43 protein-coding genes (1 of these 43 only partly in view) are annotated in these 57,671 nt (G+C 42.3%); 25 read left to right on the top strand and 18 right to left on the bottom strand.

Features of this window, described 5'->3' with window-relative positions:
• Positions 1–70 precede the first annotated feature (70 nt).
• Positions 71–11,863 carry an Ig-like domain-containing protein gene (locus tag GSF04_RS01400; RefSeq protein WP_211857240.1) on the top strand — a complete coding sequence of 3,931 codons (11,793 nt, stop codon included), beginning with the start codon at positions 71–73 and terminating at the stop codon, positions 11,861–11,863.
• Positions 11,864–12,164: 301 nt separating this feature from the next.
• On the opposite strand, the gene GSF04_RS01395 is transcribed toward GSF04_RS01400, so the two are convergent.
• The 9 genes from GSF04_RS01395 to GSF04_RS01355 form a co-directional block, all read right to left on the bottom strand.
• The gene (locus tag GSF04_RS01395; RefSeq protein WP_211857238.1) at positions 12,165–12,920 is read right to left on the bottom strand and encodes a hypothetical protein; all 756 of its coding nucleotides are present in this window, start codon (positions 12,918–12,920) and stop codon (positions 12,165–12,167) included.
• A gap of 198 nt (positions 12,921–13,118) precedes the next feature.
• Positions 13,119–14,198 (bottom strand): alkaline phosphatase D family protein, encoded by a 1,080-nt coding sequence (locus tag GSF04_RS01390; RefSeq protein ID WP_211857236.1) that lies wholly within the window; start codon positions 14,196–14,198, stop codon positions 13,119–13,121.
• A complete protein-coding gene (locus GSF04_RS01385) occupies positions 14,195–15,322 on the bottom strand; it encodes an alkaline phosphatase family protein (RefSeq protein WP_211857234.1) in 1,128 nt (375 codons plus the stop codon). The genes GSF04_RS01390 and GSF04_RS01385 overlap by 4 nt, the downstream gene beginning before the upstream one ends.
• Before the next feature lie 76 nt (positions 15,323–15,398).
• A complete protein-coding gene (locus GSF04_RS01380) occupies positions 15,399–17,735 on the bottom strand; it encodes a TonB-dependent receptor (RefSeq protein WP_211857232.1) in 2,337 nt (778 codons plus the stop codon).
• 197 nt (positions 17,736–17,932) lie between these two features.
• A complete protein-coding gene (rdrB, locus tag GSF04_RS01375) occupies positions 17,933–20,443 on the bottom strand; it encodes an antiviral RADAR system adenosine deaminase RdrB (protein WP_211857230.1) in 2,511 nt (836 codons plus the stop codon).
• Positions 20,440–23,346: an antiviral RADAR system adenosine triphosphatase RdrA gene (gene rdrA, locus GSF04_RS01370; RefSeq protein ID WP_211857228.1), complete on the bottom strand. Its 2,907-nt coding sequence runs from the start codon at positions 23,344–23,346 to the stop codon at positions 20,440–20,442. Before rdrA ends, rdrB begins: the two co-directional genes overlap by 4 nt.
• A 3-nt stretch (positions 23,347–23,349) precedes the next feature.
• Positions 23,350–24,141, bottom strand: coding sequence for a hypothetical protein (locus GSF04_RS01365; protein ID WP_211857226.1), 792 nt, complete (start codon positions 24,139–24,141; stop codon positions 23,350–23,352).
• A gap of 555 nt (positions 24,142–24,696) precedes the next feature.
• On the bottom strand, positions 24,697–26,847 hold the full coding sequence (locus GSF04_RS01360; protein WP_211857225.1) for a DUF6351 family protein: 2,151 nt from the start codon (positions 26,845–26,847) through the stop codon (positions 24,697–24,699).
• 115 nt (positions 26,848–26,962) lie between these two features.
• On the bottom strand, positions 26,963–27,712 hold the full coding sequence (locus GSF04_RS01355; protein ID WP_130127350.1) for a transporter substrate-binding domain-containing protein: 750 nt from the start codon (positions 27,710–27,712) through the stop codon (positions 26,963–26,965).
• 524 nt (positions 27,713–28,236) lie between these two features.
• Here GSF04_RS01355 and GSF04_RS01350 point away from each other — a divergent pair.
• The 4 genes from GSF04_RS01350 to GSF04_RS01335 all read left to right on the top strand — a co-directional run bounded on the left by GSF04_RS01350 (position 28,237) and on the right by GSF04_RS01335 (position 31,141).
• Positions 28,237–28,488: a hypothetical protein gene (locus GSF04_RS01350; protein WP_249122378.1), complete on the top strand. Its 252-nt coding sequence runs from the start codon at positions 28,237–28,239 to the stop codon at positions 28,486–28,488.
• Positions 28,485–28,805, top strand: a complete 321-nt coding sequence (locus tag GSF04_RS01345; protein ID WP_010377819.1) for a hypothetical protein — start codon at positions 28,485–28,487, stop codon at positions 28,803–28,805. The genes GSF04_RS01350 and GSF04_RS01345 overlap by 4 nt, the downstream gene beginning before the upstream one ends.
• The gene (locus tag GSF04_RS01340; protein WP_211857221.1) at positions 28,802–30,415 is read left to right on the top strand and encodes a PepSY-associated TM helix domain-containing protein; all 1,614 of its coding nucleotides are present in this window, start codon (positions 28,802–28,804) and stop codon (positions 30,413–30,415) included. The genes GSF04_RS01345 and GSF04_RS01340 overlap by 4 nt, the downstream gene beginning before the upstream one ends.
• Positions 30,416–30,520: 105 nt before the next feature.
• Positions 30,521–31,141: a LysE family translocator gene (locus GSF04_RS01335; RefSeq protein ID WP_039494952.1), complete on the top strand. Its 621-nt coding sequence runs from the start codon at positions 30,521–30,523 to the stop codon at positions 31,139–31,141.
• Here the strand turns inward: GSF04_RS01335 and GSF04_RS01330 are convergent.
• Complete coding sequence (locus GSF04_RS01330) at positions 31,106–32,029, bottom strand: LysR family transcriptional regulator (protein ID WP_211857219.1); 924 nt, start codon at positions 32,027–32,029, stop codon at positions 31,106–31,108. The genes GSF04_RS01335 and GSF04_RS01330 overlap by 36 nt on opposite strands.
• Before the next feature lie 107 nt (positions 32,030–32,136).
• On the opposite strand from GSF04_RS01330, the gene GSF04_RS01325 reads away from it, so the two are divergent.
• Entirely contained in the window at positions 32,137–32,943 is an 807-nt protein-coding gene (locus GSF04_RS01325; protein WP_211857217.1) for an aminotransferase class IV, read from the top strand.
• Here the strand turns inward: GSF04_RS01325 and GSF04_RS01320 are convergent, their stop codons facing one another.
• Positions 32,944–33,552: a hypothetical protein gene (locus tag GSF04_RS01320; protein WP_039494960.1), complete on the bottom strand. Its 609-nt coding sequence runs from the start codon at positions 33,550–33,552 to the stop codon at positions 32,944–32,946.
• Positions 33,553–33,882: 330 nt separating this feature from the next.
• Here GSF04_RS01320 and GSF04_RS01315 point away from each other — a divergent pair, with 330 nt between their 5' ends.
• Positions 33,883–34,581, top strand: coding sequence for a hypothetical protein (locus GSF04_RS01315; protein WP_211857215.1), 699 nt, complete (start codon positions 33,883–33,885; stop codon positions 34,579–34,581).
• 202 nt (positions 34,582–34,783) lie between these two features.
• On the opposite strand, the gene GSF04_RS01310 is transcribed toward GSF04_RS01315, so the two are convergent.
• On the bottom strand, positions 34,784–35,755 hold the full coding sequence (locus GSF04_RS01310; protein WP_130165411.1) for an integron integrase: 972 nt from the start codon (positions 35,753–35,755) through the stop codon (positions 34,784–34,786).
• Between the two features lie 238 nt (positions 35,756–35,993).
• On the opposite strand from GSF04_RS01310, the gene GSF04_RS01305 reads away from it, so the two are divergent.
• From GSF04_RS01305 to GSF04_RS01280, 6 genes are all read left to right on the top strand, one after another.
• Positions 35,994–36,974: a hypothetical protein gene (locus tag GSF04_RS01305; RefSeq protein WP_211857214.1), complete on the top strand. Its 981-nt coding sequence runs from the start codon at positions 35,994–35,996 to the stop codon at positions 36,972–36,974.
• Positions 36,975–37,157: 183 nt separating this feature from the next.
• Positions 37,158–38,696 carry a transposase gene (locus GSF04_RS01300; RefSeq protein WP_211857213.1) on the top strand — a complete coding sequence of 513 codons (1,539 nt, stop codon included), beginning with the start codon at positions 37,158–37,160 and terminating at the stop codon, positions 38,694–38,696.
• A 199-nt stretch (positions 38,697–38,895) separates the two neighbouring features.
• Complete coding sequence (locus GSF04_RS01295) at positions 38,896–39,378, top strand: hypothetical protein (RefSeq protein ID WP_211857212.1); 483 nt, start codon at positions 38,896–38,898, stop codon at positions 39,376–39,378.
• Positions 39,379–39,914: 536 nt separating this feature from the next.
• Complete coding sequence (locus GSF04_RS01290) at positions 39,915–40,304, top strand: hypothetical protein (RefSeq protein WP_211857211.1); 390 nt, start codon at positions 39,915–39,917, stop codon at positions 40,302–40,304.
• 132 nt (positions 40,305–40,436) lie between these two features.
• On the top strand, positions 40,437–40,643 hold the full coding sequence (locus GSF04_RS23205; protein ID WP_249122356.1) for a hypothetical protein: 207 nt from the start codon (positions 40,437–40,439) through the stop codon (positions 40,641–40,643).
• 496 nt (positions 40,644–41,139) lie between these two features.
• Positions 41,140–41,562: a hypothetical protein gene (locus GSF04_RS01280; RefSeq protein ID WP_211857210.1), complete on the top strand. Its 423-nt coding sequence runs from the start codon at positions 41,140–41,142 to the stop codon at positions 41,560–41,562.
• Between the two features lie 361 nt (positions 41,563–41,923).
• Here the strand turns inward: GSF04_RS01280 and GSF04_RS01275 are convergent, their stop codons facing one another.
• Positions 41,924–42,895: a transposase gene (locus GSF04_RS01275; protein ID WP_211857209.1), complete on the bottom strand. Its 972-nt coding sequence runs from the start codon at positions 42,893–42,895 to the stop codon at positions 41,924–41,926.
• Between the two features lie 124 nt (positions 42,896–43,019).
• On the opposite strand from GSF04_RS01275, the gene GSF04_RS01270 reads away from it, so the two are divergent.
• From GSF04_RS01270 to GSF04_RS01230, 9 genes are all read left to right on the top strand, one after another.
• On the top strand, positions 43,020–43,586 hold the full coding sequence (locus tag GSF04_RS01270; RefSeq protein WP_211857207.1) for a hypothetical protein: 567 nt from the start codon (positions 43,020–43,022) through the stop codon (positions 43,584–43,586).
• A gap of 138 nt (positions 43,587–43,724) precedes the next feature.
• Complete coding sequence (locus tag GSF04_RS01265) at positions 43,725–44,048, top strand: hypothetical protein (protein WP_211857205.1); 324 nt, start codon at positions 43,725–43,727, stop codon at positions 44,046–44,048.
• Positions 44,045–44,302 carry a hypothetical protein gene (locus GSF04_RS01260; RefSeq protein WP_211857203.1) on the top strand — a complete coding sequence of 86 codons (258 nt, stop codon included), beginning with the start codon at positions 44,045–44,047 and terminating at the stop codon, positions 44,300–44,302. The genes GSF04_RS01265 and GSF04_RS01260 overlap by 4 nt, the downstream gene beginning before the upstream one ends.
• Before the next feature lie 257 nt (positions 44,303–44,559).
• The gene (locus GSF04_RS01255) at positions 44,560–45,594 is read left to right on the top strand and encodes an ATP-binding protein (RefSeq protein WP_069019517.1); all 1,035 of its coding nucleotides are present in this window, start codon (positions 44,560–44,562) and stop codon (positions 45,592–45,594) included.
• Positions 45,594–46,295, top strand: a complete 702-nt coding sequence (locus GSF04_RS01250) for a response regulator transcription factor (protein ID WP_211857202.1) — start codon at positions 45,594–45,596, stop codon at positions 46,293–46,295. Before GSF04_RS01255 ends, GSF04_RS01250 begins: the two co-directional genes overlap by 1 nt.
• A gap of 20 nt (positions 46,296–46,315) precedes the next feature.
• Positions 46,316–46,972, top strand: a complete 657-nt coding sequence (locus tag GSF04_RS01245; RefSeq protein WP_039494977.1) for a TrkA family potassium uptake protein — start codon at positions 46,316–46,318, stop codon at positions 46,970–46,972.
• The gene (locus tag GSF04_RS01240; RefSeq protein WP_211857201.1) at positions 46,972–48,342 is read left to right on the top strand and encodes a TrkH family potassium uptake protein; all 1,371 of its coding nucleotides are present in this window, start codon (positions 46,972–46,974) and stop codon (positions 48,340–48,342) included. Before GSF04_RS01245 ends, GSF04_RS01240 begins: the two co-directional genes overlap by 1 nt.
• A 19-nt stretch (positions 48,343–48,361) precedes the next feature.
• Positions 48,362–49,393 carry a S66 peptidase family protein gene (locus tag GSF04_RS01235; protein ID WP_249122355.1) on the top strand — a complete coding sequence of 344 codons (1,032 nt, stop codon included), beginning with the start codon at positions 48,362–48,364 and terminating at the stop codon, positions 49,391–49,393.
• Entirely contained in the window at positions 49,390–49,827 is a 438-nt protein-coding gene (locus tag GSF04_RS01230) for a GNAT family N-acetyltransferase (RefSeq protein ID WP_211857200.1), read from the top strand. Before GSF04_RS01235 ends, GSF04_RS01230 begins: the two co-directional genes overlap by 4 nt.
• A 16-nt stretch (positions 49,828–49,843) precedes the next feature.
• Here the strand turns inward: GSF04_RS01230 and GSF04_RS01225 are convergent, their stop codons facing one another.
• Complete coding sequence (locus GSF04_RS01225) at positions 49,844–50,788, bottom strand: bile acid:sodium symporter family protein (RefSeq protein ID WP_211857199.1); 945 nt, start codon at positions 50,786–50,788, stop codon at positions 49,844–49,846.
• Positions 50,789–51,045: 257 nt separating this feature from the next.
• On the opposite strand from GSF04_RS01225, the gene GSF04_RS01220 reads away from it, so the two are divergent.
• Positions 51,046–51,408, top strand: coding sequence for a DUF6176 family protein (locus GSF04_RS01220; RefSeq protein WP_211857198.1), 363 nt, complete (start codon positions 51,046–51,048; stop codon positions 51,406–51,408).
• Positions 51,409–51,419: 11 nt separating this feature from the next.
• Here the strand turns inward: GSF04_RS01220 and GSF04_RS01215 are convergent, their stop codons facing one another.
• On the bottom strand, positions 51,420–52,265 hold the full coding sequence (locus tag GSF04_RS01215; protein WP_211857196.1) for an EamA family transporter: 846 nt from the start codon (positions 52,263–52,265) through the stop codon (positions 51,420–51,422).
• Between the two features lie 659 nt (positions 52,266–52,924).
• On the opposite strand from GSF04_RS01215, the gene GSF04_RS01210 reads away from it, so the two are divergent.
• Positions 52,925–53,293 (top strand): hypothetical protein, encoded by a 369-nt coding sequence (locus tag GSF04_RS01210; RefSeq protein ID WP_211857194.1) that lies wholly within the window; start codon positions 52,925–52,927, stop codon positions 53,291–53,293.
• A gap of 48 nt (positions 53,294–53,341) precedes the next feature.
• Positions 53,342–53,713, top strand: a complete 372-nt coding sequence (locus GSF04_RS01205; protein ID WP_010605294.1) for a hypothetical protein — start codon at positions 53,342–53,344, stop codon at positions 53,711–53,713.
• A 51-nt stretch (positions 53,714–53,764) separates the two neighbouring features.
• On the opposite strand, the gene GSF04_RS01200 is transcribed toward GSF04_RS01205, so the two are convergent.
• The 3 genes from GSF04_RS01200 to GSF04_RS01190 form a co-directional block, all read right to left on the bottom strand.
• A complete protein-coding gene (locus GSF04_RS01200) occupies positions 53,765–54,736 on the bottom strand; it encodes a carbohydrate kinase (protein WP_211857192.1) in 972 nt (323 codons plus the stop codon).
• 15 nt (positions 54,737–54,751) lie between these two features.
• Positions 54,752–57,142, bottom strand: a complete 2,391-nt coding sequence (locus GSF04_RS01195) for a TonB-dependent receptor (RefSeq protein ID WP_211857462.1) — start codon at positions 57,140–57,142, stop codon at positions 54,752–54,754.
• A 183-nt stretch (positions 57,143–57,325) separates the two neighbouring features.
• On the bottom strand, positions 57,326–57,671 hold the final stretch of the coding sequence (locus GSF04_RS01190) for an MFS transporter (protein WP_211857190.1). It continues 881 nt past the right edge of the window; the window shows 346 of its 1,227 coding nt (coding positions 882–1,227); the start codon falls outside the window, past its right edge; it ends in the stop codon at positions 57,326–57,328.

Here is a 57,671-nt window from a genome sequence, read left to right as displayed (position 1 = left end):
TTGCTTTTCTTTCTGCGTGTTAGTTTATTTTTCAGTACTGCATTAATGCAGGGAGTTTTAGGGAACCAGTATGAATCGTTCGAGTTTTAATTTTTCGCAGATCACAACCGCGACTAGCCAAGTTTTACATTCTGATGATAAAAAAACTTGGAGAGAGAACAATCAACGCATCCTTCATTTAAATGGTTGTAAGGTACTTACATTTGCTTTAATGGGGTTTTCCGCGGGTTATAGTGTGACTAGCTCAGCGCAAACGTCTAGTTATCAACATCCTGAAAAAGCTTCCAGTGCGCAGATAGGTGAGCCTTTAGAGCCTTCGGTTGAGTTTGATCTCGATGATTTTTTGGCGGGCTCAAAAGCTAGAAACCGTCATAGCCCTGTATTAAAACAAGTGATGAAAGAGCTTGAGCTGTTTTCAAATAATCATAAGTCTTTTATCGGGGATAACGATACTAAAGGAAAAATCAATACCGCGGCTGACGGTGTATGTTATAGCGGTTTTTGCTATGGTGGTCCAAATGATAGACAAGCCTGCTCAACTGATGAAGACTGTGCTTCAACACCTCTGACGCCTGAGGTAAACGTAACAGGCAATAGCCAGACTATAGACGACGGAGATACGACACCCTCAACAGCAGATCATACCGATTTCGGCACACATACCTCAGATGATGCTAACTTAGCCCGAACCTTCACTATTAGTAATTCAGGAGCTGGGAATCTGACGCTGAGCGGCTCACCTTTGGTCTCGATTTCTGGTTCTTCTGATTTTAGTGTGACTACTCAACCCTCCAGCAGTATTTCACCAAGTGGTAGTACAACGTTTGTAGTAACATTAGATCCGTCGAGTGTCGGTGAACAGATAGCAACAGTCTCTTTTAATAATAACGATTCAGACGAAAACCCCTATAGCTTTCAAGTCAAGGCGACAGTCGAGGCAACAAACGCTGCTCCAGTTGTTGATTTAGATTCAACGAGTGGTAGTGACGATAGCAGTGCATCATTTTCTGAAGGTGGTGGTGCGGTTAGCATAGCTCCAAATGCGAGTGTAACTGAGCCTGATGGCGACACAATCACCACCATAACAGTAAGTCTTACCAACGATCAAGACGGTGCATCTGAAGGCCTGAATGTTAGTGCATCCGCTCAAGATGCATTGACGGGAATTTCGAGTTCTTCTGATATTTCGCTACAAGATACAATTTCTATCACTGGCGCAACGGCAACCGCAGCAGAAGTACAAACCTTCTTACAGGCAGTCACTTACAACAATACCTCCAGTAGTCCCAATGAAACCGCAAGAACTGTCACTGTTGTTATAAATGATGGTACAGTTAATAGTGCTTCTCGCACAGCGACTATTTCCGTGAGTAATGTCACTGCAGCAAGCAGTACCGCAGCCAGTTTTAATACAACAAACGGCGCAAACTTATCTCCAGCAATTACCTTTACGAGTGACGATGAAACACTGACTATTGCTGATACTAGCCATATTGCTGGTTCAACTGCTGATGGGGACGCGGGAACTGATACCTTATCTGTAGTAACTGGCTCTAATCTAGCTAACTTTACGTTACTAGCTAATTTCGAAACATTAACTCCTGATAATGACGGTGCTTTAACGCTTACCGAAACACAGCATGACGCATTTACTACCATTAATGGCCCAGGTACAAACCAATTTACAATATCTAGTGCGGATGGAGATCAAACCCTAACCGGTGATAGCGATATCGAAACCTATGTGTTAGGCGCTGCAATGAACTTTACCATGGGAGCGGCGGCACAAAACGTGACGGGTAGCAGCGGGGATGACACGGTTAATGTGACCGGGTTTACGCCGTCAGGTACGCTCGTAGCTGGCGCAGGCACAGATACTCTACAAGCAGATAATGGTGCAAATATCAGTGGTGCTACACTCAGTGGTTTCGAATCACTGACCTTAAGCGATAATGCATCGGTCACTATGACGGAAGCGCAGCATGACAGCTTCTCAACAATCACAGCAGCGGCAACAGAAACCATCACTATCAGTGATGTGAGTGATGGTTTAACGGGTAACAGTGCAATTGAAACTTACATACTTTCAGCGGCTAACACCTTTACGCTTGGCGCTGCTGGGCAAAGCGTAACAGGCAGTAGTGGTGATGACACCGTAAATGTCGGTACATTCACAGCTACTGGTACGCTAGCTGGAGGCAGTGGTACCGATACGCTTTCAATCAGTAATGGCGGAAGTATCGCAGGCGCGTCAGTAAGCGGTTTTGAAAACCTTTCTGTAGCAACTGGTGGCTCTGCAACAGTTTCAGTATCTCAGTTATCATCGTTTACTGGTACGGTTTCAGGCGATGGCACTAATTCTCTAACTGTCTCTGGTGATGGCGATATTACAACGGTTTCTGCGCTTGAAAATTATACTTTATCTGATGATTCAACCAATTCAAGAACCGTGACCGTGAGCAGTGCAGGTCATTCTGTTACCGGTACCTCAACTTCAGATGCAATCACCTTCGATTTAGGTTCGCTTACCTATACTGGAACAATTACGGGCGAAAATACCACTGCCGATACTTTGTCTTTAAGTTCTGGTGCTGATATTACGGCAGCAAGTATAAACGCGGTCAGTAATTTAACGATAGCCTCCGGCGCGTCTGTTTCCATGACAGTAGCTCAACATGAAAGTTTTACTGGTAATATTTCAGCAGCTGGATCAGAAACTATCAATATTTCTGGTGATGGGGATATCACCACTTTCTCTTCAGTTGAAGTTTATAGTGTTGGTGACGATTCTAGCAATACTAGGACTATTACCATCAGTAACGGTACCACTGATGTTTCAGCAACGTCGAACGATGATGCAATTACCTTCAATATCGGTGGTAGCACCTATACTGGCGATTTAACTGGCGACACGAACGTAGCAGATCTTGTTTTAGCGTCAGATGGTGCGGATGTAACTGGAGGTAGATTCTTCAATATAGGAAACCTCAGTCTATCTAGTGGTGCAACTGTTGCGATTGATACGGCCAATCTGAGTGATTTTGCAACAGCGATTTCAGGGGCGGCGGGTAGTGAGACATTAAAACTCATGGATGGTGGGGAATTTGACTTCTCGACCACCTCGGTTTCAGCTATTGAAGGCATTTCAATTGGCACCAATAGCGCAGCAACGATCACCCTTACTGATAACTTTAATGCCGACGGTCAAACGGTGTCGGTTACAAATGCCAGCGGCAGTGCAATCACGTCTGACCTAGTCATAGACGCTTCTGCCTTTTCTAGTGATGTGCTAGAAATAACAGCAACAGATTTGGATGGGTCTGATACTATCACAGGTGGTAGTGGCGCAGACACTATACGTCCTGGCGGCGGTACAGATACCATGACAGGTAACGATGGTAATGATAATTTTGTCGGTGCTCAAAGTGACTTAAATGGTGACACAATAGCCGATCTTAGCATCGGAGATAAGATAACAATTACAGGCGTAACAGGATTATCAACCAGCAATATTCGCTTTAATGGTACTAGTACGCTGGAGGTGGACACCAACGCTACTACTTTTGTTAACCCAGAAATAAGTATTTCGCTCTCGAATGCCGCAGGGAACGATCTTGCGTTTACGGTCGCTGACTCTGGCAGTGATACAGTGATCACCTTTGAAGCTGCGAATGATGAGCCTATCTTTAGTAATTTAAATGGTGGTAATACCTTTACTGAAAATGGCACTTCGATTGCGATAGACAGCGATGTAACCATTGCAGATACTGAGCTTGACGCACTGAGTGGCGGAAATGGTAACTATGATGGTGCGTCGCTAACAATCTCACGTTCAGGTGGTGCTAATAGTGAAGATGTATTTAGTAACACTGGGCTACTAGGTACGCTGACTCAGGGGGGCACGTTAAGTTACGATAGCACTGAGATAGGTACAGTCACCACTAACTCTGCAGGCACACTCGTACTCACTTTCAACAGCAGTGCTACTTCCGCGCTAGTGGATAATGTGCTGCAATCAATTGGTTACGGTAACAGCTCTGAGGATCCAAGCTCATCTGTAACACTTAACTATACCTTTAATGATGGTACGGCAGACAGTACTGGTACAAATCAGGCCGCAGTTACTATTACTCCTGTAAATGATGCCCCTACCGATATTGCATTGACAGCAACAAGCATAGACCAATCGAATACCGGAACTGCTGCGGACGTGGCGACAGCCAGCACCACAGATGTGGAAAGTGGCGACAGTCATACCTATAGCTTGGTTACGGCTGGCAGTAGCGATGGTGGTACATGTAGCGCAAATTCGGGTAACGGCAGTTTCCAATTTTCAGGAGATACGTTACAAACGCAAGCATCAACATCTCCAGGTGACTATGTTATTTGTATTCAAACGAGTGATGGAACCGCAAGTTACCAAGAGTCATTCACGATAACAGTCAACGATGACGTGGCCCCAAATGCGCCATCGACACCAGACTTGGATGCAGCTTCAGACTCCGGGGCTTCAAGCTCAGACAACATTACCAATGACACCACACCAACCTTCAGTGGTACTGCTGAGAGCGGGGCGACGGTTAAATTATATAGTGATCAGGTAGGCGGAGGTACCACGGTCATTGGTACTGGCACAGCAACTGGTGGTAATTGGCAAATTACAACGGATCCGTTGACTGCTGGGTTATCACATTCGATTTTTGCGACCGCCACGGATGCGAGCACGAACGTAAGTAGTAGCTCTAGTTCTTTAAGCGTAACGATCGATAATACAGCCCCTACCGCACCAAGCACGCCAGATCTGACCGCTGGTAGTGATACCGGCTCCTCAAATGCAGATAACATTACTAATGATACAACGCCCACATTCACAGGAAGTGCATCTACGGGCGACACAGTGACACTAATTTCTGATCTTGATGGCGTTGTTGGTTCAGCCACAGCTGCGGGAGGTGCATGGACTATTACTCCTAGTTCGGCGATGACCAGTGGTACGCACGCAATCACAGCGCGCTCAACGGATACCGCCGGTAATATTACCAATAGCAATAGCTTATCAATGGTCATTGATACGAGTGTTTCAGTGCCTAGTATTACGACTCCAATTGAGGGAGATGGTCAAATTAATGCCGCTGAAGACAATGATGTCTTGATTGCTGGCTCTGGTGCCGATGCTAACGTGACTGTTAGCGTGAGTATTACTGACGGTTCAGCAACGCTGAATCAAAATGTAACTTCCGATGGTAGCGGAAACTGGACTATCAGTGGCAGTGAGTTCAATGTTAGTGGATTTAGTAATGGCGAATTAACTGTATCGGCGACGCAAACAGATTCAGCAGGAAATATCTCTGGTGCAGCAAGTACGACTGTTACACTCGATAATACAGCACCTTCTGCACCGACAATTACGACACCAATTGAAGGTGATGGCCGAGTCAATGCGGCGGAAGATAATGATGTGTTGATTGTAGGAACGGGCGCTGAGGCGGGTAATAGTGTAACTGTTACTATTCATGACGGTGCAAATAGTTTTAGTCGAACGGTCACTGCGAACAGCTCAGGGGATTGGACTATAAGTGGCTCGGAATTTGATGTCAGTACGTTTAACAATGGCACATTGACGGTCTCAGCTACTCAAAGTGACGCAGCAGGTAATACCTCAAGTGCAGCAAGCACCACGATCACATTGGATAACTCAGCACCGTCAGCGCCTGCGATCACAACGCCTATAGAAGGCGATGGTTTAATAAATGCATCAGAAGATGATGATGTTTTGATAGTAGGAACGGGAGCGGAAGCTGGAAATAGTGTAGTTGTCACTATCAATGACGGTGCAAATAGTTTGGATCGTACTGTCACTGCTGATAGTTCCGGCGAATGGACAATAAGTGGCTCAGAATTTGATGTTAGCACGTTTAACAATGGCACATTGACGGTAACAGCATCGCAAAGTGATGCTGCTGGCAATACCTCAAGCGCAGCGAGCACGACAGTCACGCTAGATAACTCAGCACCAAGTGGGATTTCAGCTGCGATTGACCAAGATTTGATCAATGCAGGTAATGAAACTGCATTTAGCTTCACATTAACGGGTTTGGAATCAGCGGGTAGTTTTACCTATGAAATCTCAGACGGTAGCAGTTCTGTAACGAGCTCAAGTGCAATATCTATAACGGGTACCACCCACCAAGAGACCGGAATTAATGTCACTTCATTAAACGAAGGAACGTTGACGTTATCTGTTACTGTAACTGATAACGCTGGGAATGAATCGAGTGCAGTAACTGACACCGTCACTAAAAAGTATAATGTTGCCCCTGTGCTCACAGGCACACCGGCAACGAGCGTCAATGAAGACAGTGAATACGATTTTACGCCGACCTTGACTGATTCTGACACAGCCGATACCCATACCTTTAGTATTACGAATAAACCAAGTTGGGCAACATTTGATACGCAAACGGGTAAACTTTCAGGTACTCCGGATGACTCTCATGTTGGCACGACTTCTAATATTGAAATTTCGGTGAGCGACGGAACGGATAGCGATACACTCACAGCATTTAATATTGAAGTAGTTAATACCAATGATGCGCCAACGGGGCAAAGCACTAGCTTCACTATAGATGAAGGCGCAACATTAACGCGGGACTTCAACAATGGCTTACTGTCGCTTGCGAGTGACGATGATCTTGATTCCAACGACAGTCTAACGATAGTGAAAGACACAGATCCGCAATACGGTACGTTAACCCTCAACACCGACGGTAGCTTTAGCTATGTTCATGGGGGGAGTGAGAATCATACCGATAGCTTTACCTATCATGTTGAAGACAGCGCTAATGCCAGCTCGCCGGTGTACACCGTAACAATCAATATGAATGCAATTGAAGATGCACCAACGGCTGTGAACGATACGCTGACTACGCTTGAAGATGCTTCTAACTCGGTGAATGTGCTGACCAATGATAGTGACCCTGAAAACAATATGGTTGCTTCATCGGTTACGATTAAAACTCAGCCGACTAAGGGGCAGTTAAGCGTTAATAATGGAGTAGTAACCTTTACACCTACTGCCAATGCCAATGGTTCGGATTCATTTACCTATACGGTTAAAGATTCGACTCAGGCTGAATCAAACGAGGCAACGGTTAGTATTACTATAACGCCGGTAAATGACCTACCAGTCGCGGCTAACTTTACACCGAATATCGATGAAGACACGCCAACTTCAGCATTAGCGATTAGAGCAAGTGCAACGGATGTCGAAGATACCAACCCAACTGGTACTATTGCGCTTGAGTCGCAGCCAAGTAAAGGCCAAGCGGCAATAGACTTGAATAATGGCACCATTACTTATACGCCAAATGCTAATGAGACGGGGAGTGATAGCTTTACTTACTCGATTCTTGACAGTGAAGGTGGTAAGTCAAATATTGCCACGATTTCCGTTAATATTGGTGCTGTAAACGACCGACCTGTGGCAGGAAATGACACGGTAACAACAAACGAAGATACTGCAACAACATTGGCAATTCTTGCAAATGACTCTGATGTTGAAGATCAAGGTTTTGATGGTTCGGATGTGGCGCTTGAAGATAAAGGCGATGGTGCAGGAAACTACGACCTTGCTACTGTTACGGTTGGTTCGGATGGGGTGCTCGCGATCACACCGAAACAAGACCAAAATGGTACATTGACTTTCACTTACACCATCGAAGATAGTGAAGGGCTGCGCTCTGATCCTGCAACAGTTACAGTCAATATCACAGCCGTTAATGATGCGCCAGTTGCTGTTAACAACACCGCTCAATTACTTGAGGATGGCAACATTGAAATCAACGTATTGGGTAATGACACGGACGTAGATAGTCAGCTCAATGCCGCAAGTGTTGCAATTGTTAGTCAGCCTCAAGGCGGTTCACTGCAAATACTAACGACAGGTAATATTGTTTATACGCCGAATGCTAATTTCTTCGGAAATGACAGCTTTACTTATACGGTACAAGATGCCGAAGGTTTAGTGTCGAATGCAGCAACAGTCAATATTACAGTGACATCAGTAAATGATGCGCCGTTTATTTCTGGAGTTCCAGCGACGTCTGTCAATGAAGATGTTGCATACAGCTTTACACCGACGGCATTAGATACAGATGGTGATAGTTTAACATTCAGTGTGGCGAACCTGCCAGGTTGGGCGAATTTCAACGATTTAACAGGCGCGATTACTGGCACGCCAAGTGAAGGGCAAGACGGTACTTATAGCGGCATTGTGATTACGGTGTCGGATGGTCAAGCTGACGCATCCTTGCCTGCGTTTAGCATAGTGGTGAATGCTGTGAATGACGCACCAGTTATCTCAGGTACGCCATCAACAACTGTGAAACAAGACGAAGCATACAGCTTTACGCCAACAGCATCCGATGTGGACTCTCAAGCATTGACGTTCTCTGTAACCAATTTACCAGCTTGGGCAAGCTTCGATACGGCCTCAGGTAATTTGGCGGGGACACCGACTAGAGATGATGTGGGCACTTACAGTAATATCATCGTGAGTGTTAGTGATGGAGCATTACAAGCAAGCTTACCGGCATTTGAAATCAATGTTGAGCCGGTTAATGCTGCGCCGGTAGCAAACAACATGCAAAGAACGGTGCTTGAAGATGGTACTACGAGCTTCTCGGCAGAGGTTAGTGATGCCGACGGTGATGCATTAACAATGGAATTAGTGTCGCAGCCACAAAATGGTGTAGTTCAAATTCAAGGTACTGTGTTTAGCTATACACCATTACCGAACTTTAATGGTTCTGATGTATTTACTTACACAGTGTCAGACGGTGAGTTTAAGTCAAATACGGCTTCAGTCGCGATGACAGTAACTTCCGTAAATGATGCACCTATTGCCGTTGATGACAGCTTCACCTTCGATGCTGTGGCTTCCAATCAGTATGTGCTTCCTGTCTTAAATAATGATACTGACCCAGATGGCGGAACGCTCAGAATTATCGGCGCTAAAGCCTCAATTGGTTCTGCGTTCATAGCCAATAACACCTTGACTTACCAAGCTGTGCAAAACTCACAAGTACCAATAGTCGTTACTTATTTGATTGAAGATGATAGTAAAGCGAGGGCAAAGGCAAATGCTAGTATCACGATTAATGGTACGGGCACGGGCAATGCGCCATCAATTACTGCTCCGAGTGACTTAACCGTGAACGCAACAGGTTTATTCACCAAAGTGGATCTTGGTACTGCGGTCGCATCAGATAGCTCAGGGAATCCGCTACCGGTATCTTTAGTCAAAGGAATTCCTATCTTTGCGCCTGGTAAACACATTGTTTATTGGCAGGCAACGGATAATCAAGGACAACAAGCCACTGCGAGCCAGAATCTTAACGTCAACCCTCTGGTGTCACTGCAAAAAGATAGTAGAGTTGCAGAAGATCGCAGTCACTCGATTAAGGTGTATCTAAATGGCCCTGCACCAAGTTACCCTGTAACCGTACCTTATACCGTTTCGGGTTCAGCGGATAGCAGTGATCATGACTTACAGTCGGGTGAAGTGGTAATAAGCTCAGGCACTAGTGCTACCATCAGCTTTAATATATTTGCTGATGGTATAAGTGAAGATAACGAAACCATTGTGATCTCCCTCGGTGACTCAGTAAACAGAGGGGCTAAATCTACTTCAACAGTAACCATTGTTGAGCAAAATGTGGCGCCAAGTTTATCGGCAGTTGTGCAGCAAAATGGTGAAGAGCGTAGCTTAATTACCGCTTCTAATGAAGTGGTTACCATAGAGGCTATAGTTGCTGATCCTAACCCGAATGATCTTGTGAGTGTCAGCTGGCAGCCGGATGCGGCGCTAGTCAATACATCCAATGATCCATTTATCTTTGAGTTTAACCCTGCCAATGTCGCTGCGGGTATTTATAAAGTAAGGGTTACGGCTGAAGATAATGCGACGCCAAGTCTGTCAACATCTCGCAATGTCTTTGTAGAAATTGTTGATTCTCTAGCACCGTTGACCGGAGAGGATAGTGACGGTGATTTAATTCCGGATGATCAAGAAGGCTATGCCGATGAGGACGAAGACGGTATTCCTGATTTCATGGATGCGATCACTGATTGTAATGTGGTGCAAGAACAAGCGTTAGAATCTAGCCAGTTCTTGGTTGAAGGTGACCCAGGTGTATGTTTACGTAAAGGCGCTACTGTGCCACAAAATAATACGGGTGGTCTACAGTTGTTGGAGTCAGAGCTGCCTGCAGATCCCAATGCCAATAATGCAGGTGGTTTGTTCGACTTTATTGCGACGGGGTTACCACAACCCGGTGATGTATATAGTATCGTTTTACCACAACGCAAACCTATCCCACTTAATGCGGTTTATCGCAAATTAATTGGCGGTGAGTGGCAAGACTTTGTGATTGGAGAAGGTAACGAGTTACTCTCAACTCAAGGTGAGCCAGGTTTCTGTCCTCCTCCAGGAAGCAACGAATGGACCGCAGGCCTTAGCGATGGTGATTGGTGTGTGCAACTACGTATTGTTGATGGGGGTCCAAATGATGATGATGGTATTGCCAATGGCAGTATTGTCGACCCAGGTGGCATTGCAGTACCAATCTCAAATAACGCACAACCTGTCGCTAATGCTGATAGTGTGACAATTGTCTCTGGTCAAACAATTATAATTGATGTGCTCGAAAACGATACGGATGGTGACAATGATACACTTTCCATAACGGGTGCGAGTGTCGATTTCGGTGTTGTTAGTATCGAAAACAATCAATTGCACTATACGCCACCAGCGGCATTTATAGGCAATGCGACTATTCAGTATAGTGTGACCGATGGACAGGGTGGGTCGAGTAATAGTACGGCGACTGTTTCCATTATTGCTAATCAACCACCGCAAGTTGCGAACGATACGGCAACCTCAAATGGTGCGCAAATCATTATCGATGTACTTGCAAATGATAGCGACCCTGAAGGCGGAGTGTTAAGCATTGTTTCAGCAACGGCAAGCCAAGGTGCTGTGGCCATTAATATTGACGGCACGCTGAGTTACACACCAAAAGCAGGGTTTGAAGGTGTTGATACAATTAACTATGTTGTTAAAGATGAATTTGGCGCTATGGCTGAGGGCCAGGTAAGCGTTACGGTATCAGTCAAACAAGTTACCTCTGTAACTAACAAGTCCTCAGGGACTATGGGAGGCATGTTGTTGTTATTAATTAGTGCGCTGGTACTGCGCCGTAAAAAATCACTTTTGCCTGCTTTTGCATTGGTCAGCACGAGTTGTCTAATAAGCACACAAGCACAGGCGAGTAATTGGCAGTTGGAGGCAACACTCGGACAATCTACAGCAGATAGTGAGATTAACGCTTCAGACTTAAACATCGTCAATTTAGATGAAGACAGCAGTAGTTGGTCAATAGGGGCGTTTTATGAATTAGTCCCTAATTGGCAAGTAGGACTTCGCTATATTGACCTTGGTCAAGGAAGTGTGGAGTTTACCGGCTTGAGTGCGGATCCTGAGCAAAGCCAAATGGCTCTGGCGCGAGTTGCCCCGGTATTGCCTGAAGGTCCTGCATTACAATTTAATTACTCAACATCATTTGCAGATAAATTTGTTGGTAAAATGTTCTTGGGTGCGTTTAATTGGGATTACAAGATCAATAGCGTTCGGGATGGTCGATTTTCCACTCGTTACGAAGACAGCGGTACTAGCGGTTACATAGGCGGTGGTGTTCATTATCAACTCAGTGAAGCTTTGACATTAGGAGTTGATTTTAGCCACTACTTTATTTCTGCAAATGATGTAAACGACTTAGCACTGAATTTGAGCTATCGGTTTTAAGTTTAACTACAAGTTTTAGCATTGCAAAGGCCTCAACTACATGTTGAGGCCTTTTTATATTGGACGCCACCCAGTGCCAGTGTGTTTCATGATGGAGACATTTTGATGCGAGGCAAGCTTCTTCAATAACTTATTGGAAATCTTCATCTGCTTTTAATCGGAAAGTACAATTGGAAAGTACATATGAGGGATGGGATAAACATTAAAGAAAAAGCTCTCTTGCGAGAGCTTTGGGCTATGTTTACTCTTAATTAGTTTTTTAAAATAACTTTTAGAAGAGGGGGAAAGTTATTGAAATTAACTAGTTAAGAGTAATTTGGAACTTTTCAGATTGTTTTTCCTGAATGGCATTTATTCGACTGCCGGATTTAAATTTGGTATCGATAGCGCCTTTTCGGGTACGGAACAATGTTACAGTCGTGTCGCATGGCTTTGTTTTATCCAGTGTGTCATCATCAAAGCCTGTTAATTCACTCAATAAAATTTTATATTGCCCACCAGACTCTAGTATTTCAGATTCGAAGCTTATAAGGCTTGAGTCGCCAGTCGTCTTTGTACAAAACGATTTAAATTCGAGAAAAAGCTTGGTATTGATGTCGCTTTCCTCTCTCCACTCGACCAAAATGTCATCATTACGGTTAAATTGCTCAGAAACTGGAGCGTAAAGTTTTATTGGTGCAGGAAGTTTCACTCTAGAGGTTAATTTTTCATTCTCTTTATCACGAATGAACTCAAGTGTTAGCTCAGAATTTTTTGCAGTTGCTGTAAAGTAACCTTGATAATCGACATCGAATAGGTCGTGATCTTTTACCAATATCTTCCTTTCATTACCGAGTGTTGCTCTAACACTATCACCATCAGAAAGAATGACGTTCGCACCAGAACTACTGTTTAAATTGAACTCAGTAACAACTCGGGAGCCTTCATCATTTGAAGTAACACGAATATCCGCCCAGATTCCTTCTGTTTTTACGACATCTGATTGTGTTGATTCAGTTGAACAACCAATTAGTGATGCTAAAGCAATGCAGCTCGATAAAACGCTGGCTCGTTTCACGAATATTTCCTTTTCTTCAATATGTGCAAAAAGAGTGTAGCGCTATTTTAATGTTTCTAGAATAGGGTTTAACAATTTATAACAATTTGTGGTGATGCAAAGTAGAAAGGGAACCTCCATGTTCCTAGATAAAAACGCTGTCATATTATTGCGTAAATATGAAGAAACAATGGAGGTATCTGATTTAACTGGCGGTGTTTATTGAATATCAGATAGCTTGAGGATATTTGACATCACTTCTTTACCTTCCACATCTTTTAAGCCGATTGTGATTGTGGGATCTGATTGAGACCAATCAATGTCGATGAATCCATAGTTCACATCATGAGTAAACCCAGATACTCGATGTTGATTTGGGCTGACTTGTTTCCACTCTTCTGTAAGCCCCGAGCTGGTGACTTCCCAAAAAGGGTAGCCTTGATGTACTACCTTCGAAATTTCACCCCAGTGTGTATCACCGCTAATCATGATAACGCCACCAAGTTTTTCGCGCGTGATGAAGTTCAGAAGGCGTGCTCTATCAGTAGGGTAGTTGGCCCAAGCTTCCCAGCCCGTAAACTCGGGTAATAATTGCAAACTAGAGGCGATAATTCGAATGGCGGCAGGTTTTTTTAACTCAGACTCAAGCCATTGCCACTGTTGCTCACCCAGCATACTCGCATCTAGAACCGGGCTATATGGTCCCCTATTTTTTGGCTTACGTTTGTTGTCGTACTCTGATTTTGATACTGACGTTAACGCCGGACGGTTCCATCTCAAGTCGGGCATAATGACACGAATGAGCTGATTTCCTTGGCCGTATTCATACGAGGTATAAATTCCGGAGTCTCTAGTGCGTCGCAAAGAGTTTGCAGGCTCATGCCAAAAGTCTAACATGATCTTTCGTGAGGCTTCTTTTTGAGAATATTCCAAACCTGCGTCATTTTCACCGTAGTCATGGTCGTCCCAAATGGCGATAACTTGAGATTGTTGCCGTAATTCCTGTATACCCGCGTTTGCGTCAAGCTTTTCATATTTCTTCTTAAGCACATCCATATCCGTGGTGTCACCATAGATGTTGTCTCCAAGAAAGATAAATAGTTCAGGGTTCTCTTTATTAATTGCCGCTAATATAGGCATAGGTTTATCTTGATGAGAGCATGAACCAAAGCGAATTGTTGACAAAGGGGCTTGCTCATAGGCATACACATTCATTGCAACAAACGCCATTAAAGGAAATAGTATTAGGTAAGTGAAACGCTTGCGCTCAGCGAGTTTAGGTCGTTTTAGTTTGATCATTGCGCTATGCCTTCAAGCGGCGGTGCTATCTTGGGGTTAAAGGTAGAAGGGTTTAGTCCGAGTAATTGAAGTGCAGTCGCGGTAACTTGCGACAAGGTTTGCTCTTGCTTTGGGATCACTAATCCTTTGGCTTTTATCTTGGGTCCGATTGCTGCAAACCAAACTTGCTCAGAACCTACAATCCCCTCAGGCTGCTTCTCAAGCATGCTGGGGTAGTTCTTTTTAATCGCTGCTTTTGATGAGTGGTGTCTCCAATCCTCACGAGCCATACCTCGACCGTGATCGGTGGTAATAAGTAGGTAGGTGTTGTTTTTGTATTGGGGGATTGTTTGTAAGGTTTGCCATAAGTCGGCCAATATTTTATCAGCGCGGTGAATACCTTTGATGTACTCGTCGTAGTTTCCACCGTGCGCATAATCGTCAGGCTCGCCAAGTGCTAGCATCATCACTCTTGGTTTTTGGGTTTGAAGATAGGCTTTTGCATATTGATACGTAAAGGCATCTAAGCGCACAGAGGACCAAGGGCTTGGAACTTGCTCTTGTAATTCATTTAAAAATTGCAGCTTGGGATTAGTTGTGTGTTTTGCAATTTCAAATCCAGCATTTATGTGCAATTTGCTCCTTTCACGATTAAAAATCGCAGGGAACACGTCCCAGCTACCAAACACGGCAAGATTTGGCTCGAAACTAGGTTGAGATTGCAGCCATTCTAGAAACGATATATTTGGGTTCGGGTTTTTGTCATTAGAGTCAATATTGGGATCGGCAATACCAGTAATTACTTCGTTGTAACCCGGGTATGAAAAATACCATGGATTGGAAACTCGCATTGTTGAGTTTTGTTTTCTATCGCCGAGAATGACGCCGTTTTCGACCACGTATTGCCATAAGAATGGCATTAGCTTTTCACGGCTCTGTTGAGCGTTGTGCCCTTGAAAAAGTGCATTTAGCGCTTTTGGATCGCTTGTTGATTCTTTATCGGTAACTAACTGATTATCCAATCCGTAGAACACTTCTTGCCATCGAACACCATCTATTGTGACCAGAATAAGGTTCGGATCACTTTGCTTTGCTTGAGTAAATACACTAAAAGTGAGTATGAATAACCACATTGCACGCTTCATTTTATCTCCCAATCCACATTAGGGCGTATCGGTGTAAAAAGGGCACCGAAGTGCCCTTATTTACTTGGTTTTATTATTAAAAAGTGAGCTTAAAGTTCACAGCCGCGGTGCGTGGAGCACCTATCCATGCAGATTGACCAGCAATACCACCCAAATAACTTTCATCGGTTAGGTTATTGATAGTTAACCTTAGCTCCATATTTTCAACACCAGATAGCGGTGAATCAATCGCAACACCGGCATAAAAATCTGAAGTCATATAGCTATCGACTCTTTGAGTATTCTTCGCATCCATGTAACGTTCGCCCACCCATTTCGTTGAAAGACCCGCGAAATATGGCCCCTCAGCCCAATCAATAGAAATAACGGCTAAGTCTTCTGCAGAGCCAAATACTGTGTTACCCGCCGGGAAGTCATTCAAACCACCCGTGTAGGTGGAGTCGTTATATGTATATGATGCATAAATACCCCAGCTGTTGGTTACATACCAAGTTGCAGAAGCTTCAAAACCATTCGACTCGATACCGCCAACATTCACATATGAACCATTAGTGCCAATCAGATAATCAATACCATCTGGTGAATCTGGAGCAATAAAACTAATTCGGTTATCAAACGTTACATCATAATAGGTCAGGCTGGCATTAAATTCGGTAGATGAATACCTAAAACCTAAATCAATGTTTTCAGCAGTTTCGGGCTCGATTTGCTCTAGTGCAGAGGCTTCGCGTTCTAATACGTTGTCTTTTATAGCTGCAAAGTTTTCGGCATAGCCTGCAAATAATTCTAGACCTTCGATTGGCATGGGGGCGACGATCCCAGCGCTTAGTAATGTGTCAGAGTCTGAGTCTAGCGCCACTTTTTGACCGCTAAACTTGTCGACACCTTCTAACTCGACCAAGAATTTTTTGGCGCCAACACGCAGTCGAGCTAGGCCAAAGTCTAATTCATCCTCAATGTAGAGCATGGTTGTATCGACATTAAACTCACGGCTATATTGGATCCAATATGGCGTATGATCAAAATTAGCAGAGACTCGAGCATCAATACGCTTGTGCCAATCTCGCCATTCTTCACGTTGGTAGTCTTCATACCAAAACCCTGCGCGAATGGTGTTATCCATATCGGCAATTTTGCCGTAGAAAGTAAAATCAGCATTGATCCCGAGACGGTCTTTACCGTAGTGCGTATGTCGATAAGAGCCTACCGGAATCGCGCCTGCACTATAACATGCCGGATCATACTCTTCGTCAGCACCACCGTATGGGAAAGTCAGGCTTGAGGTACATTTTGCATTTGGTTTTAGTGCTTTACCTTCGCTATCAACGAAGTAAATGCGTCCGATAGGACTACCGCCAGTATAAGGCGCAGTACCTGTTACTTCTGAATGAGGCTGATTTAATCCGTCGTTGTTGATATCAACTAAATAGGGAGGAACCCAATCACCACGACCTTCATTGGTGTGATAGTAGACATTACTCGTTAGTGCCCAATTAGTTTGTTCATAGGTTGCTTCTATGTAGCCGAAAATGTTTTCGCGGTGCGTACGCCAGCCATTGCGGTATACTTGGTCTATGTGTGGAATGCCGGTGATAGTATCTGTTAGTCTATCCCATGCTGGATCTGCTTCAAATTGTTCTTGGCTTACACGTTGGTAGTTTGCCTCAACCACATCGTCATAAGATGCATAAGCTTTTACCGTTAGCGGGCCTTTTTGGTGTTTTATTTTAGCGGCTAAATGGTCGCGTTCATTATTCGCGACTTGTTGGATCCAGTCTGAATTACTTGAGCTAGAAACGCTGATCCAAGCATAGGTATTCTCAATTATTTCACCGGTTTCATAACGAGCGAAGTACTTCTGCGCTTCAAAGTCACCACTGGTGATAGATAGTGTTAAGCCTTGTTTTTCAGTGGGATCGATGGTTGTGAAGTTAAGTGTACCACCCAATGCCTCATTGGAGCGTGAGGCAATATCAGCGGTACCTTGAGATACTTGCACTGCACCCAAGTTTTCAGTATCAATGTAGCGGTTTGCTTTCGCACCACCACCATAGTTTGAATTACCATTGGCAATGCCATCAACCGTAATACCGATTTGCTGCTCGTCTAAACTCAGCTGAAAGCCACGAATAGAAACGGTGGTTGACCAGTCGTCAGAACCAAATGTATCCCCTTCGTTGATGAGTACACCAGGTAAATTATCGATAACAGCCAAAGCCGATGTCATAGCAGACTGTTGTTTGCTCATTTCATCACTTGTTGCGTTATTTGCAAAGGAAACACTTTGTCCAACAACCGTAACTTCTTCAATGACTTTATCGTCTTTAGTCTTGTCATCGTTAGCGTAGGCGTTAATTGCTAGGGTGGATAATAGTGCGGTAGTGATCAGGTTTAGCTTGCGTTGCGTTTTCATAATTGTTCCAAATTCTAGGTTAATTGTGATCGCTGAAAGAGTCGGCGCAAGTATGGGGAGGTTTTATGACAATTCAGGCCATTTTTATTGAACGTTCAATTAATAAAAGTTTAAAGAATTAAGACAAGAAGGTCGCACCTACAAATTCAAAGGAAATCGGTTAAAATTAGTAGATGCTTTTAGAGACTGAATAAATATTATGTGGTTAACCATGATAGGTGATTACTTTGGAAAATCTCGATACCTTTTTGTCGGATCCTTTCAATCCAAACTTCGGTTTGATTAACACCTATTTGATAATGCTCAATTGCAACTTGTTGCAATATCCTGTGTTCATTTTGAATGGTAGTAGGCATTAATGCTGAGTCATCTGTGTTCACACATACCGCAACGGAACCCTTTCTGAGGCCAAAGCGGTTATACTTTTCACCGGCCTTGATCCACTCTTGTTCTGGTGGATCCCAGCGAAAAATGGGATGTTCATGATGATGATGGAATCGGCCAATATAAATATTTGAAGTTGGACATGCCTCAACCATGATTTCATCAGCGGCATACTTTTCCATTTGTAAATCTTGGATAGCCTCATATAACTCCAGCTCTGCTGCGGAAATAGAATCAAAATATATCCCTTGTTCCACGCCAAATGGCTCTTCCGCAGGTTTAGGAATGCAATGTACCATTACCGATTTTTGCTGATGTGGTGCAAGCACGTCCCTATCTACGTAGCTTTGCCAAAGCGCTAGCGCTTTTTTTGAACTGTTAACGGCTTCACCTTGCTCAAAGTCAACTGCCCAGCCTGGCTCCATCAAGTTGGTTTCGCGCACAGCGTACGGGCAATTTCTGCGTAGTTTCCACGCTTCATATAACGCTCTACAACTAAATTCGTCATCATAAAGTAACCCTGACCAGTATTGGATCTTTTCATTAAGTAGTTGCAGCACACCTGTAAATTGAGGAACTTGCTGAACAACTTCTAGGGCTTTTTGATAACACCACACGAGATTATCTAGATGCTCATCGATAGAGAGATAGGCAACTCGTTGTCGCTTTGCCCATTTACGGGGTAGCACACCTAGCGCCAGCGCATGTCCCAATCTATCCCCAGCTTGATAATCACAAAAGTACACCGCTTCATCAATTGCACGCAGCCCACTGAGGAGGTGGCTAAAGTCTTCACCAGCATGGACGGTTAAAAAAGGTCTCTGCATCCGGTTTGAAAATATCCCAGAGGCACTATATTTGGCCTGACGGAGTATTCGAAGTGCGGGAGCAAATACTTCTATCGGTAGCTCATTTTCATTGCCTGCTACGTCAAAGCCGCGAATGGCCTTGCGCAAGTCAAAAGTAAGCGGGCAAGTATTGTCAGCAATACCAAACTTTTTTATCTCGTAACTTGAAAAGGTCGTTGAGCATGCAAACGCTTGCAGCATGTTTACTTGTGCTTTTAATGCTTTTCTAATTTGTTCTTGGTATTTATCTGCTCTATTACCTGAGCGCGTAAAGTGCAACACAAAATGCACCTGTTCAGCTAAGGAAGATTCGTATAGTACCCTCAGTGCGTGGGTTAAGGACTCTGGATCGGCTGGGAATTGCTCAGTGCCTAGTAGTACTTGCGGTGTAGTCCTAAATTCACGATAAGTGTTTTGCATATCTGCACCGAGTGCATCTATCCCACTGTGACTTTGGTACGCAAGCGCTCGTTTACTGCGAGCCTGAAAGCGAGAGTGACTAACGAATTGACTTAAACCGACACCCGACACCACCATATAGTTTCGAAAGATAGCGCTAACACGAATAAAAGCATTGATGTGGTGACTAAGCGCTTTATCACAGTGTAATACCCCAAGACAGAAGAGTAGCCAGCGTTTTGACGATGGAGCAAAACGATTGTGTGCGGCAACAAAGTAGTGCTGTGTAACCAGATCGGCTTTATCTTGGTGTAAATATGGTAATACGTTGTGTATTTTGGCGATATCCTCGCTTGGGTCAAACTCACGCAAAGTGCAAGCCTGATAGTTAAAAGTGTGTTCAATCAAGGTGGTGCCTAATTGATGACACCACGCTGGTAGGTGTTGCTTTTTATATGCGCCGCTCTCAAACAAGGTGTATTCTGCTCGCCTCGGCCACACAATTTTGTCATCTAGGCGTTGGCCATAAAGTGCAAACCCCAATAGAGAAGGGCCGATATAGCCATGACCTCCCAAATGTACATGGTTGTCAGCATATGCTTTGTCATATCTGTCATTAGATAATGCGAAAGGACATTGAGTGTGAGTAATCGCGCTGATGACATCATGTTTGCTCACGCCATGGCGTGAGGATAAATCTTTATAAGCCTGTGCAATTACCCAGCTTGGGTCAAGCAGCGTTAATAATTCAAGCCATTGATCCAGCTTTTTGGGCTTAACTTCAAATCTATTTCCTTGCCACTGTAAATAATAGTCACTGAGGTGACTTAATACTTGCTCATAGTCTTCGTTGTCAAAAGTAACAAAGTTAAGCTTTAGCATATGATAAATGTCATCACTTCGAAGTGTATGGCGGGTATAGGCTTGGTAGTCTGATACCGCAGCAGTGAGCGCTTCTGTGGTGGGCTTTGTCGAGGTGCTCGATAGCAATGAGCCATGTTCAGAAGGAGAAGCGAGCAACCGATCAGATGTTAACGCAGCTGCGGCGACAATAGACTTATCTGATGCACAGATCATTCAATTGCTCCGGCGCTTCTTAGGGCTAGAATGACTTTCCCTTCAGAGCTTCTGCCAGATATTTCGCCTTTTTTAGTGTATAAATCGTTAGCTGTAGCGTACTCACGTACTGCTTCAAGTGAAAAGTCTGGATTGATGATGTGTGTTAGAACAAATGGCTCATTTTCAAGCATATACAGTTGCAGACTTTTAACATTGGGCTTTGCCCCCGTTTCCGCCTGATACCCTTTTAAAATCGCGTTTATAGCTTGGTCTATTTCTTTGTTATTTATAATAACTTTAGGATCTACAGGCTTAGTTTTATCTTGATCATTGTGGATAGAGTTAGGCTCTGTAGGTGCTTCTATTTCTGGATTATGTCTAGTGCTCTTTGAGTCTATAGACGCAGCTGACTTATTATCAGTCCTTGTCGCTCTACTACTTCTCACTGGCGAAAATGAGCTTTTTTCTGCACTTTTACTGGGTTTCCATGAACCTGTGTTATTCTCTGGATCTATATTCCAAGCCGTTTTGGCAGTTTTGGCAGTTTTGGTGTTAGCACTATTACTTTGTGTTTTACCTAATTTCAGTTGCGGTGTATCGGTAAATGCAAATAAAACGGGATGTTGCTCTAAGGCACGGCAGAAGTTAAGTGCAAGTACGGAGTGCTCACTCTCCTCAGCTTCCTTTTCTAGAAACGATTTATTACGACTTAATGTACGTTCCCTTCTCTCAAATTTCGCTCGGTCTCTGAAGATTATGTACTCACTAGAGATTGCGACGTTTGCAGGTATAGACTCCCCCTGAATACCAGCGGTGTAAGCTGAATTAACTAACATATAACTAAAGCGATTAACCAAGTCAGATAAATGCTCATCGTCATAGCGGTCTGATTTGAGTAAGTTTTGGTACTTAAATACCGCAAAAGCAGTGAAGGTTTTGTTAAACATATACGAGAGCAGCGCCACCAGAGCTTTACTGTCTAGTGTATTAAACGTATTTTCGTGTGCCTTTTGCCAGTTAGCAATTTGTATCGCCAGTATTTTTGCACTTAGCGTTTTATCTGAGTCCTCATCTAACTGCGCCTGCTCTTCTTCCGTTGACTCCTGATCGGTTGAACCAAATACAGGCTTGGTTTGATTGATACTAAAGATTGAATAAAACGGTACGCGGTTGAGTATGGCCGCTATATTGCGCTCCAGTATGGTTAACTCTGCTGTAGGCTTTAAACAGGAGTAAGCAATTAACTCAAAGGCTCGGCTAAAAAAGATAAATTGATAGGTATTAGCCATGGATGAGTAGACTTCACCGTGGGTATAAATATCTAACAATAATTGATGTAGTGGTATTTCGATAACCCCACGGTCTTCTGTTTCAATTAATCTGAACTCTGGATTGTCTTTCGCGTTAACTATGGCTTTTTGCGAAATAAATATTCTTTCGTCGTAAAACTCCAGCGGTGGCATACCTCTTAGCGTATGCGAGTTAGCTTTGAAGACTGAGTCTAAAATGGATTTGTTACCACTATAAGCGCGAGCTTGTTGTGTTAGTGGCTCAAGAACCGTTAATTGATTTTGATAAAAGTCTTTCTTTGCCCATGGGTATAATTCTTTATTAATTTGTTGTCTAGGATTAAAAGCCAATAATGTCTGAATATTAAACTCTTTACTATTATTTTGGTTGAGCAACGTTAGATAGGAGTCGGCATTTGTAAAGGCAACACCATTTTTTTTCTGCTCAGCCCAAATAATAAAGTTATTCCAAAGTGTATGAAGATCAGGCTTTATTGATTGGCTGAATGTTTGCGTATTATTAATATACCTAGGAGGAATTGAACGGATAAGTTGCACCAGCTCCCGTGAAGACTCCGGCTTTGGCCAATGATGCAGCGCTTCGTCATTATGACATAAGGGGTAAAAGGCCTGAAACAACAATTTTTCGTAGTCACCAACGGTTGTTTCTTGGAAATTCTCCTTACTTGAGCGCTCGGCTATCGTTAAGTTAGGTATTAAGCGGCTAATGGGCTGCAGTGAAATACGCATTTGATTGGGAAAGACCTTGGTTAGATACGCTGTTGTGAGCTCTTTTGCAACCGCCAACCCTTCCTCTGTTATTTCCTCGTTGTGTTTGTGTTTTTTATACGCCTTATCATCAAAATGTACGTGAGTCATATGTTCATATAAACGCATATCGCCACTGACAATAGGGATAATATAAGGACAACCTAATAATCTGCGGACGTCATCGACAACTTCAAACGCGCGATCCAATGCCATATCAACATCATCGATGGGTAGCACTAAGGCTTTACAACCAAGTATGTTGATCGCTATTTCAACAAATTGATGAAAAAAAGACTCTATATGTATACCAGATTTATATTGTTGGATTTTATCGATACCGGTATAGCCGTTAAATTCGCTAGACTTTCCTAGTGAATCTGCAAGTTTTTTTAACGCATAAGTAAACTTATTTTTGTCGTTTTGCTTTGTACTCGAGCATGCAAACTCTGTGTGTTTAAGGAGCTGTTTTTCTACTTCACTGTATATCTGCGCCACGACAACATTGGCGAAGGTGTCTTCATTAATCAGCATGGTGGGGTCAATGACATCAAGAAAATACAGTGATTTTTCATCTTCGCCAGTTGAATGAGCGCTTTCCCACATTGCTTTACTGTTTCTTAAAAATACCGTTTTGCCTGTCCCGCGCTGTCCTGATACCAAAATAGCATTGTGAGATAACCATGTTTTACTGCTCCCTTGCCTAAATGAGTGATACTCTTTTGCTTCACCTAAGCAATTTGTTAACCGACTCAGCAGCGCATTTTTTGCATCGTCTTGCCAAAACTCATCTAGATTATTGCCAGCAATATAGTCATCTCTGAACTCATTTTTATCTAAATTTAATTTATATTTTCTGCTCATGGTTTACTTCCTTAACCCTTTCAATGAACTTAATGCAGAGTCACCATAACGGATATAGTCGTTAACAATATCTTGATGCGTTTGTATTTCGTATTGCTCTATTAGTTTAAGTAGCTCTTCCATTGCCTTATCTCTAAAGATCACACCTGACTTATGGCGAGCGACAATCACATGCAGTCGCTCGGCGTAGAGCCTATTTCTCGACCAAGCACGGGTATAGCCAAATTTGCGATTTACAGAATAACTCACAATGAAAATGGTGGAGCCTAAAATAAAGTAGTAGGGAGCCAATGTTTTAAAATCGATAAAGATGAGCGTAGTGAGTGCAAGTATGGTAATTAGATAATAAAATTGATAGAAATCTTTTATTATAATTTTGATGTACGATTCATTTTTTCTTGCATTTTCTGCATTTTCTATGCTTCTAGAGCTTTTTCCATTCTGTGCTGCCATTTTAGCCGTTACTAGCGCTCTTACCCAAATAAGCATGAAGAAAAATGAAAACGCACAGATTAAAATAGCTGGCCACAAGCTTAAGAAACTATCTGCATCTAAGCCTATTATAGCGGTCTCGCCTATATCGCTGATGTTTTCAAAAGATGTACTCGAAAATACGTCAAGTGAAGATAAAAAGTAAATAAAACTTGGGATAATGAATATGGTGGAAGTGGCAGCCAGCCGACGAGTCAACTTGTGTAATTGGTGATATATAGCTATGCGTTTGCTGAATGTTTTGTAAGCTTCTTTGGCTAGTGCGTCAAAGTCAGTGGGCAAAGGTTGGTATTTAGCAGACATTTTTTTCTTCTAGTTTTGTTAGCGCGTGCGCTTAATTAACGGTATGGTGCGAAATGAGCGAGTAATAGATTGCAACAATGTAGTAACATATTATGTTGTAGAGTAATTAAAAGCAATACTATATGTCTGAGATATATGGAGAATTAGTAAGTTTTAATGGTAGTTGTATGTGCAAATGCGGTGTAAATCCAGCAGGTTTTTTCAGAGTCTCAGCTCAGTAAGCTGAGACTCGATGATACTAGCCTACTACATGACCACCGACTTGACCCAATTCGCTTCTGTAATTATCCAAACCTCAGGTTACTTAGAAAGAGAATTTCCTTCTACTTTATCCCCTAGATTATAAGTTGGCAGCAAAATAGGGTGATCTTTTCGGTTACTCGCAATGACGCCAGTGTTTGTTAGTTAGCCAGATTTAAAACCGAACAGCACTGCTTTTTTACCTTCAAATCAGCGAGTAAGAGTGCCTGAACGCCATTGCCAAAACGTGCGAACTGAGAGTAATACCAGCATAACTGCACAAGGTATCAAAGCTACGTTACCTCCTAGATGAAATCAATCAAGATCTTGCGGTCTACCCATATCGGACTGACTATAATCGCATACGCCTTTTGGATAAATTTGTTTAAGTGTGGTGAGTTGTGTTGAGATATCTACATCCCCGTAAACCCCTTTGGCAAGCGCCTCTTCAATCGATATTTTATGACACTTAAATATATCACCAGCCCAGTTTGCACCGGCTTGAATTCTGCTGGTAGAAAACATCGGATATCTGGCGGTACAGGTTCCTTGCGGCTGGTTATTCCAGATACCATTAAACACCGCTTTGCCGCTGTCGATGACTTGACCTTGTTCGTCGAAACACGTATCAGCAAGTGTCTTCGGTTTTGCTTCTGCAACAGATAAATTTGGCTGTGCTTTGAGGTTGAGTAACCATTCATCCATTTTTTCAAATGCGAGTTGAGTTGGATTAAATGCTTGATGTGCAACCCAAATCACTTGATTCTCTGGGTTTGAATCTGCGGCGGACATTCTCAATCGAGTATAAAATGAAGCAGACATATGATGCATATCTAGCTCATTCTCAAGATAATGTCTGGCGTCAATGATGGGAATATCAACTTTACCAATAAATACCTGTCCAGAGCGATATGCTTTTTCCATCGCCGCAAGGCTGCCGCTGTGCCTTGGTGCTATACCATTATCATCTGGCGTGGTGATATTATGATTGCCCCAAAGAGTGAGCCAAATAGGTACTTTGTGGCCAAACGGTAATACAATTTCTTCTTGTTGCATTTGGTTTTGGGGTTTCCATCCGCCTATTTTTTTGTTGAGATCAATAAATTCAGCCATCGTGATCTGCTGAGCCTTTAATGCTTCTAGTCCGTATTGAACGCCTTCGTTATCCCAAGTGCTTAACCCTAAGCCAGATTGGTCTGTGCCAAATACGTTGGCCATGTCCTGCCAGTAACTCCAGTTTGTTCTCTCTACTACCTCATCCTCAAAAAAGGCTCTTAAAAACCCTTGCCTCGGGTTATTAATAAAAGTAGATAATCCAAAGTAGCCATTAATACATTCACTATTGCCATCAGGAAAGGAGGGCACAAATCCTGACATTAATTGGTTGAGTGGTTGCAAAAAACCAGCCCTTTGCGGAAAGTCGTTAATTGCATTCATGCCTTCAATATGACGGCGGCGGGTCCAATCACGCCATGCTTTTCTGTCATTAGCTCTAAAAGTAAAGTAGTTATTTAGTAAATCACAATCTAACGCGTAAGTGGTTTGGGTGATCATATCAGGGTAACTATAAAGTGGAATAAGGCCATCTAAGATCCCTTGGCTATTTTGTGCAATCAAATATTGTGCGAGTCCACCGCCAGAGCCGCCAATTCCGACCGTATAGAGCGGATCTCCGTACAAACTCGTGAATTGCTTTTTCACCCGTCTTGCGGTGTCTTCGGCCAGTAACATGTTGTAGGTGTAGCTAGTTTTATTGCCACTAGAGCTTATAACAGCGTAGCCAAGCTTTAACTGCTCAAGCTGTCTATCTATCACACGCTCCGGTTTTTGCCTGCCTTGTCTAAAGCCAATCCCAGAACCACCATTAAATTGGTAGATAAGTCGGTTATTCCATTGAGACTTTGCCTGTCTATCACCCATTTCGCCAACTGTGATTGGCATTACTATGGTGTAAATGAAGCGATTTATGGTGCCTTGCTCAACGCGTAACAGCAAGTTTGTGTCTATCGTTTTATTTCCCTTGTCTAACGGCTTGATTTGATTGTCAGAGGTTATTTCAAAGTAGCGTAACCGTGTTTTTGCCATGCAATCTTTACTAAAACCAAGTACCTGGTTTGATTGCTCATCCATTACCGGCACACCGAGTCCCGCGTGGTTATCTATCTCTGGCTGACCAAGACCTGAGTCCAGGGTCATACAGTAAAAAGGATATTGGTTAGGGCCAGAGTATAGGTTGGTATTAGGACCAATACTTCCTATTGCAATCGGAAATACGAAGGTATCGACGGGCCTTGTAACTTTTGAAATATGCGGATAAAACTCAAGAATAAGGTTACCTTCGCTGTTTGCTATTTTTTCTACGCTGTATATTTCTTCTTGCTCACTCGTTAGCCAAAACCAATAACCACAAGCGCCAAGAATAATCAAAGATAATAATGCGGTAAGCCAAGAAAATAAGGATTTCATATGAGCTCCTTCGAGTGCTAGGCAAAAGGATAAACGGATATTATAAGTGTAGGACTAGATCATCCTAGTGTGGTTATTTGTTTGTTATTTGAACATGAAATTATTGCGTTAGGAATTAAAAATCATCGCCTAAGTATTTAATCTCAATAGCTTTAATTCTTTTTTCCGGAATTTTTTCTAAGAGCGCCTCGATACGCTTCGCCATCGCTTGGTTAGCGATGTTGTACCCCATAAATTGCTGCTCAGCATGAAATGGACGTGGTAGAAAAGTGACTTCAAGTTGATGGCGGCGGATCATCTCTAAAGCCCACACTTTATCGACTAAAATTGCATCAACTCTGTTGTTATTGAGTACGCTAAAAAACTTTTTGCCGTCATCATGATTTTGCTCATAAAAGGAACGTCTTACAATGGCTGCGTTGATTTTTTTCAGCCCTTGTACTGCCGCTTCCGGGTAGCTGTAATCCTCTGAGATCATGACTCTTGGGGCGGCAAGTTGATAAAAGTCATCAGGGCTGCTGAAGCGACCTTGTTTTACCGCAAGAGAAAGCAGCCAGGTGGTGAATGACACATCAATAATTGGAAAACCATCGGCCTCATCTACATGTAAGGTAAAATCAAATGTACCATCGGCAACGCCTGCTAAACAGCGACGATAAGGAAGTTCATGAAATGTCACTCGATAGGGAGTGCCAATAAGTGCTGATTTAATTATATCAACCTCTATGCCTCGAACTTGTTTTTGCTCGTTAACAAAGCTATAAGGCCACCACCGTTCAAAGCAAATATGTACCGCACGACTATCCGTTTTTGCCAGCGCGTTGGTACCAAGTAGGGCGAGTAGCAATAAGAGAACAATGTGCATCGGTGCGTTTATCCTAAATTACCTTCTCTAAGCGTAATGATAGATTGGAAAAAGCGCAACAAAAGAACATATTATGGGCGTTTCTAAGATAATTAGGCGCTTAATTTAGTGAGCTATTTTGAGGCGAGAAAATCTTGTCGATTACACCGCTACCACATGCTCACGCCAAGGTATCGACGTCCATGTCGGTAAGGCGAAGAATTTTTCTATTTAGTTGTTATAAAAGAAATTTCTAATGCCGCTAGTGTCAGATTTGTACTTTCAAAATTGAGCTGGTATTAAGACAAATTGTTATTAATACTTGTATATTTTTATGTAACCGTAACTCCGAAGTTCAGAAGCATCAATGATTGGCTTGCCAGATCATTGTCATTACCTAAGAAAGCAATTCAAATAATCTTTCTAATAGAAATGATTATCATATGAGTTATTTTTTGTGTTGCTGAAATTTTAACGTTCGTTATAATCTTAACCAGCCCTTAATTTTATATTTTTATGTGAAACGGAGTTTTACTTTGCTAAGTGTGTCTTTTGTTGTTCTTTTAAGTGTTGCAATTATTCTGATTTATAGCACCAATAAAAATCAGCGCTTGCTGAAGCAACGTTTGCCGAATAGTGCCAGAATCGGCGGATATGTTTTATTAGCGAGCGGCGTGATTTTAGCATTGCAGCTTTTTTCAGGTGCAGCGGTCGTATTTGGTTGGCTTATCGGTGTCATGGTGCTTACCGCGCTTATTCCCTTCACCATTTTAATACTTTTTAGGAAATCACAATGAGTCGGTTGTCGCAAGCCGAAAAGGTTCAACCCGATTGGTTAGGTAAAACGCTAGCAGGCATTATTTTAGGCCTAGCGTTGAGTTTTGGTCTAGTTGGCCTTTTCGCTTGGCTTGGTAGCGACGGCCTAACTCAAACTATAAGTGTCGAGAAGCACAGTTGGCGCACCCAGTTCAATATGTGGATGGTTTCACCTATTTGGTTGTTAATTTTAAGCTTTGTATTTATGTTTAAAAATTATAAACAAGCAGTACTTTGGTTGGGTGGGGCGAATATCGTTGTGTATGTATTATTGTATTTTGTAAGAGGGATGGCATGAAGATCCGCGCTGATATTTTAAGGATTTACCAGAGCGTTCATACTTGGACGGGGATCACCACAGGATTGCTGCTGTTTATCGGATTCTTTGCCGGTGCTATTACGATGTTTGCAAGCAGTATCGATAAATGGGCGACTCCCCCATCTCATCAATTGTCGCAAGTAGAAACCACCCAGTACGATGAGTTGCTCCGACGTGCTTTCGTACAATATCCAGAGTCACAAAACGGGATTAGAGTCAGTTTTGAGGAAGGACAATCTCCCATTACGTGGTACCAACAAGGTAATGCGAGAGGGTTAAGCTTAGATAAGCAGCTATGGCATGGCACCTTGAATGAGTCCGGTGAGCTTGAAGCCCACACCAGCTATATCAATGAGCTGTCGTCATTGGTTGATTACCTTCACCGCAGCGCAGGTATTGCGGGTGAAATCGGTCATGACCAAGCTGGAGTTTATGTACTTGGAGTAGCTGCAATCTTGTATTTCGTAGCATTGGTATCAGGGGTGATCTTCTTATTGCCAACCCTAGTGAAGAGCTTCTTTGCGTTAAGAGACAAAAAAGGGGCTAGCCGTTTTTGGTTAGACACGCATAACTTAATTGGGATCACCAGCCTACCGTTTCATATTATTATCGCGATTACAGTGATCGTATTCGCATTTCATGATTTCTTATACGATGGTCTAGGCAAACTTTACGGTGATAAACCACTATTTGGGCGTGAAGCGCCGTCAGCGGTTGAGTTTAAAGTTGAGAACTTACCCAGCATTGAAGAAATCATGGAAAAGGCACGTGCTTATGCACCTGAACATCAAATTAAAGAAATTACCCTCAGTCGCTTAAATAGCAAAGGACCTTCAGCTTCTATACAACTCGTAAGCGATGAGCACTTAATGCGCGGACCTAAAACTGACTTCTTGTTTATGAATCCTTATACGTTTGAGATTTCTACAAGCAGTGTCATGAATGGCGATCAAGGTATCTGGGGGGCGGTGGTTACCACGTTATTCGGTCTTCACTTTGGGAGTTACGGTGGTGAATTTGGACGCTGGGCTTATTTTATTATGGGGATTTTAGGTGCAGTGCTGTTTTATACCGGTAACTTATTGTGGCTTGAGAAGCGCCGTAAGCAAAAACAGCCAGAGCAATCAAAATCAAGCCGAGTGATGGGTAAATTAACTATTGGCGTGGCAATGGGCTCATTATTGGGTGTAGCCGCGGCGTTTGCCCTAACAAAATGGACAGCGTTGACCACAATAAACATCAATGTTGTGTATATGTGGGTCTATTATCTGTGTTTTGGGTTTACCTTGATTGCGGCATTCGTTATCGGTATGAGTAAAACGGCAATTTGGTCACAAAGGGCGATTGCCATTTTGTGCTTCTCGTTGCCACTGACTTCAGTCATTGCGTTTGCAATCCCAAGTCTTGGCATTTGGCCAGCGACAGCTTGGCCTTCTATTGGTTTGGAGTTAACTGCTATGATCCTAGGTGTTATTTTTTGGCGAATGGCAGATAAGACAAAGCATAGAGCTTACTATGGCGAAGCCAACAGCATTTGGTTTATTGGTCAGCATAAAACCGAATGTGAATTACAAACGCAGTCTGTATAAAAAACACGTAGAAAGGGGCTGGTAGCTCCTTTTTACTTACAAAGTGTCATCTATTTTTTTCAAATCTGTTATCCTACTCGTTTTGCAATTCTCTACGGAAAAATTATGGAGCTTACAGCCTGGTTAAGTCTTGCTGCTATTTGTGCTTTTGGTGCGATGTCACCAGGCCCAAGTTTAGCGGTTGTCTTGCGTTATAGCCTATTTCATAGTGCCAAACACGGTATTGTCGCAAGCCTTGCGCATGGTTTGGGAGTTGGAATTTATGCCAGCCTAGCAATTTTAGGGTTGTCAGGGCTTATTCATCAATTTCCGATTGTATACCAATTTTTGGTTTACGGTGGTGCAGCCTACTTGGCATGGATGGGGATAAAAATCTTAATGAGTAAGAGCCAAGGGTTGGCGGTATCACAGTCTCAAGCAGCAACGTCGTATGCCAAAGCTGCGCAGGATGGTTTTGCAATTGCATTTTTGAATCCGAAGTTAGCTATTTTCTTCGTTGCGCTCTTTTCGCAGTTTATCGACCCAGAAAAGATGACATTAACGGTAGGTTTTATCATGTGTATCACCGTGCTAACGATAGATGCGCTGTGGTATTTTATTGTCTCAATTTTGAGTGCTTCAGCAAGAGATAAATTCGATTTAACGGCCAAACGTGCTGTGATTGATAAAATACTGGGCTGTGCCTTTTTACTACTCGCCATGCGAGTGATTTACCAATCCTTGTAGCCATTGTAAGCACTTCTTGGTCGGCGCTCTATCTTTGCGCCCATCAGGGATGATCGCATAATATGCATAGGGAGCGGGGATCGCCAGTTCGCGCTTATCAAGCTGAACTAATCGACCACTAGAAATTTCTCTAGTAGCCAGTTTAGGCTCAACTAGGCCAATTGCATTCTCATCTTGTATATACTGGATCACTTGTGTCATTTCATCGAACGAAATTTGTTCAAAACTGCTGAGCTCGTTGTTGGTGATGCTTTCGTACCAAGTTGACCAACTAGGCCACTCTAAAGAACCGACGCGACACTTAACTGAACACAACAAAAATTGAGGAAATGTTTTAGGATTTTCCAACAAGGCTTGATGCTGTTGCCAAAAAGCCTTGCTGCAGACGGCGATAAGGCTGGTACTCATCAATTTTTTTATTTCAACAGCTCCTTCCAACACACCATCACAAAAGCGTATCGCAATATCAAAGTCGCTCTGTACCAATGGTCGTATTTTATCCGAAATATCGATTTCAATGTCGATATCAGGGTTTGATGATTTAAAACGAGCTAAATTAGGTAACAGTAGTTGAGTGGCAAAGCGCGTACTGGCGGTAATGCGTAATGTTTTATTACCTTGGTTGAGCTGCTTTGCTTGCGCTATTGCCGAGTGCATTTGTGTAAGCGACTTAGAAGCTTGTTGGCAAATGAGTTGCCCTTCTTTGGTCACTTCAAGACCTCCACTTTGTCGTGTAAATAACAAAAAACCAAGTCGACTTTCAAGTTGTCTAACTTGGTAGCTCACGGCTGCAGGTGTAAGTCCAAGTTCTTCTGCTACTTTTGAAAAGTTGTTAAGCCGCAAGCTTGCATCTAAGATTTGTAAGAGAGAACCACTTAAGTACTTCATTTAATACCCTGCAAATTAAATTTGTAGTGTTTGAAAAAACTATTCGTTTTTCAAAACCCCCTAGTTTCGAGAGAATAATACCACACAGAGGTATTTGGACTAGTGAAATGAAAGATAAGTTTTCTACTTTTATCAATGGTAATGTAGTGAAAATAGAGGAGTTAGAAAATCTGGCATTTGCAGGGCATGCACATTTTACTGCAATGCAAATGCGAGAATATGGAGTAAAAGGATTTGAGTTTCATATTGCAAGGTTACGGCAAGCTTCACAAAAAATATTTTCAATGGAGTTGAAAGAGACTGATGTGGTAGAGCAGCTACAAGCTGCGGTAAAGGAAGCCCCAAAGGATGGCTCAATCTTAATCACGGTATTTAGTTCAGATGGTGAATTTACGCAAAAATCAAAAGATGCGGATCTCAATATTATGATTAAAACAAGTGCTGCATATGATGGTCCAGCGGGGACGATGAGCCTTAAATCTTATGATTATCAGCGCCCACTTGCTGACATTAAACATGTAGGTGAAATCGCAAAAACTTATTTTTTGCGTGAAGCAAACAAAGCTGGGTTTGACGACGCACTTTTCGTTCATGACAATCGAGTATTGGAAGGCAGTATTTGGAATCTTGTTGGCTGGGATGGCGAAGGGTTAGTATGGCCAAAAGGAGCCAAATTACACGGTACTATGATGCAAACAATAGAAGCAATGGCGCATCAAACCGGTATAAAGCAAAGAAGTGTTGATATTTCAATCAGTGAAATAGCTCAGCTAGAGGGGCTTGCACTGCTCAACTCTTGGACACCCTGTGTTCCGGTTGCTGCGCTTGATGGTATACAGCTAAATCTAAACCAAGACTTTTATACATTACTACGAACGTTACACGATAAGGCGCCTGTGACTAGCTTGGTCTAACTAATCTAACCCTTTGCGCTGTATGTAGTTATGAAGAATAAATGCTTTGAGTTTTTCGTTATCGGTTTTATTCATTGCAAAGGATACGGCGAGCTCCAATGGGCTTGCCACTTTTATTGAGTGGACGTTTGCGAACAGTGGAATAGGGTCGGCAAGATATAATTTAGCGATCCGACTGATCACATTAATTTGGATTGCATTTGCTTGGTAGGGAAAAGTATTAATCAGTCCACCGGATTGGGATATGGAGACCATGTTAAACGGCATCATTTGAGGGGACAATCTAAACCTGACCGGCGTTGATGGGCAGGTACGCCAGCTTCGCGGTGCACTAGAGTTAGCGGCTTCCACAATATTAGGTGCTTCTAAGTTGTTGTCTAAAATCTCCATCAATGCCGATAGGTCGCTAAGTGGAAACTCGACCTGCTCGTTGGCATTTTTGGCAACGAGACTAAACTGAGAACTATTTGAAATACTCGCAAGTAACTTTTTAATCTCACTGTGCGTTTGCTGTTTTTGATCCCTAGCTTCCGGCAATAGCGAGCCTGTAACGCGATTACCGGCTAGGGTTCGGTTAATGAATTGTAATTCTTCCTTCGTTAATTTCATGATTAAGCACATCCATTGGGTGGTTGATATTTATACAGCAAGGTTTATACCAAATTCCGCTTTTGTTGCTATTGCGGCGTTTCTTTTTTAAGTACGGCTTTGCAATTTGTTCAGCAGTAGACTTGTTGCCATTTAGCCTTCAAATAGGGCAACCTAACGTACCTAAGCGGCAATGAATTGCCCATGAAGCTGTACGAGTTATTTAAGAAAATGAAATATTTCCGTGTTCAGTGGCTATTGATATCAATTCATCGGCTGATTGTTGAAAATATTTATTTGGAATAATGCTTGCAAAGGTCTAGCACCGAGATTGTTTTTTAGACTTGCCCAATGCCAACGCTTTTAACTGGACATCAAGTATCGCTGATTGAGCCTACTTCACTGAACTTTTCACCTGTAGAGCGAGAGAAATTAGTGATCCCGAGCGCTCATAATCAGCTTACAGCAAATGACAATCACCTTGCTGCTGGTGGGGGACGTGCTCACACCTTTAAACAAAACTTTATGAATGCCATGAGCAGTAGCTCGTCTAGCGAAACGTCGCAACATGACAAAAATGAAGCGTTACTGCAGTTCCAATTTGCGGATCACGAAGTTCTATTCGACCTTACAAGCATCGCCTCTCAAGATGAGGCTGCTTACGAAAAGCTCCGAGCCTTGTTGGCTGATATGATGACAAGGCCTGTAAAGGTTGATATCAGCAGTAAAGATCAAGCGCAGCAATTACTGTTTAAAAATTTAGAGCTAGATTTTTTAGCGTACAAGGAGCTCTCTGAGCGGCTGGAAATGTTAGCAAAGCTTGACCATGAAACTGAAAGTCAAAAAGCATTGGCGCAGCAAGATAGAGATCGCATTCGTGCAGTAATTGCAAGTTTACATGCACGCCTAGAGAAGGGCCAAGAGGCGTTACTTGGTGGAACAACATTAAAAGCGTTGGATGTAAATCGCAAAGATTTTGAGCTTGAATTAGATAGCCTGTTTACCAGTGTTGGCTTTGATTCGGATATGCCAGTAACTGGCGCGACTTGATTGCCGTGACCATTATTGTTTGCTGGGATTTGCACTTTTTACCAGGTATAAAATGTAGTAGCCCATACCCGAATCTAACCGTTTAAAAAGAACGGGGCTAGTCTTTACTGACATGCGCTTTGTGGGAAAAAAGACGGTCGTCAACGTTACTTTTGTTCCACAAAGCGCACGTTCCACTAACTCATTTATGCCCCAAAATAAGCTAGAAAATTTTGCTCAAAGGGCTTACAACACCGTTTGCGCCTTGCTGTAAAACATGGGTATAAATCTGAGTGGTTTTAACGTCTGAATGGCCTAACTGAGCTTGTACTGTTCTAATATCTGCCCCACTTTGTAACAGGTGTGTAGCAAAAGAGTGGCGAAAAGTGTGGGGCGTTATCGGTTTTGTTATTTGTGCTTTTTTGGCTGCCTCTTTAACCGCTTTACGTACTCCTGTTTGATGAAAATGATGTCGGCGGATCTCCCCAGTTTCAGGATCTGCACTTAACTTATATGAGGGAAATAGATACTGCCAAGCAATTGACTTATTGGCGCTAGGATATTTTCTTGCTAGTGCGTTTGGCATCCAAACACCTGCATATCGTTCATTCTGGGAATCTAATTTTAAGTATTCATCAGCCTGAGCAATTTGATTTCTTAGCAAAGGTATAAGCTCTGTGGCGAGAGTAACCACCCGATGTTTATTCCCTTTTCCATTCCAGATCCGAATGCACTTGTAGTCAAAGTCAATGTCCTGAACTCGTAGTTGAACAGCTTCCATTACACGTAAGCCGCTACCATACATTAAGCCTGAAATTAAATAATATCGTTTACTTAAAAACGACATGAGACGTTTAACCTCCTCGGGGGTCATAACAATTGGCAACTTAGATTGGCGCTTGCTTCTGATAAACGTTAGATTGGGGCACAAATCCTGTTTAATTATTTGCTTATACAGAAAAGATAATGCATTTAACGCTGTCGCTTGTGTTTTAGGCGACACATTACGTTTAAGTACAAGGTAGTCGAGATATTCGACAACCTCGTTATCGCCCATTGAAGCTGGGTGACGCTTATCATGAAAATGAATATAGGAAGAAATCCACTTAAGATATGTATCAACGGTTCTGAGCGAATATTGCTTAGTCAGCATAAACTCTGCGATGTGGTTTAAAAATGGTGAACGAGTTCTCATTGAGCTAGCCCCAACTAATTGCTGTATTTATATACAGTATTGTTGTGTTTCTTCTATAGTCAAGAAAACGACCCACTGGGTCGTTTTCATCCTTTTCATAATGATGAAAAATATATCTGTAGCAACAAGTTAGTTATTGTGATAGAACTGGTACAATGAGAATAATGACCCATGACTCGGTAGATAAACGACCCATTGGGTCGATATTAAATTGTTATAAGCCAATGGAGATTAAGGTGTGGACTTGAAGGATGTAACTAAAAACCAACATTTTGTTCCTCAAGTAGAGCAAAGGCTTAATGCAATTAATCCATTAGCTAAAGAAGAAAATCAAAAGATTTACTCATTCAGCCTAGATGGTCGAGAATCTTATGCAATAAATCTAGACTCAGAGAAAGGCTTCAAAATATCAAACACTCTAAGCCTAAACGATATATTTAGCTTTGATGTTCTAGAAAAAGAGGCTGCACGATATAACTTTGAAAACCTATTTCATCAATATGAAGCTAGCATCAAAACAAATACAGAAAGTCTAATTTCAAAACTGCCAACCGCTGGAGTAGATATAAAGTCCGAAATATTAAATATTTTCCTTTCCAAATTTCTTAATTTTGTTAGAAATCCATACTCAATTAAAAAAGTACTAAATACCTTTCCTCAGCTTAGAAACGTTCATCCAACTGATCCCGTTCATTATAATAACTTTGAGCGTGTACTGAACGGAAGAAAGCCACAACAGGCATATCTTTGTAAGCAGTTGGAAGTAACCGAAGAAGAGTATGCGGACTGGCTGTCTGTAATATTTCTTTTATTAACTCCGTTGGAGAAAGGCCAACCAAATTTTCTAGAGCAAGTTGTAAAAGGGCTATATGAAAATCCAGATTCATTCATCATGGTACTCATATATACCTACGATGATAAAACCTGCCTCCTTTCTGATAGAGGTTATAGTATCCCTCTCCCTGAAAATGACCATATGGCATGGGATTTCAATCTATATTCTCGTGGCTTTATAAGGTATGTCTTTGGAAACTTAGATCTACTTGCTCCAACAACCGCTCCTAAGGAGCTCTTAGAAAAGTTCAAGGCAAGGCCTAAATCAATTGATGTACACAATATAGTCAATGATTTGAACGCACTTGAGCAATACAATAAACATGTAGTGTATCAGTGCAATAAAAATGTATTTAATTCTAGCTCTGAGTGCTATGGCTTATAACAAGTTGCTGCACTCGGAAAAATTACTCGCTACGCTCCTAATTTTCCGGTGAGCAAGGCGTTGAGGCTGTAGGATTACTCTTTTCAGGTACTGGATTGTTGGTTTTGGATTGACTATTTCTTAACCTTGAATCGAGTTGGTTACTGTGATCTAATAGCTATTATTCACCCACGGTAATCTGTTATGGCCAACTATAAGCCAGACTTATCCCGCCAAAATAAATTCATTCCAATCAATTTCGCTGAGCAAATTTTGCCGGGAACCTTTGAATATGCGCTTTGTTATATTGTCGGAAATAAGCTTGACTTGTCGGGCTTTGACGCTTGGTATAACAACGACAAAACAGGCGCTGCGGCGTATCCGCCCACGGTGATGTTAAAGATAATTTTACTTGGTTATGCTCATGGATTAATTAGTAGCCGCCGAATAGCCAAGGCTTGTGAGAACAATATTCTGTTCATGAGTGTGTCAGGGGATCTTCAGCCGCATTACACATCAATAGCAAGTTTCGTGGCCAAAATGCACGAGCAGATTGAACCGCTATTTACGCAAGTGCTGATGATATGTGATGAAGAAGGCTTGATAGGACGCAACATGTTTGCCATTGATGGGTGCAAATTGAAGTCCAACGCAAGTAAAGAGTGGAGCGGTACATTCGATGAGCTAGGCCGTAAAAAAGCCAAATTAGAACGCGCAAGCAAACGCATAATTGAGCGCCATCAAGCGCAAGATGGCTTAAGTGAAGAGCTGGTCACTCAAGACTTAAAGCAAAAAGAAAAGCTAGATAAAAGTGCAGATAAAATCACCGCGTTCTTAGCTACTCACGAAGAGAAAACAGGCAGTAAAGGTAAGCCGGTTAAAAGTAATATTACCGACCCAGACAGCGCGAAAATGACCACGTCAAAAGACACAATTCAAGGCTATAACGGGATAGCGATAAACGATGAGAAACATCAAATTATACTACAAGCACAGGCATGGGGCTCGGTGGGCGAGCAACAAACACTGCAGCCAGCCGTTGAGCAATTAAAACGACAACTTGAAAAACTGAACAGTGATAAATTCTCTCACAAACAGGCCATTAAATTTACCGCAGACAGTGGATTTAATAGTGAAGCGAACCTTGAATTCATGGCGCAAAGTGGCTTTGATACTTACATAGCTGATAACCAATTTAGAAAACGCAACCCACTGTTTAAAGAGAGCGAAACCTACGAAACAGAGCAAGAAAAGCGCCGATTAAAACGCAGTAAATGCAAGCCACGCTTATTTACCTCAGACGACTTCCATTATGATGAAGCAACACAAACCTGCCACTGCCCCGCAGGGAACGAGATGTGGCGAAGCGGTATCAATGTAAAAAGCTACAACCAAGAATACACGCGATTCTGTGGTTACTTAAAAGATTGCAAAGTATGCCCACTACAACAGCAGTGCATGCGAAAGCCACCGATAAAAACAGGCCGACAAGTACAGTTTAAGAGTGATGAGTCTCGCAAAAAAATCAGTTACATCGACAAAATGAAAGTAAAAATAGACAGCCCAATAGGACGACGACAATACAGCAAACGACTTGGTTGTATCGAACCAGTATTCGGCAACATCACGGTGAATAAAGGGATGAATAAGCTCACATTACGCGGCCAAGTAAAAGTCAATGCTCAATGGCAGCTATACTGCCTTGTTCACAATATCGAAAAGTTACGAGAAAGGGTGTCGTAAGCTAAGAACAACCTGACCTAACAGCTCCGAAACGCCTCTCAAACCACAACAAACCAGCTTAAAAAAACGCCCTAAAATAACAACTCACACCCAACTAAACGATTGAATCAAAATAGGAACTCAGTTATCGTTTGTTGATTACAAAAGCAAATTTGAAACGAGTTATTCTACAGGCTCGTTATACGGCAAGGTGAACATATTGAGATTTCTGTTATTACTAATAATGTTGATAAGTCCCTGTGTTGAAGCTAATCAAGAGGATTGTGCTACAGATAAACTATTTGATGGGAAGCTATTTGAGCTTGAATTAAGTTGGGGCAGATATGGTATATATAAGGCTGTATATAAGTTTTGCTACTCTGAACAAAGCCACTTGTTTTACGAACTATATGAGCCAGTGGCTATAGATTCTATATCAGAGACTTTTATGAAATATAGTAAATCTGCAATATTACCGGATAGCTTGGCAAATAAAATTAAGACGCAGTATGAGCTGGCGGTTCTTAGACTAAACAATGATACAGTGATTGGCTTTCATGGCTCAAAATGGTGTTTTAAACCTAAGAGCGGTCTAAATTACGGTCAATATTGTTACTGGACTCCGACTTATAACAGTAAACAACGAGGCTTAGACCACTTGGTGGAATTAAAAAAACTAGTCAGTAACATTTTTGAAGAGTAGCCGTATAACAAACTAATTAAACAGTGGACGCAAAACAGCAGGCTTGCGCTCATTCTTCGCTTAGTCTAGCCTGCTATTTTTCGCCGTTTATTAAGGCGTTATATTTCTCTATGCATTTGAGTAAATCGGACAAACTGTTCTACGAATTGATAATTTGGCCTTACATTGGTGTTTTTGTAGGTATCGCCTCAATTATGTTTGCTGGCCTGCATGGGCTGGAACTTTACCTTCCGTATACTTTAAGCTTAGGTGCTTTAGTTGGTGTTGTCAGAGCTCTCGGAATTGGTATTGGCTTCATAAAATTTGAGTTTAAAGAAGTTAGTCGTATTAAAGTTTACTCATACAGAACTGCACTAATTTTTATGTACGGCTTAGCTATCTATAGTGTTGCCTTGCCAAGGTATATATATTAGAAATATAACAAGGCCATTATGGCAGTTGGACGCAAAACGCTTGGCTTGCCCTCCTTCGTCGCTAAGTTTAGCCAAGCATTTGTGCGCCCCATATGGCGGCGTTAGGTGATATCGGACCTTCGAATGAACTATTTTAAGAAATCTATTTTACTTGCACTATTTATCTCGCCTATTGCACTATCCGAAGTCAGTCATTTTGAGAGAGTGTCGGGATATTTAAACTTCTTCATCGGCCCAAGCGGTGAAGATGACCAAAGTATTCAAGACTCCATTCAAGTATCTGAGTGTGTAGCTAAGAAGGCAAAAGACTCATGGTCTGAAAAGCACTTTAATGATTTTGATGTAGAGCTTTCAGGCTTTATAGATAAGATCGAGTCTGAAATGGCAGACCCTCAGGCGCTTATGCTGAAAGGGCCATCGCGACCAAGCGAGAAACTACAAAAAGAGTTGAAGTCACTACTGCCCTTCGTAGAGTATTGTGAATCTAAAGTTGGGGCAGAAGTAGAATTCTAGCACCTAACAAAGCTATGCACCGGAACAGCAGTCCTTCGTTGTAATTTATGCACTACGCTGCCGCTCCGTTAACATAAATTACAACTACAGCCCGCTGTCCAGTGATAGCGGCGTTAGACATTCAATTGAGTAATGATGTTAAAAACTGGAACTTATATTTTATTCTACGTTCTTTTTGCTGACTATGTTGGTGGAGTTTTCTTAGTAGGTCGTAACAATAGTACGATTTTAATGGATAGTACGGCTATGGGATTTACTGTTGTGCAAGTAGTAATATTTCTTGCTGCAATATTTACTCTTTATAAGGTTCAAGATATTGAAGCCGGTTATTGTAAGTAAATTAACTATTCTGATAAATTCAAAGCTAGGATTTTAATAAAATATGTAGGTATTTGGCTCGCAATAGCGCTATTTATAGATTTATTATTCGCCATACTTTTTGGTTCTGAATTTTGGGCTGACATTAACCCTTTTGATAGTTGGCTTGTTTTTTGTTTCGTATATATAGTTTATAAATTTTCCAGTTCCTTGCAGGTAAGTTTTAATTACCAAGACGAAAGCATGAAGTGCCATAGGTTAGGTCTATTAACCTCTTCAATCATGAAGTTTAAGAAAGTAGATTTAACTGATAATCAATTAGTCATCACCTCCGGTGATGAAGGGAAATACTTTTTTCATTTAGATAGATTTACATTAACAAATCGAGAGCGGCTGGTTAGCAATTGTTTAAAAATGTCTAACAAGGCGCCAAACTAGGACAAAGTTAAATAAGCTCTTCGCTTCGCTCGATTTTAGCTTATTTAATTTTTCCTGTTAGCTATACAGGGAGAGTTATTTGAAATCTGATTATTTGCTTCGAGTAGGGGAAGAAATCGGTATCGTTAAAGATAATCATCGATTGCTTATAATTGTTGCACATTCATTCGTTGAAATGATGGTGAAAACTCTAATCGATCACCATAACCCGGGATTAAAATTATCAAACCATCATAAACGATTGGAAAAATTGAGAAAAGAAAAAGTTATCGATGAATTTCAATTTAAACTATATGACTGGTTTCGTGAGCTGCGTAACGAGGCTGTGCATACGCCAATTTTTCGCCTACAAGATTCATGCTTTAATGGCTTAATAGGTCTTGTTAGAAAAGAGCAATTAGGTTTAAACAATTTTCATAATTTTTCTATTAAATTAATAGCAGAGCTTTGGAATAAAAATTTAGATGTACTTGGTAGTAAATATCTGAGCAAGTATAGCTAATCGGGTAGCCGAGGGTATCTAGCCCTCAGCCCGCACAACACCCTGCATGCGGGGCCGCACAGGGCGTTTCATCTAACAGAACACCCGTTTGGGTAATGCACTTTTATCCATCCTCTTTGAGTGAAAGCAAAAATAAGCGACACCCATAAAATAAGCGACACCCATCACTATTAACATCAAAGCTGAGGAGGTGAAGTAAAAAAAGTATGAAAGCACAGCAGTCACTTTGTCCAAAAACGTTTATCGATTGGTTGTTTTTTAGCACTCAAGCGTATCTCTACACTAAAACAGGGTTATCGTGCACGACAACGCGCTGCAAATACAGCAGTAAGAAATTCTAGAGTTGAGAATGTGAGTTTTGCTAAGCCAACAAGCGCTCGCAGTTTGTTAGGTTTGTTCGTCGTCGTTTTTGCAGTGTTTCGCAGTAAGCGGTTATTGTCCGCTCTCGACCAACTGCACCGTGGAATACCCGTGAAAATTGCGTAGTAAGTTTTATCCAGTTCTCAGGTTCTATATTGAGTCGAGTGAGAATAGGCTGAGACTCAAAGATATAACCGTGTTTATCGGCGCGAATACATTGGCCTGTGAGTTCAACTAATTCAATATAGGATTTGAGTTCAAAAGGCAGACCTTTTGGCATATGTTTTCGTGGGCTGCCAGCAAAGCGTAGTAGGCTTTTTGGTTGTTTTCCCAGCTTCGCATGGTCGATGCGTTTTTTGATGCTGGTGTAGTCTGAGGTTTCAGGCGTTGCGGCGATTTTGGCTCTAATGGGGTTTAAGTCTACGTAAGCGAGACAAGCGACCAACGCCGCCTCGTCCAGTAATGCTTGGGATTTGAATCGTCCTTCCCAAAACCGGCCTGTACAATTATCTTCTTTATTTGCTCGCCGGGCGATGTCTTCGTTAAGCACTCGCATAAACCAGCTAATATCTGCGAGTCTTTCTCTGTACTTATCAACCAGCTCATCGAGTATCAATTGCTCCGACTCATTCAGTGGCTCATCTTCAATAAACTTTTGGCTTATCCAATTACCTTTAAATAACTTGTGCCATCGTATCACAGTCGCTTTATCCGACAGACGCTTAGCCTTTGTATCATCAACATATAAAACAATGTGAGTGTGATTATTCATCACGGCGTAAGCACAAACATCAATACAAAACACAGACCCCAACATCAATAGCTTTTCTTCAACCCAATCCCGGCGGTGTTCGTATGATTTGCCAGTAAATTTATCTTCACCGCACAGAAAGGCGCGCCTTACGCAGCGGGAGATACAGTGGTAGTATTTGGTGTCGGTTAGACTGATTTGTCTTTTACGGGCAGTTGCCATAGTTTGGTTTCCTCAATCCTTTGAGTGCAGAGTTAAAGCTTAGGCGGTATCTTAGGAAGGTGCAAATTAGTGGTGGGTGTCAGCGATTTAGTAGCTTCAGCGATTTAGTAGCTTAGGAGTAAAAATGGGATTAATGATCCATTCAATGGGAGAGGTTCCCGCTAATGTGGAAAGATCCTTCTACATTTATCTATTAGATTATGGTTGGCAGGAGCCAATCCGCGATGCTTTATTTGAAAATTTTCATCTATTGGCAGATCACGCATCAAAAAATGATGCTGTAGTCTTTCAAGGTACTGTTGGGCATCATTTCACCGATGAAGTATTGTCATGGCACAGTGTCAATGGAATCGATGGTAAAGAGATTTTGCCAGCAATTTTGATTACTACTAGAAATCCACATGAATTTTCAGAACGTCGCATTGATCCAGCTGAACACAATATGCTACTTGTACCATTAAAAAATGTCTGTACAACAGCGACTGATGTAATTGGTGTTATGCAGAAAATAGTCGCGGATATAGCAGCTAAAAAGGAATTACCCGATTTTACAGTTGCACAGGAAATAAAAGCAGGTGAATCAGGTTCATTAGTGGATGCTTTAATTTTACAGCCTAATATCTCTGGTATTGGAGTTGACTTCAACAAGATTATTTCTTTGTTTAGGCGTAAGAAATCGGCACGCTACTAACAAAGCATTTAAGAGTGATTCTCAACGCTTGGCATTTTTCATTCCATTGTTGAGTTCAGTGTTTACGGTGGTACGGTTAGATTTTCGTGGTCGCGTTGTTCACACCATAATGCGGCGTTAAGTTGTAAAGGAGTTCAGTTGGAAAATCCCATTGGTGAAAAAGTATTAGAATTATTAGATGGCACTACTTTCAAAGGCTCAATCAGAGAAAACTTTGCATTAATGAATCACTATGTGGTGTTTGATACACAAAGGGCAATTTATGATTTGGTTGATCTAGGTCATGTCGGCTCAGCTAAAGCATTGTTAAGAGTGATCTTCGAAGCGAATGTTAAAGCAACATGGATATATCAGTGTGCCAGTGAAAAACAACTTGAACAGCTCCAAAAAGACGCTGTTAAATCCACGGTAAATAAGAAGCTATTCAATTTGGTGAGATGGTTGATGATGTCGAGAAAATGAATCCTAACCTGAAAGGTAAGCTAAAACAGTTTAAAGAAGAACACTGGAAAGGGTTAAATAGTTTAACTCATACGGGTGTTATGCAACTTAAAAGGTACTCATTAGCTTTTGAACAAAGTGGCTTAGAGACGGAAATTGAAACTATATTAGACTTTTCAAATCGAATGAGTATTAGTTCACTTGGTGATGTAGGGAAAATCACCAAGAATAAAGCAGCAATGCAAGTAAGTATTGATCTAATTAGTGCGCTGTAACTCGCTCTCGGCCATTCTTCAATAAATTTCTAAGTTATCCAGTTGCTTTTAAACAGCTTGTGTCAGCGTATCACAATGGCTTTATCAGATACGCGCTTAGCCTTTTTATCATCAACATGCAAAAACCAACTTGAGAGATAAACAGGCTCTTGTGCTAAATTGTAACTCCACTCAAGCTAAGTAAATTTTACGCAAATTATACGGCAACGAAATTTCGACAAGGATAGAATAAAAACATAGCGCAAGTTGGAGTCACTATGTTTTCCGAGAATGGATTTATTGCCAAGAACGAGTATCTCGTTAGTTTTCTGGTTTTGCTGTTAACCAGCGCCTTTGCCGTTGCCTTAGACTCGCTGTTACATTCGGCGATCAGTGTACTGTTGGTCTTACAGTTGGGCGTTGTTGTTGTTTCTCTCATCGCAAAACGTTGGATGGCACTGGGGGTGGCGGTTGTTAGCAGTCTAGTGTTCAACTTCTTCATCACAGAGCCCAGATACACGCTTCATATGAATAACACCGAAGACGTGGTCAATTTAGTGGTATTTATCGCGGTGGCATTAGCTACTAGCTATTTATCGAGCTATATCAAAGAGCAAAAGCAGCAGCTTTTAGTTGCGAACGTGCGCTCTAATATCTTGTTGTCGGTTTCTCATGATCTACGCACACCGCTCGCTGCGGTGATGGGCGCGCTCGAAACGCTAGAAACCTATCGCGATAAGTTAGACCAAGACGAGCAAAATGAGTTGTTGGGGTCGGCACGATCAGAAAGCCACCGTTTGTTTCGCTATATCGAAAATATTTTGCAAGCCACCAAGTTACAGCATCAAGGGGATGAGCTTTCGCTGTTGAAGCAACCTACGTCTATTGATGTCTTGATCGATAACGTGATTTTGCGGCTAGGCGCGCCATGCGTCTCGAGAATGCCACAGAATATGAGTCCAATTCTCACGATACAAGCTGCACTCATTGAACAAGCCCTGTTTAACTTAATTGAAAATGCAGTCACCTTTAGTCCCGATGGAGAGCGGGTTGAGATTTCCTTAGGAGAAACGCAGCAAGCGTTGTTGATATTTATTCAGGATAACGGCCCTGGGATCCCCGTTGCTCGGCAAAAGGAAGTCTTTACCGCCTTTAGTTCGTTTCGACAAAGCGCCAGCAAAGACGGTGGCAGTGGCTTAGGGCTGAGTGTGGCGAGAGGTATTATTCGTGCGCACGGCGGTGATATTCGCATTTTGCCGACGACGCAAGGCTGCACAATGGAAGTTAGTTTGCCAAAAGAGGAGGCACATTGATGACTCACACCATTTTATTGATTGACGATGAAGAAGAGATCCGTCGTTTTATCCGCTTAGCATTAAAAGCTGAAGGGCTGAATTATGTGGAAGCCAGCACCGGAAAGGAAGCCATGTCGGTGTTAAAAGGTGAGCTGCCAGACTTAGTAATCTTAGATCTCGGGCTACCTGATTTTGATGGATATAGCATTTTGAAGAAGATCCGAGAAACCAGCAAGCTACCTGTATTGATCTTAACTGCACGAGATCAAGAGGCTGAGAAGGTTAAACTGCTGGAGGGCGGCGCAAACGACTACCTGACGAAGCCTTTTAGCATCAAAGAGCTGGTGGTACGCGTTAAAGTGCTATTACGAGATTTAGTACCGAACAAACGCTTGCTCGCCATTGACTACGGCAAGTTGATGATAGATCTACAAAAGCATCAAGTCATTATGGATAACGCACCATTAGCACTATCGAAAAAGGAATTTGCACTACTTAGTATGCTTGCACAAAGAGCACAAGAATTAGTTAGTCAGCAAACCTTATTAAAGCAAATTTGGGGCGAAAGCCATGTGGAAGATAGTCACTATTTACGGATTGTGGTCAGCCAGTTACGTAAGAAACTCAGTGATGATGCTGCTACACCAAAAATCATAGAAACTGAGCCCGGGGTTGGTTATCGGTTTTTACTTTTACCGCTCAATAAGCATTTCTCATAACGGAGTATATAGAGGTTGTTATGGCACAATTTGTTGTAATTGGTTTAGGTCGATTTGGTTTTGCGGCTTGTTTGGAATTAAAGCGGCTTGGAAACAAAGTGATAGGGGTAGATAGTCGCGAACGTGTGGTGAACCAAGTTGTTGAGCATATTGATTATGCCACCTCTTTGGATGCGACCGATGAAACAGCATTACGCCAACTAGATATTACGAGAAGCAAAGCGGTACTGGTCGCTATTGGTGAAAACCTAGAAGCGAGCATTTTATGTGTACTGTCGCTAAAGAACTTAGGCGTTGAGCAAATTTGGGTTAAGGCCAGCTCAGAAGCGCATCATACAATTTTATCTCGTTTAGGCGTAACACGTGTGATCCACCCTGAAGAAGAAATGGGGATCAAGGTTGCACAAACACTGAATTACCCTATGGTGAATCAATATATGCAGTTGGGGCATGGCTTTTACATGGTGGAAGTCATCGTGAATAAATTAAGCTGCGGACAGTCTTTGGCGACGCTATTAAAGCGTGCAAAGGGCGAAATCAAGGCTGTGTTAGTGCAGCGCGGCAAAGCGTGTTATACCAATCCGGCTGAGTCATTTTTGATAAACGAAGATGATAAAGTGATCCTCAACGGTCAGTTAAAAGCGTTAAATTCTATCGCTCTAAAACTGGGGGCGTAATGAAAACATGGAGTCCCCACTATTACCCCTATCCAAATAGCAAGCCTAAAGCCCACAAAAAGCCGCTGAGGTTAAGCCCTCCAGCAGTTCTGTTTATTGGGTTTTGCGGGCTGATAGCTTTAGGTACTATGTTGCTGTTGCTACCGATAGCACACACCCAAGACATCAAAGTGATGCAAGCGTTATTTACTGCAACTTCCGCGGTAACGGTGACAGGACTTGCGGTATTGAGTACGCCAAATGATTTCACTACCTTTGGCCATCTCGTTATTGCCAGTCTTATTCAAATCGGTGGACTGGGGTTTATGACCATTACGGTTGTGGTGCTGCGGGGGATGGGGCAGCAAATGGACATTAGCAAACAACTGATCGCAAAAGAAAGCTTTGGCATAGCTCGATTTGATCAGTTGGTTGATACAGCCAAATGCGTGTTAGTTTATGCACTGATCATCGAATCGATTGGGTTTACCATTTTGCTTGCCCATTGGTATCAAACGTTACCACTTGGTGATGCGATAATGCAAAGCTTCTTCTACACCATTTCGGCTTTTAACAATGCGGGATTTGCATTGCATGATGACAGCCTAACCAGTTTTCGTGGTGATTGGGTCGTTAATCTTGTGATATCAGGGTTATTTGTGATTGGCGGACTTGGATTTGTGGTGTTAATGGATATAGTAAAACGACGCCGTTGGAGCCGGTTTGGATCTGCCACTAAGTTAGTGTTGATAGCAACAGTGGTGTTGAATGTGCTGGCATTTAGCTTATTTTGGCTTTTTGAAGCAAATAACCCAGAGACCCTTGGAAATTTGCCGTTGTCTGAGCAAGTGATCACTGCATGGATGCAAGCCGTGACGCCACGTACAGCGGGCTTTAACAGTATCGATTTTGCGCTGGTGAATGATGAAAGTACCGTACTGACCATTTGGTTAATGATAATAGGCGGCGGCTCTATGAGTACGGCCAGTGGTCTTAAAATAACCACAGTAGTGGTGCTATTAATGGCAACTTACGCTTATTTGAGACGAAGAGATCAAGTCGCTATCGGACACAGACAGATCTCGCCTGAAACGGTATTTAAGGCGCTTAGCCTCACCGTGGTTTACTTTTTTACCGTGATGCTCGCAACCCTTATTTTGACGATCACCGAGCAGGCAAATTTAACGGATATCACGTTTGAAGCCGTGTCGGCATTAGGCACGGTTGGCTTATCTCGAGGTATCACCGGCTCATTGTCTGAACCCGGTGAAGCGGTAATCATATTTTTAATGCTGATTGGACGCTTGGGGCCGTTAACCTTTCTATATTTGATCGCTCGCCCGAAACGGGAGAATTTGAAGTATGCAAAAGCGGAAATTCAGGTAGGATAAGCAAAAAATAACGGAAATCATGATGAAGTATCCCAAACCGTTGAAAGCGGGCAGTAAAATTGCGATCACTGCATTCTCAGCGGGCGTACCTGCTGCTATGCACGCGAGATTAGACAACGCTTTGGATTATCTCGCGCAACAAGGTTTTGAACTCGAGGTTGGTGAATGCCTGCGAGATAACCACAACTACGTTAGCGCGGATGTCAAAATCCGTGCTAATGAGCTTATGGGATACTTACTCGATGACACAATAGACGCGATTATGCCGCCATGGGGCGGTGCAATTGCAATGGATTTACTGACATTGCTTGATTGGGAAAAGTTGGCGCATGCTCCGCCAAAATGGCTCATCGGTTTCTCTGATGTCAGTACTTTGCTGAGCGCAGTGACTTGCAAACTAGGCTGGGCAAGTGTGCATGCAACTAACCTTATGCAATTAAATGTCCATCAACAAGACGCATTAACGGTTGGACTTTTTAACCATTTGAGGCGTGCGCCTAATGACTATTTTACGCAGTTTCCCTCGACACATTTTGAAGCTGAGCCACTCAATTTTGTTGATTTTCCCGATGCTGGATTTAACTTGTCCGCGAGCACTCAATGGCGTATTTTGGCCAATGGCAATCATCGTCAGCAGTTTGCTGGTCGATTATTAGGCGGCTGTTTGGATATTCACATGTTATTGGCTGGTACGGAATATTTTGATCTGGACGCTTTTTCACAGGCGCACCCTGATGAGTCGATTATCTTATATTTTGAAAATGGTGAAATGCCGCCAGCGGCATACTATCGTGCGCTGCAAAGTATTAATTTACGAGGTTGGTTTTCGAAAGTCGCTGGAGTTTTGATTGGTCGAAATCCAGAGCCACTAGCAAAAGATAGCGACTGGACGCACCTAGATGCATTGCAAAAAGTCTTTACTGGTTGCGATTTCCCCGTGCTATACGATGTGGATATAGGCCATCAAGCGCCGAATTTAACGCTGATTAACGGCGCTTATGCCGAAGTGACTGTTGGCGATACCTTTACTATTACACAGACATTAATATGAATCTAGAATATAAAGTCGGCTCGATAGATGACCTCCTTGCGATAGAAAACCAAATTCCTGAATTTGCCACGCCAAGAAAGGGTGAGGAAGTCGTAGACAAACTGCGAGATAAACAACATTTATTGCTGGTGGCATACGCTCAAGGTATGCCTGTTGGATATAAGCTGGGCCACGAACTGCCAAGCAACGAGTTTTATAGCTGGTTAGGCGCGGTCATCCCCGAATATCGTGGCAAAGGTATTGCCAAGCAGTTGTTGGTGATGCAAGAAACTTGGTGCAAAGCGCAAGGCTATAGCGCCATTAGAGTAAAGTCGAGAAACCTATTCAAAAACATGCTATTGATGTTAATAAGCCGCGATTACCAGATTGTAAAATGTGAACAAATCAACGGCTCATCGGATTGCAAAATTCACTTTTATAAGCAATTACAATAAAGCCTAACCTTTGATATTAGGCTTTATTGTTATCAGATGAGCTGGTGGCGCTTCGTCGCCATATTCCTGCTAATATTGAGCCACTGACATTATGCCAAATAGAAAATAGGGTACCTGCTACGGCCGCTGCAGGAGTGAAGAACTTCATAGCAAGCGCGACGGCAAGCCCCGAGTTTTGCATACCCACCTCAAAGGCCATGGTGCGACATACCTTCTCGTCAAAACCGAGCCGTTTCGGAATGAAATAGCCCAAAAGTAGCCCTGTAGTATTGTGCAGGATCACTGCAACCAGCATAACGAGCCCGATGCTTTGAAGTTTTGGTTGATTAAGAGCAACGATCACCGCAATGATAAAAATGATTGAAAGCATTGAAAGTAAAGGCAGTATCGGAGTTGTTTTGATAACAGAATGCGCCAGTGGCTTGGCAAGCAAGGTATTGAAAGCAACGCCCACAGCCACAGGAAATAGCACAATTTTTAGCAGGCTCGCCAACATATCAGAAAACTGAATATCAACCACCTGGCCTATCATCAATGTGGTTAGTAGTGGCGTTAAGAACACGCCGAGTAAAGTACTAATCGCGGTCATAGAAATCGATAACGCGACATCTCCTTTGGCGAGATAACACAAAACGTTACTTGCCGTGCCGCCAGCAACCGTGCCTACTAAAATCATTCCAATTAATAGGTCAGTTTCTAAGCTCATGGTGGTTGCAATTAAGTAGGCAACACTCGGCATCACAGTAAATTGAAGCAGCACGCTAACGCAAATGGCTTTTTTATTGTCGAGCACGCGTAAAAAGTCTTTTGTAGTGAGGGTTAACCCCATTGTCAGCATGATCAACATTAATAACGGAATAATACTGCCTTTAAACGCGCTAAATAGAGTTGGAAAAAGATAAGCGGTTACTGAGCAAATAATGGCCCAAAGAGGGAATAGTTGTACGATTCTTGTCATCATATTTTTACTTTATTTTTCTCTAGATATTAACGAAATTTTCGTCAAACACCTAACTCCAGAGATCTGGCTCGTGGGCGTTAATGGTTATCTTAGGTAAAACAATTTGTTACATTTTACGAATTTATAGTTGGGCCCGTTTGAGGGAATTAGGTATAGTCGTTACTACGAAAATGATAAGTAGAAAATAGGAATAAAAAATGAAGGAAAGTATGCTCAGTAGCAAAATGGTTAAAGGTTGGAGGGGGTAATCTTATTTCATGGAAACAAAACTGCTAAAGATAAAATTAAATTTGAATACTCGCCCTCAAGTGGATGAATTACTTGCTTATATGCAGGATAATATCGCGTTTCCAAGGGAAGAAATGCGACAGAAAGGCTACTTTTGGGATTCCGTATTTTTTGCTGAAGAAGGCGGAAGAGAGTATCTTTATATTGTAATAAAGTCCGAAGACTTTAGCTGTATTATGATGGATGAATCTGAGCTAATTTGTACACCTTTTCGTGAAGTGTATGAGCGTTTTAGAAAAGCATGTTGGTCAACAGAGCCATATCAAGATATCGAAGCGTTGGCGTGTTTCAATTCACACATGGAGTTTGACTCTGTCGAACCCGGTAAATAAGTAAAAAAGGGTTATACTTTTGCACCGCTTTTACTATAGAGCAACGCCGCAAAAATAATGACACTGCCAATACCAAGGCGAACGAGGTCAGCTTCTCGGTTCCAAATCAGCAAATTGACAATTATCCCAGCTGGGATCAGCACATTGTTCATTACCGCGAGTTCACCCACCGAGACGCGGGTCAGTCCTAAGTTCCAGACGTAATATCCTACGCCTGAAGCAATCAAGCCTAAATAAATCAGTATTCCCCATTGTAGATTAGTACTTGGGAGTTGCTGGGTATTGCCGAATAACATAAATCCAACGGCGAGCACGAGGGACGCACCAATAAAGAAAAAACCGAAACTTTGATGGTGTACCAGCTGGTAATGGTTACTTAAGCGTTTGTAACTTACTTGGCCTATCGCAAAGCAAAGGTTTGCGCCTTGTACTAGTAGCAAGCCAAAAAGGTAGTCGCTAGTAAGCTCAGTAAATCTAATGGTGATTGCACCAACGATAGCTATGAGCGCAGACAGCAAGAAGGTGGCATTGAACGAGCGGTTTAGTAAGTCATTGAGTGCAGTAATATAGATGGGTGTCATCACAGTGAATAGCAACACTTCAGGGACGCTTAGGTATAAAAAAGAATGATAGTAAAAGCCATACATCAGACCAATCTGTATTGCACCGATTGCCATCAGCTTGATTATCAACTCTTTATTCACTGAACTCAATCTCAAAAATGGAATAAACACAATTGCTGCAAGTAAGGTTCTAGATAAAGCGCTAAACCAAGCATCGACTTGGCCTGCTAAATAAACACCAATCAAAGAGAATGAGAACGCCCAAAGTAAAGTAACAATCCAAAGTAATGGCATAGACAATTCATTGTAGTTTTTAATTTCGCGATTGTATCACGAGCGTAGCAGAAATAGACCATTCGAAAAAAGCGATGATAACAATCATTATAATGTGATTTTAATTTATGATTATTCACATAGAATGACTCGTGTATTCACACTTACATCCCTTCATTGTTTTACCCATGATGTGTTTGGCCGCCGCTGCGGCCTTTTTTTATTTAACCTGAGGTTTGGATAAGGAATGTTCCAACTCATTGTTGCTAAAGCACAACTTAGTTTTCTCCTTGTCTAGCCAGAGAGTTTTAGGGAAACACCGCTTCCGCGTCCTGCTCTCGCTAAGGTACCTACATCCTGTAGGCAAGGCGAATTTACGCACCAATAGCTGGCTATTGGAAGTGAATTCAACGCAGTTAGCGCTAAAACTGGCTGCTAGAAAGGCATTAATTATCCGCAGCTCAGGTTATTTAGTCTATTATTTCGATACTCTCTATAGCTTGTCTCTTCACCGTTTATATCACTTCTCATGAACTTGCTCGATTTAATGCATTCTGAACCTCTTGTGAATTTTATGTTTTTTATGAGTTAAAATAATTGAATTTTTTATTTTTATTGTGTAGTTTGATTTTTAACCAAGGTTTCTTGGTTGTTAACATAATAAATATAAGGAGATCAAGGTGAAACAAAAAATAACTAAGATACTTGCAGCTACTGCATTAGTTGGCACCTGCAGCGTTGGTGCAACAGAGTTGAATTGCGACCTACAAGTGAAAAGAGGTGGCAACGTCATCGGTAACGGACAAACCTGCTTTGGTATGGACTTCTCATTTGGCAACTCAACTACAGGTAAGTTCTACTTAACGAATATCAGCAAACCGATTAATAAAGTGATTTGGAATGGTGATGCTAGCTGCTCTGGTGGTGTTGAATGTGCACTCACGGTTTATGCGTATCAAACACATGCAGCAACGGCGACTATTTTATACAAAGATGGCACATACGAAGAAACGAATGTATCACGTATCTCGTATGAAACTGGTCACTAACTGGTCACTAAAAGTTACTTAACTTATTCTTAATTAAAGGAAATAATAATGAAATCAACATTAATTGCTTCAGTATTGGTTGTACTAGGTGGTCTGTCTTTTAGTTCACAAGCGGCAGATTTAAAATGCTCTTTGAACGTGAAATCAGGCGGTAATGTGTGGGGTAACAATACTAGCTATTGTTCTGGAATTGATTTTTCTTTCGGTAATTCAACTTCTGGTAAGTTCTATATCGCAAATGCCACTAAAGCGATTAGTAAAGTAATTTGGAATGGTGATGCGAGCTGCAGCGGTGGTACGACGTGTAACATGACCATTCGTGCTTATCGTCAGTACAATGCGACTGCAACTATTCTTTATACTGATGGTACATACGAGACGACAAACTCTGCTCATATTGATTATGAAACAGGGTTCTAAGCCTCGACTTTTATAATAAAATAGCGGGAAAGCCTTTTCCCGCTTTAGGTATTAACCTAACAAAGCCTCAGGGTTGAAGAAAGAAAACCGTTCAGACACATCTATACGCGTTGGCATAAAGGGCATGACACCTTTGTGTTCACAAGTAAACGCACCGCATTTCACAGCAAAGCTAAGTGCCTTTTTTACGGTTGGGAAGTTTTGTACTAGCGTATCTTTTGAGATCTCATGTTGGCTGAGTTGAAATAGAAACCCAGCCATTAAGCTATCCCCAGCGCCGGTTGTATCAACCGCATCAATAGTAGGAGAGGCGATGGAATAAAAGTCTTTAGCTGTTAATACACTGCAAGGATTTGGCCCATCGCTTGAGATCACCGCTTGTACGCCGACACTAAGTAACCAATCTAAATAGCTAGCTTCTTTCATGTTCTTTTCTTCAGCAAGATATCTCAGCTCATCTTTACTCACTTTTAATATGTCGACATAGGGGTAGCAAGCCTCTATACGTTCGGATAAGCAAGATAAGTCCTGCCATAGATTCAAGCGCAGGTTAACATCAAATGAAATTAATTGATTGTGAGCCACAGCAGACTTTAGTAATGCCATGGTGGTACTTGTCACTTCTGCATCGGTAAGCGTGTTTGAGCAAAAATGAAATATCCCGTGATCTGGCCATTGCAAATGCTCAAAGTCTTTTGGGCGGATTGCGATATCAGCGGTATTGTCGCGGTAAAACGAAAAGCTTCGTTCTCCTTGAGCGTCTAGGTGGACGATGGCCAAGGCGGTTTGCGCTCCACTTATGGATACACAATATTCTGTTCCAACAGCATATAACGCCAAGGTTGATTTTAATTGCAGCGAAAAGGGATCTTCAGCGAAGCCTCCCACAAACCGAGCACTGCCACCAAGTTTAGCAAAGCCTACCGCCACATTCGCTGGAGCGCCGCCAGCAATAGGTTTAAAGCTACCGTCGCCGGTAGGTAACAAATCGATAAGCATCTCGCCAAAACATGTTAATTGCATAACTACTACCCCTAATTAGAAACGGTATTTTAAAGTGACAGACGTAGTTCTGCCGTTAATACTGCGAGCGCGAATAATATTGTTAGTTGGAATTACGCCTTCCTCGGCTTCTGTTAATCCAGTGGTATCAAAGAGATTGTTTACGTTTAACGCGATATTGAAGCGTTCAGTCAGATCATAACTTGCAAACGCGTTGACCTGAGTGTAACCGTCAAATTTTAACTCGTTGTTGTCTTGTGCGTACGCGTCAGTGGTGCCGATGAGGCTTAAACCGATAGCACCTTGATCGAAGTTATATTTACCCAATAAGGAATAAACAAAGTCAGCTTGCCGCCTTGGCGTGTTACCCTCGACTACGGGAGTGAGTGCATCTTTTGCGATTTCAGCATCAGTCCAAGTTAAGCTACCTCGTAAGTCGAAGGAGCCAATAAAATAGACACCTTCAAGTTCAATACCTTGTGCTTCGTATTGCCTGTCAAAGAACTTTTGGCTGGTTGCCTCAAAGTTTTGCTCTTCTGTTTCGGCGTAAAACAAAGTTGCAAATAGACGACCTTGTTCAAACTTTTGTTTGATACCAAATTCATATTGTGTCACTTCATCCACAGCATCTTCATCAGCAACACTGCCATCAATATTCACTTTACCGAACAATAGTCTGTCTGCATTTGCACGACCGCCCTCACTGAATCTGCCGAATATGGCGCTGCTTGAGGTCATTTGGTAGTTTGCGCCAACAGAGTAACTTGTGTAGCTCCAATCGTAATTAACTACATTGGGGTTAGCGAGATCGATGGCTGCAACTTGCTCCTCCGGCTTTGATATAGTGCCATCACGGTTGATATCTACACGAGATGTTACAGCACCTGCAAATGTACCTGTCGCTTTACCTGAATCATGACGCACACTCGCATCAACTGAAATATCGCCGAGCTTTGTTGAAAAGGCGATATATGGGGCACGAGTATCGTATTCAGTGTTGTAGTTGCGCTGACAGCAATTTCCCCAATAGGGCGTACCGTAGGCATATAATCCGTTTTCAGAATATGCTGTGCCATCCGCAGCGGCCACGTTGACAAGCGCTGCGTTATCTCCTTTAACCTCGAGCAAGTATGAATTCCATAACCAAGACATATTGATATTTTGCGATGACATGAAATAGCCGAAGGTGAGTGACGTGTCAGTACCAAATGATTTGGTGAGCTTTAGGTCGTTCATGATGTTGTCGAAATCATTCATTTCCACTTCGAAGGTATGAACGCGCATTAGCAGTGCTTGATTGAACGCTTGAGCCGCTTTTGGTCCGTTGGCAAAGGTGAGTGTTGCACCTGTACCGGCTATGCTCTCGGCAATTGCTTGGCTATTAGCGACCTCGGCAGGGAAAGGCGACATAAATGTGCCTGAGATACTCGACTTTCTGGACCTGTTTTCGATTTGCCAGTTATTACCTAGTTCGAAATTTGCTTCAAAGCCGATACTATCAACAACAGGGTGCATTCCGTCTCGCATATCCCCTTGACGAATTTGATTGTTACCACCTAAGCCTTGCGTGGCGGTGAAATAAACAGAGTGAGGTGTATCTGACAGGACATCAAAGCCGCTGATGGAGTCACCATTAGAATACATAGGCATAGGAAGGTAGCCTGCTGTTTTATCATCAAGGTGTTTTATATACAAACGAACGTAGCCACTTTCAAATTCCTTGGTGATATTGGCTTTGAGTTGGCCGCCTTTATTTGCGGTATAGCTGGTGTCACGTGGGCCTTCACCTTGTCGCACAAAGCCACCAATATGAAATTTTATGTCGTCACTTAAATAACTCCCATACTCAAAATCAGTTCTAAACTCGTCATAATCTAAACCAAACGTGGTGGCAACACTGCCTGACTCATTTTCACCCGTTTTTGAAATCAAGTTAATAATGCCTCCGGGAGCGTCGCTGGCGGCAGTCGAAGCCGAGCCACCACGAATAGACTCAATTGACTCCACGGTATTATCAAGGCGCATGAAAATATCGGCGTTACCAAAAGCAATGTCACCAAACTGCAAAATAGGCAAGCCATCTTCTTGTAGCTGCAAAAATTTAGCGCCACCGGATGCGACAGGAAGACCACGTACAGCGATATTTGCATTACCTTCACCACCGGTTGATTCTGATCTTACACCAGGAATTAGTTTGAATGCTTCAGCGGTAGTTCTGGGGGTTGCAACAGAGATTTGCTCCAGCCCTATGCTGCTAACAGAAACACTCGATTCCATAATGGTTGTTCGCTTTGGAACACCCGTTACGACTATTTTCTCGAAGCCATCGGCAGGTTTTGTGTGTGCTTTTTCTTCAGCGGCCGCCGGGTGAGAGATTGCAAGCGTGAGTGCGCTGAGTGTAAATAGGGTGGTTTTGATTGTTGTCATCATTTGCCTCTTGTTATCGTTGTCAAACTCGTGCGGTCTATTAAAAATAAGCTTAATCGATTAAGCTTATTTTTAGCACAATTTAATTTGGTTGCAATTAAAAATTAATCAATAATTCAAACAAAATTTTAATGCTTTGGTTTTTATGAATTTTAACCCGCGAAAAATTTGTGGTCGGAAGGGTTACACTCGTTGCAACTTAGCGTTTTTGCTCAATGGTAAGCGGGCAGGGTCCTTTAACCAGTTGTACAACATGGCCGCAAAGAGTAAAAATGCAAACCCAGTCGCAAGTATAAAGCCATAGCTAACATGGCCAAAGTAATCGCTTACCATGCCCATCAGAAGTGGTGCTAGCGCAGCAGAAAGCGCGGTGAAGAACAACATCACACCAGCAACAGAGCCATGCTGAGCTTTGTCAAAACAAGAGATCCCTTTTGAGTTTAATGTTGGGTAAATCATAGACATAAATAAACCGCTTAGCGGGAGCGTATAGATAGCGGCATTAACACCATAAAGATAAGTTAAAAAA

The sequence above is a fragment of the Pseudoalteromonas sp. A22 genome (assembly GCF_018141345.1).
Classification (GTDB): Bacteria; Pseudomonadota; Gammaproteobacteria; order Enterobacterales; family Alteromonadaceae; genus Pseudoalteromonas; species Pseudoalteromonas maricaloris.
The sequence above is the reverse complement of the archived record's forward strand: the minus strand, read 5'-3'. Positions and strand labels throughout refer to the sequence as shown.

Bases quoted from the DNA above. Each gene is read 5' to 3' on its own strand.
- GSF04_RS01400 (WP_211857240.1), top strand. From the start codon at position 71: ATGAATCGTTCGAGTTTTAATTTTTCGCAGATCACAACCGCGACTAGC.
- GSF04_RS01390 (WP_211857236.1), bottom strand. From the start codon at position 14,198: ATGATCAAACTAAAACGACCTAAACTCGCTGAGCGCAAGCGTTTCACT.
- GSF04_RS01385 (WP_211857234.1), bottom strand. From the start codon at position 15,322: ATGAAGCGTGCAATGTGGTTATTCATACTCACTTTTAGTGTATTTACT.
- GSF04_RS01380 (WP_211857232.1), bottom strand. From the start codon at position 17,735: ATGAAAACGCAACGCAAGCTAAACCTGATCACTACCGCACTATTATCC.
- rdrB (WP_211857230.1), bottom strand. From the start codon at position 20,443: ATGATCTGTGCATCAGATAAGTCTATTGTCGCCGCAGCTGCGTTAACA.
- rdrA (WP_211857228.1), bottom strand. From the start codon at position 23,346: ATGAGCAGAAAATATAAATTAAATTTAGATAAAAATGAGTTCAGAGAT.
- GSF04_RS01365 (WP_211857226.1), bottom strand. From the start codon at position 24,141: ATGTCTGCTAAATACCAACCTTTGCCCACTGACTTTGACGCACTAGCC.
- GSF04_RS01360 (WP_211857225.1), bottom strand. From the start codon at position 26,847: ATGAAATCCTTATTTTCTTGGCTTACCGCATTATTATCTTTGATTATT.
- GSF04_RS01355 (WP_130127350.1), bottom strand. From the start codon at position 27,712: ATGCACATTGTTCTCTTATTGCTACTCGCCCTACTTGGTACCAACGCG.
- GSF04_RS01345 (WP_010377819.1), top strand. From the start codon at position 28,485: ATGAGTCGGTTGTCGCAAGCCGAAAAGGTTCAACCCGATTGGTTAGGT.
- GSF04_RS01340 (WP_211857221.1), top strand. From the start codon at position 28,802: ATGAAGATCCGCGCTGATATTTTAAGGATTTACCAGAGCGTTCATACT.
- GSF04_RS01335 (WP_039494952.1), top strand. From the start codon at position 30,521: ATGGAGCTTACAGCCTGGTTAAGTCTTGCTGCTATTTGTGCTTTTGGT.
- GSF04_RS01330 (WP_211857219.1), bottom strand. From the start codon at position 32,029: ATGAAGTACTTAAGTGGTTCTCTCTTACAAATCTTAGATGCAAGCTTG.
- GSF04_RS01325 (WP_211857217.1), top strand. From the start codon at position 32,137: ATGAAAGATAAGTTTTCTACTTTTATCAATGGTAATGTAGTGAAAATA.
- GSF04_RS01320 (WP_039494960.1), bottom strand. From the start codon at position 33,552: ATGAAATTAACGAAGGAAGAATTACAATTCATTAACCGAACCCTAGCC.
- GSF04_RS01315 (WP_211857215.1), top strand. From the start codon at position 33,883: ATGCCAACGCTTTTAACTGGACATCAAGTATCGCTGATTGAGCCTACT.
- GSF04_RS01310 (WP_130165411.1), bottom strand. From the start codon at position 35,755: ATGAGAACTCGTTCACCATTTTTAAACCACATCGCAGAGTTTATGCTG.
- GSF04_RS01300 (WP_211857213.1), top strand. From the start codon at position 37,158: ATGGCCAACTATAAGCCAGACTTATCCCGCCAAAATAAATTCATTCCA.
- GSF04_RS01290 (WP_211857211.1), top strand. From the start codon at position 39,915: ATGAACTATTTTAAGAAATCTATTTTACTTGCACTATTTATCTCGCCT.
- GSF04_RS23205 (WP_249122356.1), top strand. From the start codon at position 40,437: ATGATGTTAAAAACTGGAACTTATATTTTATTCTACGTTCTTTTTGCT.
- GSF04_RS01275 (WP_211857209.1), bottom strand. From the start codon at position 42,895: ATGGCAACTGCCCGTAAAAGACAAATCAGTCTAACCGACACCAAATAC.
- GSF04_RS01270 (WP_211857207.1), top strand. From the start codon at position 43,020: ATGGGATTAATGATCCATTCAATGGGAGAGGTTCCCGCTAATGTGGAA.
- GSF04_RS01260 (WP_211857203.1), top strand. From the start codon at position 44,045: ATGAATCCTAACCTGAAAGGTAAGCTAAAACAGTTTAAAGAAGAACAC.
- GSF04_RS01255 (WP_069019517.1), top strand. From the start codon at position 44,560: ATGTTTTCCGAGAATGGATTTATTGCCAAGAACGAGTATCTCGTTAGT.
- GSF04_RS01250 (WP_211857202.1), top strand. From the start codon at position 45,594: ATGACTCACACCATTTTATTGATTGACGATGAAGAAGAGATCCGTCGT.
- GSF04_RS01245 (WP_039494977.1), top strand. From the start codon at position 46,316: ATGGCACAATTTGTTGTAATTGGTTTAGGTCGATTTGGTTTTGCGGCT.
- GSF04_RS01240 (WP_211857201.1), top strand. From the start codon at position 46,972: ATGAAAACATGGAGTCCCCACTATTACCCCTATCCAAATAGCAAGCCT.
- GSF04_RS01235 (WP_249122355.1), top strand. From the start codon at position 48,362: ATGATGAAGTATCCCAAACCGTTGAAAGCGGGCAGTAAAATTGCGATC.
- GSF04_RS01230 (WP_211857200.1), top strand. From the start codon at position 49,390: ATGAATCTAGAATATAAAGTCGGCTCGATAGATGACCTCCTTGCGATA.
- GSF04_RS01225 (WP_211857199.1), bottom strand. From the start codon at position 50,788: ATGATGACAAGAATCGTACAACTATTCCCTCTTTGGGCCATTATTTGC.
- GSF04_RS01220 (WP_211857198.1), top strand. From the start codon at position 51,046: ATGGAAACAAAACTGCTAAAGATAAAATTAAATTTGAATACTCGCCCT.
- GSF04_RS01215 (WP_211857196.1), bottom strand. From the start codon at position 52,265: ATGCCATTACTTTGGATTGTTACTTTACTTTGGGCGTTCTCATTCTCT.
- GSF04_RS01205 (WP_010605294.1), top strand. From the start codon at position 53,342: ATGAAATCAACATTAATTGCTTCAGTATTGGTTGTACTAGGTGGTCTG.
- GSF04_RS01200 (WP_211857192.1), bottom strand. From the start codon at position 54,736: ATGCAATTAACATGTTTTGGCGAGATGCTTATCGATTTGTTACCTACC.
- GSF04_RS01195 (WP_211857462.1), bottom strand. From the start codon at position 57,142: ATGACAACAATCAAAACCACCCTATTTACACTCAGCGCACTCACGCTT.